Origin of the sequence: Rothia sp. HMSC065B04, from assembly GCF_001812285.1 — a bacterium.
Classification (GTDB): Bacteria; Actinomycetota; Actinomycetes; order Actinomycetales; family Micrococcaceae; genus Rothia; species Rothia mucilaginosa.
Genome location: NZ_KV808408.1, coordinates 531,250 through 588,771, shown reverse-complemented (window position 1 = coordinate 588,771; position 57,522 = coordinate 531,250). Strand labels below are relative to the sequence as shown.

The following is a 57,522-nucleotide window of genomic DNA, read 5'->3' as shown; positions in this document are numbered from 1 at the left end:
CGTAGGCGCGGAGGAAATATGCGGCGCCCCGCCCTTCCCATGTTGAGAGGAACGAGGACGAGCATCGCCCCGCAACTTCACAAGCAAACAAAACCGCAAATAAGTACGGGAATCCCGGGCGCGTAACCATTGACGACACGCCCGGGATTCCCGTACACTATTAATCGCGTGTACCAACGTACGGGTTTTCTATGCTCTTTTTTCTCCTTAAGAAAACGGGGAGAAAACGGGCACAGACCGCTCGTGCACCCTGCTGAGAGCATCTGCTTCCGGTGGGCGGTACACATTGTAAGTATCCGTCAGCTCGACGTTTCCTCACCTCGTTCAAAGGCGTTAGCGGCCCTATGCCGTGCGCGCCGGGGTGAAAAAGTGAGCCGGTCGGCGCCTCCACCCGGGGGTGTTGAGCGGTGAACCGGCAGCGTCGACCTATTAGAAATCCAATTGGAGCCCTCACTACATGAGCACCAACATCCCTCAGGTCGCAATCAACGACATCGGCGACGAGCAGGCATTCCTCGAGGCAGTCGAGAAGACCATTAAGGTCTTCAACGACGGCGATCTCGTCTCCGGCCAGGTCGTTAAGATCGACCACGATGAGGTTCTGCTCGACATCGGTTACAAGACCGAAGGCGTCATCCCCTCCCGCGAGCTGTCCATCAAGCACGACATCGACCCCTCTGAGGTTGTCGAGCTCGGCTCCGAGGTTGAGGCACTCGTCCTCACCAAGGAGGACAAGGAAGGTCGCCTGATCCTCTCCAAGAAGCGCGCACAGTACGAGCGTGCATGGGGCGACATCGAGAAGGTCAAGGAAAACGACGGCGTCGTTACCGGTACCGTTATCGAGGTTGTCAAGGGTGGCCTTATCCTCGACATCGGTCTGCGTGGCTTCCTGCCCGCATCCCTCGTTGAGATGCGCCGCGTCCGCGACCTCGCACCTTACATCGGTCAGCAGATCGAAGCTAAGATCATCGAGCTGGACAAGAACCGCAACAACGTTGTTCTGTCCCGCCGTGCATACCTGGAAGAGACTCAGTCCGCTGTTCGCTCCTCCTTCCTCAACGAGCTGGAGAAGGGTCAGGTCCGCGAGGGCGTTGTCTCCTCCATCGTCAACTTCGGTGCATTCGTGGACCTGGGTGGCGTGGACGGTCTGGTTCACGTTTCCGAGCTGTCCTGGAAGCACATCGACCACCCGTCCGAGGTTGTCGAGGTTGGCCAGCCCGTTACCGTCGAGGTTCTCGAGGTGGACCTGGACCGCGAGCGCGTGTCCCTGTCCCTCAAGGCAACCCAGGAAGATCCGTGGCAGGCATTTGCTCGCACCCACGCTCTGGGTCAGATTGTTCCCGGCAAGGTCACCAAGCTCGTTCCCTTCGGTGCATTCGTGCGCGTTGAGGACGGCATCGAGGGCCTCGTCCACATCTCCGAGCTGGCAACCCGCCACGTTGATCTGGCTGAGCAGGTCGTCTCCGTTGGTGAAGAGGTCTTCGTTAAGATCATCGACATCGACATGGACCGCCGCCGCATCTCCCTGTCCCTCAAGCAGGCAAACGAGGGCGTTGACCCCAACGCTACCGAGTTTGACCCCGCTCTGTACGGCATGGCTGCAGAGTACGACGAGGCTGGCAACTACAAGTACCCCGAGGGCTTCGACCCCGAGGCTAACGAGTGGCTGGAAGGCTTCGACGCACAGCGCGAGGCTTGGGAAGCACAGTACGCAGAGGCACAGGCTCGCTTCGAGGCTCACAAGGTTCAGGTTGCTAAGGCTCTCGAGGCTGACGCAGAGGCTGCAGCAGCAGCTCCCGCAGCAGCTGAGCCCGCACCGACCTCTTACTCCTCCGAGGAGCCCGCTTCCGCAGGTACCCTCGCATCGGATGAGGCACTGGCTGAGCTCCGCAAGAAGCTGACCGGCAACTAATCTGCCGCTCAGATGAGCACTCATCAGGCGTAATAGCCGATAGGTAACCCCGCGTGGGGTGCCTAGAGCAGAGGAACCCCCTCATCTCCCGTTTGGGAGGTGAGGGGGTTCTTTGCGTTATTGGGGGTTTGGGTCGGGGTGCGTGCCCGGTGTTGCTGTGCTCTGTATTGCTGCGCCCCGTGTTGCTGGGGAGGATTTTAGGCGGCGGTCATCTGCTCCCAGACGGCGCGCACCTGCTCGGCGGTTTCCTCCAGCGAGCCGCCATTATCGATAATCCAGGTTGCGACCGCCTCACGCTGCTCGTCGGTTGCCTGCGCGGCGATGCGGGCGCGCGCATCCTCCTCACTCATGCCGCGTGAAGATACGAGGCGCTGCAGGCGAGTCGCCAGGGGAGTGCGCACCACGACCACGCCCTCAAAAGCGGACGGGTCGCCGGTCTCCACGAGCAGAGGAATATCCTCCAGCACCACGCCGCTAAAACCGGGTTCGGACTGCGCCTGCTCCACCAGCTGTGCGGCACGCTCACGAATAGCGGGATGCACAATTGCGTTCAGACGCAGGCGCGCCTGCTCATCATTGAACACGATACGCGCCAGGGCGGGGCGGTTGAGGCGGCCGTCCTCATCGAGCAGATGCTCACCGAACTCCGCGACCGTGCGGGCGAGCACCGCCTCGCCGGGCTCCATGAGGGAGCGGGAGATAGCGTCCGCATCCACCAGGAACGCGCCCTGCTCAACGAAGAGGGAGGCGATGGTGCTCTTGCCGCTGCCGATACCGCCGGTGAGGGCGTAACGGCGCAGGGCAGTGGAGGCGGGGGAAGAAGGCTGGGACATGGACGGTGCTCCTGACGGGCTGTGCCACAATAGATAGGTACTGATTAGAGGAGGACACATGCAGGAAGAAACTCGCGCCAACCGATACCTTGTGCCGCGCGGCGATGAGCCCTATGAGAGCCTCCTCGAAATTAAGCGTAGCGAATTTATCGGTCACATCAAGCGCGTGAGTACCGTTGAGGAGGCGCGCGCCTACATTGAGTCGGTGCGCAAGACCTACCACGATGCCCGCCACGTGTGTTCGGCGTTCATTATTGGTGCTGACCGCGATATTCAGCGTTCCTCCGATGATGGTGAGCCCGCCGGTACCGCCGGTGTGCCGATGATGCAGGCGCTGCTGGCGCGTCAGACCCGCGAGGACGGCACCACCGACCTGTCGGATGTGGTTGCGGTGGTCGTGCGCTATTTCGGTGGCATTAAGCTTGGCGCGGGCGGTTTGGTGCGCGCCTACACTGATTCGGTGGTGCAGACCCTGGATGGTGCGCTATTCGATTCGCGTGAGCGTCTGCGTGTGGGTCAGGTGCCCAGTTCGCATGCGGATGCTGGCCGCCTGGAGAACGAGATTCGTGCCGCCGGTCTGAATGTGCTGGGTACCGAGTACGGTGCGGAGGGTGCCACGATTTCCTTGGGCGTGTTTGACCGCTCGGAGGAGCTGGCGCGTGCCGAGGAGCTGGTGGTGAGCCTGAGTTCCGGTGCGGCGAGTGTGACCTGGGGGGACACGCAGTGGGTGGATTTGCCGGTCTAGGTTACCGCTCCCTATATTCTCGGTCTTAGATTTCCGGTCCCAGATTTTCGGGCTAGAGCGCCTGCCTAAAGCCCCCAAAACCCAAAAGATAGTCCAACCTTAGTTAATAGTTACTCTAACCCTAGTAATTGCCCGCTAAAGCTGATAGCCTAAAAAGCGTTGCGGAACGCACACGCCCCTCCACGGCACGGGCAACGGGTTCGTCACCAGCGGTAACCCAGCCCGGCGCCTCCACGAGGCAACGCGTGCGCCCGCACCGACGGGCAGGGCTCAACGCTGACATCTCAGCGCCGAGAACTGGGTACTATCTCAGCGCTGAGGTCCTGATGCTGACGTCTTGAAGCTATAGCTTAGTTGCTCAAGGAACGAGGCACAGCTGTATGCCGGTACTATACGATCCGGCAGACGGTAGTGTGTGCACGAACCATCTGCCGGTAGGCGCTGAGCCCCGCCCGTCACCTTACGAAGAATCAGCTAACGAACGCTCTGAAGAGCTCAAGGTCGTGAAAACGTGACGCAGTCGGGAACCTACTATCAACAAGTAGACGAACAAGCAGGCAAAAACTCATCAGAGCAGTCCGCGGGCAGCCGCGGCGGCACCGCGACCCTCAACCGCCAGGGAGCGCGCCTCCCCAAGATGGGCACTGTCGAGCAGCTTGAACCCGCCACCGTCGCCCAGCTACTCAACGCCTACCGCCAGCAGAACCTCGGCACCCTTCTGAGCGTGCTCACGCAGCGTCCGGCAGAGTTTGCCCGTCAGCTCGGCAGGCTCTGCCGCGTCTTCCCCGAACACGTTCACGCTATCGCCCAGGCGTTTGGCGCCGTGGGCCGCGCCCTGCCCATTGACGAGCTGGTGCGCTTGCACAACCGCTATTCCAACGCCGCCCGCGGAGTTGGCGAACACCTCAGCCTGGACAACTCCGGCGTGGCGCACCTGGTTCAGAGCCCAGCACTGAGCCGTGAAGGTGCGGGTCACCTGCTTATGGCGGTTGAACTCTGCCTCGCCGGCAGGATGCGCGGGCTCACCATCGCCATGCCCGCCACCGAGGCATTCACCCCGGCTGATCAGGCGCCAAGCCTCGGCTCCTGCAACCCCGCCCTGGACGGTGCCCTCAACGCTTTTGAACCGGCAGGCTGGGAGCCGTTCTCCCTGGACGGCAGCGAAGTGCTGCTCGCGACCGGTGTGCGCGATGTGCCCGATGGCTACGAGCTGTCCCTCTGGCTGCTCGACGACGACTACCAGTGCCGCGCCCGCATTGAGCGCGGCGCCCCGCAGGTATGCGTGGCAAGCTTCTACGATGAAGAAGTCATCACCCGCACCGTGGAAGAAACCGGGTCGGGTGAAGCTGGCCTGGTCGAAAACTACCGTGTGGAGGAGTACGCGGAACTGGACTTCCTCAACGCCATGGACCGGCAGGTACGCTACGTGGCGGTCACCGCCGCGGTGGGGGAGCCGCTGCTGTCTGTACTGAACGAGAAGAGCGCGGTGCCGAATAGTATTCCCGACCCTGCTGCTTTTGCGAACGGTGCGGGCGCCTCCCGGTTTGCGAGGAGTGCCCGCCCGGATATCCGCACCGCTGCCGTGGTCGGTAAGGGCCTGCGCACCGTCAATCACCGCGGCATGCTGCCGGTGTTGGGCGTGCCGAACCGCACCGTGTGCGCGGTGATTGACCTGTATAAGCAGCGCATTTGCGTGCCGGGTGTGGGTATTCCGCGCGGGCTGAGCGTGGAGGATGAAGAGCGCACCATGCAGCTGATTTTGAGCGCCCTGAACGGGTACCTTCCGCTAACGAACCGGGCGCTGATGAGCCTCGCCGGAGCCACCGTGGAGGTGCGCTAACGCTGCGGTCAACTAGCACTGCAGTCATCTAACACTGCGGCACCCCACGGCTACAAACCAATAAAATACCGCCCGGAACCTTGCTGTGAGCACGGTTCCGGGCGGTACGTGTTTAACGAACTAGCCGGTGACTAACCGGTCGCCAGGTGAGCTACCGCCAGGCGAGTTAGTTGCCGGATTAGCTAGTTTCGGATTAGTTAGTTGCGGGACCCTGACCGTTGATGATGCGCTGCGCCTCATCCTCGGTCAGCTGGTAGCCGTAGAAGGTCGAGTAGAACTCGCGGGTCTCCTTCACCAGGTCAACGTCGGAGAACTTCTCGGGATGGAACAGCTTCGCCGCCCACAGAATCTGCAGAGCCTCCTCGGCGGAGTAGCGGTCCCAGTTGAAGGTGCCGACCGGGTTCTTAATAATTTTGCCGTTCTTCACCGCCGGAACGTCAGCCCACGCGGCGTCCGCCTTAATCGCGTCCACGCCCTTCTGCGCATCCGCGCCGCCAATGATGATGTACTCCGGCTGTGAGGCAATAATCTGCTCCAGGGAAATGTTCTTCAAGTTCTCCACGCCGTCCAGGGAGTTCTTCGCACCCGAAAGCTTCATCCATTCACCAATTAGGGAGTTCGAGCCGTCCACCTTCGTCAGGTCAGAACCGCCCGCAATGTGCAGAACCTTCGGGGACTCGGTGACGCCCTGCAGGCGCTCCTTGATGAGGTTCTCGTTCTTCTCCAGGTACGCCAGGTACTTCTCGGCACGCTCAATCGCCTCATCGGTGCCAATGACCTCGGCGGTCAGCTCAACGGTGCGCTTCAGATCCGCGAAGTTCTGGAACTCCACGTGCACCGCCGGGATACCCGCCTCAGATGCCTTCGCAATCTGCTCCTTCGAGGAGGCGAGTAGCACCTCCGGCTTATCGGCAAGCAGCTGCTCCATGTTCACGTCGGTGCCCTTCACCGGCGCGTCAACCTTCTCAATACCGGGGTACACCTGCTTGAACCATGCCAGGGACTTCACGGTAGAGGTGGTGGACACCAGCTTCTCAGCGCCGCCGAGCAGCAGAACCACCTGGTTGTTTGCGTGCCACAGGTCAGCGATGCGCTCCGGGGTGGTGGGTACGGTGACCTCCTTGCCGTCAATGTCCTTAATGACCTTGGTGCCGTCACCGTTATCCTTCACGAAGAAGCTGGTGTGCTTCTTCGAGCTCTGAGAGGAGGCGGAAGCGGACACCGAGCTCGAGGCGGAACCCGATGCAGAGGAGGAGGCGGTGTTCGCGGCACCGCAACCGGTCAGCGCAGCCAGCAGCAGGGAAGTGGTCAGGGCAATGCCGGTGTGGAACTTCGTAATCTTCATGATGTGTCTTTCTGTGTCGATAGGGTGGGTGAATAACCCGGCGGCGGCCTGGGTGGGGCAGGCGTGCTAGGGACACGCCTCCCACAAGACAAAGGGCACCTCTACCGTATCTCTTGTGTGCCACCCAAACCACCACCGGAAGACTAGGGGTTGCGGATTCTCAGGTATCGAGGCTCGTCATGTGCACGCTGGAGCGACCCAGCTCGGGGGAGTAGGCCACCGTCAGGTCGGTATTGAAGGTGCGTGAGAGAACCTCACTCGTGAGCACCTTGGAGGCGCGGCCCGTCAAAAGTTGAGCCGGCGCATCTGCAGGTACCTCCGGCGTTGCGTTTGGCACGGTATCGGGCATATCGCGCGCACCAAGCAGGGCGACGGTCGCATCCAGCATGAGGGCGTGATCCGGGTTGTGGGTCGTGAAGATGACCCCGTACCCGGCATCGCGCAGCTGCCGAATTTTCCGCAGAACCTTCGCCTGATTCGCCACATCGAGGGCGCTCGTCGGCTCGTCCAAAACGATAAGCGGGGCGTCTTGCACCAGGGTTCGGGCAATACCCACCTGCTGACGCTGACCACCCGACAGCTCATCCAACGGGGAATGTGCCAGGTCGAGCAGACCCAGCTCCTCCATCACGGTGTGCACCTGCTCACGGTCACGGCTCGAGGGTGAAGAGAACAACCCGATATAGGGTGCGCGACCCATCAGCAGGTACTCGGTCACGGTGTAGGAGATACCGCGACCCTCCATCTGCGGAAGGTAGGCGATGCGGCGGGCACGCTCAGTCGCGGTCAAAGAATCCAGCGGCTCACCGCCCAGGTGGACGGTGCCCTCGGTGAGCGAGTGCAAACCAATCAGGGAGTTCAACAGGGTGGACTTGCCCACACCGTTGCGACCCAGAATGGCGAGGACCTCACCGCGTCGCACCTGCAGGTTCACGTTGCGGAAAATCCAGCGGCTGGAGCGGTGCCCGGAACGGTGCAGACCGGTACGGCGGCGATTGATGCGCCCGCCCCGGTGGCCGTAACGGAAGCCCGCATCGTCCAGGTGTAGCAGAACCTCTGCGCTCGCATCCGTGCGCTGCTGAGTATTGGGAATGGAAGGCGACATTACTTCACCCGAACCTTTCCAAGCAGCAGTAGCGCCACGTACAGCGGCGTGCCAATGAAGCCGGTCAGTACGCTCAGAGGCACCTCCGCACTGGTGAGGCTACGCGCCAGGGTATCGACGAACATCATGAACGAAGCACCCATCAGGATGGATAGCGGCATGAGCTTGGTCGTGTCGCTACCGACCAGCAGGCGGCACAGGTGCGGAATGACCAGGCCAACCCAAGAAATCGGGCCGCCAATGCACACGCTGGTCGCGGTGACCAAGGTTGCCAGCAGAATGGTGATACCGCGGGTGCGGGTCAGGTTAATGCCGAGAGTTCGCGCTTCATCGTCACCGAGTGAGAGGATATTGATGCGCCAGCGCATCGCCAAGAGCAGCAGGATACAGGGCACCGCCACCAGTGCAAACTGGGTGAGTGCTTCCGCGCGTACGTCCTGCAGGGAGCCCATCTGCCAGAACACGATCTGCGCCAGCTGAGTTTCAGGGTTCGCAATGAACTTCAACGCACCCAGCGCGGCGGTGCCAAAGCCACCCACAATCACGCCGGAAAGCACCAGCATAAGCGTGGACTGATTCTTCAACAGACGCGGAATGCTCACGGTCAGCAGCACGGCGGCAAGACCACCAGCCAGGGCAGAACCCTGAATGGCGATGCTCGTGCCCACACCCAGCAGAATGGCGGAGGCGGCACCCACCGATGCACCCTGCGAAACACCCAGCAGGTACGGGGAGACCAATGGGTTACGGAAGACCGCCTGGAAGGTGGCACCCGCAATGGCGAGGGCTGCACCGATGAGCCCGGCGGCGAGCAGACGCGGAATACGCACGGTCAGCAACATGTTTTCTGCGGGCTTGTAGACTTTCAGGTCCATGCCGAACCAGTTCTTACCGAGAATGCGGAAGAGCTCGTCCAATTCGAGCGGATACCTGCCGGTGATGAGCGAGAGGTAGGTGACGCCCAGCAGAATGGTGAGGGCGATGAGCAGAATCAGCGGGTACGAGGACGCGAAGAGTGAGGACGCCAAGAGGGTACGGCGATGCTCGGTTTTGGCAACTAAGGTGGCAGCCGGTGTGCCGGTGGGGTTCGCCTCCGGGTTCGCTTCTGTGGATTCGTTCGGGGTTGCCTTTGAAGCTGTCTCCGTGGTCCTGCTCATGGAGTCCTTCCGTGTGCTCTTGTGGTCCCGTTCTGTCTGCGTGTATGCGCTCTAAACATATGTGAGCCACATCAAAGAGGCAAAGGGTGCGGGTGCGGAGCGCCCCTCATAAGTCTTTATGTGTTGCCGCTTATCTTCTGCGGTGCGGTGCCCGTGAGCGGCGGCGGCTGTGGGGGAGGGCGGCCACCCCTAAGAGCACTGTTCCTAAGAGCACCGTTATCGTGCGGGAGAATGCTCCCGCTCGCCTCCTGCCCGGTAGTGCATACGAACCAGTCGAAAGACCCTTATCTTTTGCGCCACCTCTTTTATGAACTTGGGCACTTTCATGGTGATGGCTTGTTACCTGTCGTGTCTGGACTATTGCGCGTGATTATATTGCGCCAGCAGAAAAGGGTGACCAATTCTGGGGCGCATTGGGCGGCTTTCCCCTAGGATGGATACATGAGTTACGCACCCCAGATTAATCGTGTTGTTGCCCCCTTTGAAGTGGTCAGCCCCTTCCAGCCTGCCGGTGATCAGCCGAAGGCTATCGCCGAGCTCACCGAGCGTGTACAGAACGGTGAGAAGGACATTGTGCTGATGGGCGCTACCGGTACCGGTAAGTCCGCAACCGCAGCCTGGCTGATTGAGGCGGTGCAGCGTCCGACTCTGGTGCTCGTGCAGAATAAGACCCTGGCGGCGCAGCTGGCGAATGAGCTGCGCGAGCTGCTGCCGAATAATGCGGTGGAGTATTTCGTCTCGTACTACGACTACTACCAGCCTGAGGCGTACGTGCCGCAGACCGATACGTTTATTGAGAAGGACTCCTCCATCAATGAGGAGGTGGAGCGTCTGCGCCACTCGGCGACGAACTCCCTGCTGACTCGCCGCGACGTGGTGGTGGTTTCGACCGTGTCCTGCATTTATGGTCTGGGCACGCCCGAGGAGTACATTAAGCAGATGGTGACTTTGCGTCGCGGTGAGGAGATTGACCGCGACGAGCTGCTGCGCCAGTTCGTGGCGATGCAGTACGCGCGTAACGACATGGACTTTCACCGCGGCACGTTCCGTGTGCGCGGCGATACCGTCGAAATCATCCCCATGTACGAGGAGAACGCGATCCGCATCGAGTTCTTCGGTGATGAGATTGAGGCGATTTACACCCTGCACCCGCTGACCGGCGAGGTAATTCGCGAGGAAGAAGAAATGTATGTCTTCCCCGCAAGCCACTACGTTGCCGGCCCGGAGCGCATGGCGAAGGCTATTACCTCCATTGAGGATGAGCTGCGCGAGCGCCTGCAGACCCTCGAATCCCAGGGCAAGTTGCTGGAGGCGCAGCGTCTGCGTATGCGCACCACCTACGACCTGGAAATGATGGAGCAGATGGGCTTCTGCAATGGCATTGAGAACTACTCGCGCCATATTGACGGTCGTGCCCCCGGTAGCGCCCCGAACTGTCTGCTGGATTATTTCCCGGATGACTTCCTGCTGATTATTGACGAGTCGCACGTGACGGTCCCGCAGATTGGTGCCATGTACGAGGGCGATATGTCCCGTAAGCGCACCCTGGTGGAGCACGGTTTCCGCCTGCCGTCGGCGATGGATAACCGCCCGTTGAAGTGGGAGGAGTTCCTGGAGCGTATCGGTCAGACGATTTACCTTTCGGCGACCCCCGGTAAGTATGAGCTGTCGCAGGCTGATGGTTATGTGGAGCAGATTATTCGCCCGACCGGCCTGATTGACCCGGAAATCGTGGTCAAGCCGACCAAGGGTCAGATTGATGATTTGCTTGAGGAGATTCGCGTGCGCGTTGAGCGTGATGAGCGTGTGCTGGTCACGACCCTCACGAAGCGCATGGCGGAGGATTTGACCGAGTACCTGCTGCAGCACGGCGTGAAGGTGCAGTACCTGCACTCTGACGTGGATACTCTGCGCCGTGTGGAGCTTCTGCGTGAGCTGCGCCTGGGCACCTTTGATGTGCTGGTTGGTATTAACCTGCTGCGTGAGGGCCTGGACCTGCCCGAGGTGTCCCTGGTTGCGATTCTGGATGCCGATAAGGAAGGCTTCCTGCGTTCGACCACTTCGCTGATTCAGACGATTGGTCGTGCGGCGCGTAACGTGTCCGGTCAGGTGCACATGTACGCCGATAAGATTACGGATTCTATGCGCGTGGCGATTGATGAGACGAACCGCCGCCGCGAGATTCAGCAGGCGTACAACCGTGAGCACGGCATTGACCCGCAGCCGCTGCGTAAGAAGATTGCCGATATTACGGATGTTCTCGCCCGCGAGGAAGAGGACACCCGTGAGCTTCTGCAGCAGCGTAAGAGCGGTAAGAAGGGCGCCCGCACGGTGAGTGCGGGTGCGAAGACCGGTTCTGCGACCTCGTCGAAGATTGCCACGAGCACCCCGGAGTCGGAGGAGCTTCTCGCCCGTGCGGAGGCGCGCGTTCGTGCCGACGGCCTGGCGGCGGCACCCGCCGAGGACCTGCTGGATTTGATTGAGCAGATGAACGAGCAGATGCGTGTGGCGGCGGAGAACCTGCAGTTTGAGTTGGCGGCGCGTCTGCGTGATGAGCTTGCCGATTTGAAGAAGGAGCTACGCCTGATGAAGGAGGCGGGTCACGCCTAAGCCCGGTGTTCTAAGGTGTTCTAAGCCCGGCGTTTAGGGGTCCGACGTGGGTTTTTCGCCATGAGGTAACTCATTGTTCATGAAGTTCTACTGAGTGCAGATACATGCTGTACACTATCAAGGTGTTTTACGTGTCAAATAAAACCTTGATGCTTCCGAACGATAAAGAAAAATCTGTGACTATTTCTCATAACTCTTCAGACGCACACACCACGGGAGCTCGTTCCGTTACCCGCCGCAACCTCACCCGCGGCGCGCTTTGGGCTCTGCCCGCTATCGCCGCCTCCACGGCGGTACCCGCATTCGCTGCCTCGGCTGATGATTGCAAGACGGTACACGGCCCGGACTTCACCCAGGTCGGCGGCTGGATGATTACCAATCCCGCCAGTGGCGCCCTGCAATCGCGCACCAAGAACAAGCCCGTGACTGCGCCGGAGACCGGTCAGGCGTGGTGGTCCATGGAGAATGCAACCTCACCGAACCCCGCAACGATCCGCCTCATGTCCGTGTACGAGGCGACTCACGGCCCCGAGGGCGACCTCAACCTGAACTGCGGTGAGTTCGTGATGACCTACAACGTCTCCGCGCTGGAGGCGACGACCGGCACCACGCACCTGCACCCGTCCATGGACATTTACCTCTTCTCGCCCGAGGGTGAAATCATTGACCGTCAGGTCTTCACGACTGACCCGACCGGCATGGCGACCGTTATGACCCGCAACGGCAAGACTCAGACCGTTCAGGGCCAGGTCATTCCCTTCGCGTCGAGCGTGAATGATAAGGCGACCGGCATCTCCGCGCGTTTTGCGTTGCGTGGCGATAAGCTCATGGAAGGCATGTACCAGTTTGAGGTGGTTATTACCGTCCCGACGATTCGTGAGAACGGCACGGTGGACACGAACAAGCAGGTGAACGCGATTGCTTTCACCCCGCCGACCTTCAACATGGTCTCTTAATTGAATGAAAAGTAGCCCTCCCCGTAATAGTTCACGGGGAGGGCTACTGCTTTATCTGGAGGTTGTTCAGAGCACCGTTTTACGCTTCGCCGTTCTCTAGCGCGGCGGCGTCGTAGCGCTCGCGGGCTTCGAGTACCGCCTGCATATTGTCCTGCGCCCAGTGGCGCAGGGCGGTCATCGGCTCAATGAGGGTCGTACCGAGCGCGGTCAGTTCGTAGTCCACGCGCGGCGGAATGGATGCGGTGACCCGGCGTTCCACCAGGCCGTCGCGTTCCATGGAGCGCAGGGTCTGGGTCAGGACCTTGGGGGAGACGCCCTGAATCATCGCCTTGAGCTCACCGAAGCGGGCGACGGGCTGCTCGGAGAGCGCCGCAACAAGGAGTGGGGTCCACCGGTCGGTGAGGTGGCGCATCACGGTGCGGGAGGGGCAGGCGTGGGCGAGAATATTGGCGGGCTGGTCGTCCTGCTGGGTGCGGGTGGTTTCTATGGTTTCGCGTGTGGGGGAGGTGAGCGTGGTGGTCATAGTTGCGGTCTTTTCAATCTGCTGAGGGGCTGTTTTATGGGGGTGAGGGATGCGAAAAATATTTTTAAATATTTTCCACGCAACCCTATTAGTTACCTTGAGGTACACGGTTTCTAATAGATACTATAAAACCATCACGCGGAACACCGCAAGAAAAACTACAGAAAACGTACCCGAAAGGAAGCCCTCATGAACATCGCAATCATCGGCGCAACCGGTATGGTCGGCGCCCGCACCGCAGCAGAAGCAATCTCCCGCGGCCACCGGGTCGACGCCTACACCCGCTCCGGCAAGGCACCCGAAGGCGCTACCGCCCACAGCATCGACCTTGCAGACACCGCGGCACTGGTCAACATCGTCAACACCCACGACGTCACCATTGTTGCCGTCCCTGCCGGTCGCGGCACCTCCGCGCAGCCGATTATCGACGCACACCGCGCACTAATCGCGGCGGCACCTACCGGTCGCCTGCTGGTCGTTGGTGGCGCTGGCTCCCTCGAGGACGGCAACGGCAACCGCTTCGTTGATGGCGAAGGCTTCCCGGAAGATTACAAACCCGAGGCGAAGGCATTCGCCCAGATTCTCGACGAGTACCGCGCATCCGAGGGTCTGAACTGGACCATGCTCTCCCCGGCTTTCGAAATCGCACCGGGTGAGCGCACCGGCAAGTACAACACCGCGCTGGACACCCCCGCAGGCGAGTTCATTAGCGCCGAGGACTTTGCGGTCGCCCTGATTGATGAGGCGGAAGAGCCCAAGCACGCGGGCCGCCGCTTCACCGTTGCCAACTAGACAGTGCCAACTAGTAACGGCGCCAACTCATAGCGGCGCCAGCTAGACAGCACTAACTGACAAGCGCGTATTCATCACGCAGAAACGCCGCATCCGACAGGTCAGCCCTGCCGGATGCGGCGTTTCGGTGTGCTTCGCTCTTGAAAAACCCTCCGGAGGGGCTCCTGTGCGAAAACCTCAACCTGCTGTATAATCGTTCACCGAGCAAGGGAGTATCCCACCAATCGACTCATCGTCAGCACGTTAGCCGAAGGCGCCTAACCGGTGAATCGAGCCGACCTCCATTTAGGCCGGCGGGAGAGACTTGTGGTCCTGTACGCACACCACAAGAAAGGCTCCCCATGGAAGTTACCGGGTTGCAATGGTTGGTTACTATTCTCATCATCGCGGGTCTGTTGGCCTTCGACTTCGTGTTCCACGTTCGTAAGGCGCACGAACCTTCCGTCAAGGAAGCGGCCATCTGGTCGAGTATTTACATCGGCATCGCGCTGCTGTTCGGTCTGTATATTTTCGTGACGAACGGCCCCTCCGCCGCCACCGAATTCTATGCAGGCTACATCACCGAAGAAGCTCTCTCGGTCGATAACCTCTTCGTCTTCATGATTATTATGGGCACCTTCCGTGTCGCCCGTGAGAATCAGCAGAAGGTCCTGCTCTTCGGCATCGTCTTCGCGATCCTGGCGCGCGGCACCTTCATCTTCGCCGGCGCAGCGATCATCAACTCCTTCGCCTGGGTGTTCTACATCTTCGGCCTGGTCCTGCTCATGACCGCAGGTAACCTGCTCAAGGACGAAATCACCGAAGGCGACGGCGACGACGAAGCAGACAACATCATGGTCCGCCTCGCCAAGAAGTACCTGAAGACCAGCGACCACTTCGACGGCGACAAGCTCTTCACCATCGAAAATGGCAAGCGCGTCATGACCCCCATGATGCTCGTCATGGTCGCTATCGCCGGTTCCGACCTGCTCTTCGCACTCGACTCGATCCCCGCGATCTTCGGCCTCACCCAGTCCGTCTACATTGTGTTCACCGCGACCGCGTTCTCCCTCATGGGTCTGCGCCAGCTGTACTTCCTCATTGACGGCCTGCTGGACCGCCTCGTCTACCTCTCCTACGGCCTGGCGACCATCCTCGCGTTCATTGGCGTGAAGCTCATCCTGCACGCAATGCACGAGAACAACCTGCCGTTCATCAACCACGGCGAGCCCGTGCACGTGGTCGAAATCAGCACCGAAATGTCGCTGATGGTCATCGTGGGCGTTCTGATCATTACCGTGCTTGCCTCGCTGCTCAGCCCCAAGGGCCGCGCGCTGCAGACCATTCAGCGTGTTCAGGCGCTCTCCGAGAAGTACCTGGCACTGCCCGAGGATGCACCTGCCGCCGAGCGTGCGGACATCACCGCCCGCTGGCAGAAGGAAACCGAGAAGCTCAACGCCATTCCCGCCAAGCTGCGTGACGAGCTGATCGAGAAGGAAGACGAATACCATGCCCTCGTGATGCGTGCCCGCACCGCACAGGATGCGCACTCTTCCTCCAAGTAGTTACTGAGCGTGCAGCCTCACCAGGCTGGCGCTAACACTAAAGCCCCTCACACCGGATTGAACTGCGCCCCGAAACTTGGACGCATTAAATACTAGCCGTTACGCGGCCTCCTGCAGGGCCTGAACCCGGTACTCTACCGGGGTCAGGCCCTTAAGCTTTACCTGACGTCTTACTGTATTCCAATGCGTAATATAGGCGTCAAGGTCAGCTTTGAAACTCTCAAAGGTCTGCCAGTCTTGGCCGCGAAAAAACTCGTCCTTCAGGTGTCCGAAGACTTGCTCAGTGGCGCCATTGTCGATGCAGTTTCCCTTGCGTGACATGCTCTGGATAAAACCATTCTCAGCGAGCGTACTAATGTAGGTCTCGTGCTGATACTGCCACCCCATATCCGAATGCAAAATCGGTTCAACCCCTGCAGGCTTGGCATCCATGAGTACCTGAAGCATCTCTTGCTGCTGGGCAAGATTAGGGAACATCGAGATAGAATGGGCGACAATCTCCTTGCTGGCAAAGTCATAAACCGGCGCGAGGTAGGCCTTACCGAAGGAAAGCTTAAACTCGGTGACATTCGGTACCCAACTTCTGCCAAGGGCCATCGGCCTTGAAATCGCGACCGATGACGTTCTCAAAACTTTGCCCCACATCCCCCTTGTAGGAGTTGTACCTGTGGTAGGGCCTCTCACGGCGTATACCGCAGCGCAACCCCATCTGACGCATCATCTTCAAAACCGTCTTATCGGCAATGCGCACCCCTTCCTCAGCGCGCAGGCACATGGCCACCTGCCTGTGACCGCACCCGTTGGGGGTTCGCGAAAAGATCTGCGCGACCTTGGGACGTAGCTGCACTCTGGTTGGCTGCTGGGGATGAGCCAGCGCGTAGTAGTAGCTCGACCTGGCAAGGCCAGCCACCTCAAGGAGATCGTACAGCCTGTGACCGCGCCCTGAAAGCTTAGCGACCACTAGGGCTTTGTCCCGGTTTGGGAGCGCTTCTGCGCCTTCAGGGCAATCGATTTTTTTAGGTACGCCACCTGCGCCTCAAGCTTGCGCACACGCTCTTCGAGTTCCTCCTCACGCGTTGGCGGTACCGCCCGCACTGACCCTTTCGGCCTGCCCTTGGGCTTAGGCTTAAGCGCTTGCGCGCCGCCCTGGCGGTACAGCCTGCACCATTGCTTCAACGGTGTTGCGCTTGCAATACCGAAATGCACCATCGCCTCAGGCTTGCTCATTCCACCATCAACCACGGCCGCCGCTGCGGCGACCTTGGTCTCATAGTCGTATCTGGTCCGCTTTACTCCCATGGCAAGAAGCCCGCCCTTCCCGATGACGCGGTACATTTTCTGCCACTCTCTCACAGTCGCGGCAGACACGCCAAGCCTTTTGGCGGTCAAACGATAGCCACGTCCCTTCTCAAACATTTGTACTGCCTGTTTCCGAAGCAAACGATCATGCCTCAATCCCAGATTTATAGACATGAAAAGCCTCCCGTTTCCTGGACTTCAATTTTCGTTGTCCAAGAAACGGGAGGCAGTTCAGATCAACCGGAGTGAGGGGCTTTAGCTATATCAGAGATATTTCAGAAGAATTACTGGTTGTGAACCTCAGCCAGCATGTTCTTCAGGTGACCCAGAATGGTCAGCGAGTCAGAACCGAAACCGTCGTGGTGGTGGGTCTTCGAGGTCCACACCTGAGTGTTGCCGACCCAGCGAGCGGTCTCCATGGAGTGCTCAAAGTCCACGTACACGTCCGGGTTGTACGCCGCAGCCACCACGGGAACCTCGTTCTTGTGCAGCTGTGCGTGGTCGTACAGGCGACCCCAGTCCTTCTTCTCAGCCAGCAGGTTCGCAACCTCAGCCAGCGGACGTAGCGAGGGATCCTCCTCGTAGTACCAGGGGAAGATGTGCTCGCCGGTGAAGAGTAGACGGTCCGCATCCGGTGCGAACTCGGGGCGGGAAGCCGCCACACGAGCAGCAGACCAGTTGGTCGGCGCGGGGGAGGGGGACAGCTCGTAGCCGGGGATGCCGGGCAGAACGCCGTCAGCGGGGCCGTCAGCGTAAATGGTCTCGTGCATCAGGGCGTACAGCGGGTTCGCCTGGAAGGTCACCTCGGCACCCATGGCGGTCAGGAACTGATCGGAGAGGTGGTCGTTACCCTCAGCGAAAGCGGTCTCCAGGAAGTAGTGCAGGCCGCGCTCGCGCCAGCGGCCACCCAGGAAGTGACCAGCCATCTGGAAGCGGTGATCGGTCAGACGCTCACCGGTGGGCAGGTACTCCTTGTGGGTGCGCAGGTGCTCAGCAATGCGGGTAGCGAGCTCAGCGTCCTCGGGGAACCAGCTGTAGTACTCCTCAACACGTTCCTTCATGCGGTCGAAGGTGTGCTGGTAGACGTTGTCCACGGAGGTACGAATCGGCGCCAGGCCCGCGGTGATGCGCGAATCGCGCAGGGACTGCGGAGCGAAGGACAGGTACGAGAGGGTCAGGAAGCCACCGAAGGACTGACCAATGGTGGACCAGCGCTTGTCGGCACGGTCAGCCAGCAGCACCTCGCGGACAGCCTCCGCGTCAGCGATGATGGAGTCCGCACGGAACAGCTCAGTGTACTCAGCCTGAACCTGCGGGTCACCCACAGCGGTGATGTTGCGGGCAGACAGCGGGGAAGACATGCCGGTACCGCGCTGATCCAGAAGAACCACGCGGTGAGTCTTCGCCAGCTCAGCAATCCAGCCGCCAATGGAGCCGGTCTTCGGCGAACCGAAACCGGGGCCGCCCTGCAGGTACACAATGTAAGGACGCTTATCAGCCGAAACGGTCAGAGTCTCGTTGGTGCTCACAACCTCGCGGGCGAACACGGTGATGGTCTGGTCCGCGAAACGGGAGGAGAGAGCGGCATCCTTGCCCTTGGAGAAAATCAGACCGTGGGTCAGGGGAACCTGGAACCAGTGGTCGGTAATCTCGTAGCCGTCGTGCTTGACGACCGAACCCTTACGGTACTCAACCTTGGGAAGCGAAGAAACGGTCAACGGTGAACCTTCTTTCATTCAAATAGATAGATACTCTGTATTCTAGCCCACTACGGGCAACATCTGGGCAGAGCCTCGGGCGGAGTCTCAATTGGAGCCTTAGAACTCGCCCACGCTCAGAATCTTCAGCACCGGGTAGCCCGCCTCATCGGAGGCCGCCAAATCAACCTCGGCACGAATACCGAAGTCAAAGTTATCTTCGGGGTCGGCGAAGCTCTGCTGAACCTTCCACACGCCAGGATGCGCGGCGGTGTCCTCATCCATGCTGACCAGGCGAGGCGAGCGCGCGTCGGCGTCCGTGTAGATGTCGTCGTAGGTGTCGAAGTAGTCGTCCATGGCGTCCGCCCAGCGGTCGGCATCCCAGCCGCACCACTCGTCCAGGGCGCCCAGGGCGCGGTCACGCTCGTCAGCGAAGAGCTCCACACGGCGGAAGAGGGCGTTGCGCACCATCACGCGGAAAGCGCGCAGGTTCTTCGTCACGGCGGGAGGCTCTTCCTCCTCGATGGAGGCGTGCTCGGCCGCAATGGTTGCGGTGTCTTCGCCGGCAGCCAGCTTCTCCCATTCGTCCACCAGGGAGGAGTCGGTCTGGCGTACCAGCTCGCCGAGCCACTCGATGATGTCGTCGAGCTCGTCAGTCACGGCAGAATCGGGGATGGTGTGTCGCAGTGCCTTGTACGCGTCGGAAAGGTAGCGCAGAAGCACGCCCTCGGCGCGTTCGAGCGAGTAGTACTGCACGAAGTCGTTGAAGCCCATCGCGCGTTCGTACATGTCACGCACGATTGACTTGGGGCGCGGCTCAAAACGTGCCACCCACGGCGCGGACTGCTTGTAGGTCGTGTACGCCTGATCGATGAGCTCCGCCAGGGGCTGCGGGTAGGTGACCTTGTCCAGCTCGTTCATGCGTTCGGTGTAGTCCACACCGTCCGCCTTCAGCTGTGCCGACAGTTCGTTCTTCGCCTTGCGTTCCTGTGCGTACAGCACCTGGTTCGGCGAATCCAGGGTCGCCTCGATGAGGGAGAGCGCGTCCAGCGCGTAGCTGGGAGATTCGGGGTCGAGCAGTTCCAGAGCGGCGACCGCAAAAGCGGACAGCGGCTGGTTCAGGGCAAAGTTATCCTGCAGGTCCTCGGTCAGGCGCAGGTAGGAGCCGTGCTCATCCGGGGTGTTGGTTCGCTCAATCACGCCGCCGGTCAGTAGCTCCTTGTAGATGCCGATTGCCTTGCGCAGCAGCTCGCGGCGGCGCGCGGGGCTCTCGTGGTTCTCCTGAATGATGCGGTACGCGGCAATGACCGGGTTCTCCGGGCGGTGCATCAGGTTCAGCAGCATCGAATGGGTGATGTCGAAGGAGGAGGTCAGCGGCTCCGGGGCTGCCTCTACCAGCTGGTCGAAGGTCTTCTCAGACCAGCCAACGAACCCTTCCGGCGCCTTCTTGCGCTTGGAGGACAGGGACTGGTTAATGCGCTTGGTGTCGTCGCCGAACTTCGCCTGTGCCTTCGCCAGCAGGCGCGCGTTCTCAATATCGTGCTCGGGTGCCTGAACCACCACGGTACCGGCGGTATCAAAACCGGCACGGCCCGCGCGTCCAGCGATCTGGTGGAACTCGCGGGCACGCAGACGGCGGCTACGGGCACCATCAAACTTCGACAGCGCCGTAATCAGCACGGTACGAATCGGCACGTTAATGCCCACACCCAGGGTGTCGGTACCGCAAATCACCTTGAGCAGACCCTCCTGAGCCAGCTGCTCCACGAGGCGGCGGTACTTGGGCAGCATGCCCGCGTGGTGAATACCGATGCCGGCACGCACCAGCTTATTCAGTGCCTTACCGAAGCCCGGACCGAAGCGGAACTTCGCAATCAGCTCTGCAATGCGTTCCTTATCTTCCTTCGAGGCAATAGCCACCGACAGCAGCGCATTCGCCTGCTCCAGTGCCGCCTTCTGCGAGAAGTGCACAATGTAGACCGGAGTCTGCTTGGTCTGCACGAGCTCCTGCACGGTTTCCTGAACCGGGGTGGTGGAGTAGTAGAAATGCAGCGGAATGGGACGCTCAGAATGCGCCACCAGGTCACTCTCACGACCGGTCAGCGCCGTCATCTCCTCCTGGAAGCGAGTCGTATCGCCCAGGGTCGCGCTCATCAGCAGGAACTGCGCCTGCGGAAGCTCCAGCAGGGGAAGCTGCCACGCCCAGCCGCGCTGCGGGTCGGAGTAGAAATGGAACTCGTCCATAATGACCTGGCAGAGGTCCGCATCCTTACCCTCGCGCAGGGCAATATTGGCGAGAATCTCCGCGGTGCAACAGATAATTGGCGCCTCCGTATTAATGGCGGAGTCACCGGTAATCATGCCCACGTTCTCGGCACCAAAAATATTGATCAGGTCGAAGAACTTCTCAGACACCAGCGCCTTAATGGGGGCGGTGTAGTAGGAGCGCTGACCGGTCGCCAGGCCCGTAAAATGCGCGGCAACAGCCACAGTGGACTTACCCGAACCGGTCGGAGTTGCCAGCACCACGTTATGTCCGGCGGCAATGCTCAGAACGGCCTCGTCCTGGGCGGGGTACAGGGTCATGCCGCGGGTCGAAATCCACTCGGTGAAGGCCTCATAGATTTCTTCGGCGGTGAGGGGGTTGCCCTTAAAATCGCGTCGATTGTAGTCGCCGGGGTTCTTGCCCAGCCCGGGAGAAAGAAAATTCAAAATACTCATGAGGATTCCAGTCTATCGGGAATAGCGCGGGCGCGGGGGCGTTATCGTTACGAGGGAACAAACGGGTACTCGCGGAGTGTTTGCGGGGTGTTCGCTGCATCTTTGCAGGGCGTTCGCGGTTCCTTCGCGGGGCGTTTATAGGGCATTCGGGAGGCGCGGTGTCGCGCTAACGCGGGAATTCCCCAAATTCGTGTAGTGTAGAACAAAGCACTAAAAGTGCAGTGGTGCAAAAACCTGGTGCTCAGAAGGTCGAAAACGTAGGCCTCCAAGCCGCATAGATTACCGCGTAGATGCAGAATCCGCCGATTGATGTCGGTGCATGTTGAGCGGCTGATACAAACTCCAAAATACGTTGCATAAATGACGACACGCCCATCTATGGTGCAAATAGTGTTGCGTGCCACATTGATAAAGGAATAGGGTAAGAGAAAGGAGAGACGTTGAATGACTGAATACAACGCTGACAAGGCACAAGAAAACGCCGCGCGTGAAGAAGCTACGCATGAAGAATCCATGCATAACAAAACCACGCAGGAAAAAGCCGCTCAGAAGAAAACTGCGCAGAAAAAAGCTGCACAGGAAGTAACCGGTAGCGAACAGCGCAAGGCCGAAGAGGAAGCCCTCAAAAAGCGCCTCGCCCTGCGAGTCACCGCACCCGGATACAAATACCCCTGGCACCGCTGGGCAATCCCCGTCGTGGGTGAAACCACCGCGGGTACCGGTGCGATTCTTATCCCCGTCATGGTGGGTCAATTCATCAACCAGCACATCGCCGGCAAAGCCCCCGACGCCTGGCCCATGTTCTGGGTAGTCGTCGCAGCCATCACCTTCATCGTGATCAACGAGTTCTTCGGTTGGGGCACCTCCATGACCCTCAGCGCGGAACTTAGCCGCGACTGGCGCATCTACATCAACCGGCTCATGGGGCGCACCCGCGCTGGCGTAGACTCCGGCGAAGCGGTCACCGTCATGAACAAAGACGTACGCCGCATTACGGACGTCTACTTCTCACTGCCGCTATTCGTCAACGCCATGATCATCGCGACCCTCGGTGCCGTGCAGCTCTGGCTGATCAACCCCGTCACAGCGATTGTCACCCTCATCGGCACGATTATCGTGGTTAGCGTTATCGCCTGGTACTCGACCTTCCTCGAATCCAAGATTGGCGAATACCGCGAAAAGGACGGCGAAGCCTCCTCACGCGCCTCCGACATTGCCACCGGTCTGCGCACCATCGCCGGCCTCGGCGCCGAAGAGCAGATGCGTGAACGCTACCACCGCGGTACCGACGAAGTCTTCGACAGCTACATGCGCTACGAAAAGACGCACCGCTGGATGTTCCTCATCCGCGCGCTGCTCGGTGGCGCCGTGACCCTGCTCGGCATCGGCTTCGCCCTCACCGGCCACGTCGAAAACGGCCGCTGGGTGTCCGACACCCCCGCCGCGTCTCTGGTGACCGTCGCCTCCATTATCGCGATGATGGGCGGCCCCATCTGGATTACCCAGAACTTCCTCACCGCATGGCGATACGCCAAGATTGCGCTCGCCAAGGTCGCCCGCCTCGAAGGTCACGCGGGCGTACGCCAGGGCGTGCTGAAGAGCCCGCGCACCGACGAAGAAATGGCGCAGCTGGCACGCGCCGAACAGGCAGTCGAGGCGAGCACCCTCGAGGTGCCCGTACCCGTCGCCCCCGCCGGTGCAAGCAACCCGCGCATCGTGTACGTCAACCCGCGCGACTACAACCTCACCGCGCAAGACTACGCCGAGGCGCTTGCCCGCACCCTGCGACGCGGGGGAGAGGACCTCAAGGACGCAACCGGTCGCCGCGTGCTGCTGAGCGAACCCAACCCCATGATTTTCGCGGGAACCCTGCAGGAGCACCTGCGCTTGGGCACCGTGCCGAACCCCGACGAGGAGCTGGCACAGGCAAAGGATGAGGAACTGCTGAAGATTACCGACTCCCGCGAAATCGCCTACCGACTGGGCGGACGCAACCCCGAAGACTACTTCGCCGCCCGCATCACCAGCGAAGGCGCGAACCTCTCCGGTGGTCAGCGTCAGCGTCTGGCGCTCGCCCGCGCACTCGCACAGGACGCGCAGGTGCTCATCCTGACCGAGCCGCTGAACTCCGTGGACGAACCCAGCCAGCGCTACATCTACGATGCGATGGAAACCCAGATCGGTAGCGACCGCCTGCCCGTCGGCTACCCCGGCCTGCTACAGGATTTGGAGCAGGTCTACGTTGTCTCCACAACCGCGGAGACGACCCGCCGCATGGAACGCGACGGCTACCCGGAAACCACTCAGTCTGAAACCACTCAGAATCAGGAGGTGAACTAGCATGGCAAAGCAGCTCCCCATCGAAACCCCCGCCTACGTGGCACGCCGCATGTGGAACTACCTCGCGGCGCATAAGGGGCGAGCCCTCTACACCTTCGTCATCTACATGGTCAGTACCCTCATGGGTGCGGTGGTGCCCCTGCAGATTGGTGCCACCGTGGACGACGTGGTGGCGGGCAAGTTCTCCAGCTACCCGTGGCAGCCGATTCTGATTATCCTGGCGGCGTTCATCGTGCAGGCAATAACCCTCATGGTCTCCTCGTACAGCGCGGCGCGACTGGGTGCGCTCGTCACCCGTGACGCCAACCAGGACACCCTCGACGGCACCCTCGACCTGGACGCACGCACCGTGGAAGAAGCCGGCAGCGGCGACCTGCTCACCCGCGTGACCGACGACCTGTCCTCGGCAGCCAAGTCCGTCAGTGAGGACCTGCTCGGCGCGATTTACGTGCTGCTGTACTTCCTGATCTCCACCATCTCGCTAGCGGTTGTGAGCCCGGCTATGGGCCTGATTATGCTACCCATGATTGCCGGTCTTGCCCTCATCATGTCGAAGATGCTGCCGCTCATGGCGGCACGCAACCAGACCACCCAGGAGCGCGTGAGCGACCTCAACAGCGTGCTGACCGAGAACATTCGCGGCACCTCCACGATCCGTGAGCTGGGCGTTCACACCGCCCGCGAAGACGCCTTCGCCGGTGAGAACAAACGCCAGTTCGCCGCGCAGCTGGGCATGGTGCGCATCCGCCAGCTGTACTTCACCGTGGATGCTATCAACGCCTGGATCCCCACGATTCTGTGTATGCTCTGGGGCGCCGCCTGCGTGGCTCTCGGCTGGGCAAGCTGGGGCGCCGTAGCGACCGCCTCGGTCATGGTTTTCAGCCTGCGAATCCTCGCCGACATGCTGAACCACCACGTCAGCAGCCTGCGCATCATGCTCGTGAACATGGGCCGCGTGTTCGGTGTGGTCTCCCTGGCGAAGAAGCAGCGTGAGGCGCGTGCACAGCACCGTGCCGAAGCGTTCGCCGCCGTGTCTGATGAAGCCGTGAAGAACCCGGAGTACGCCATTGACTGCACCGACGTCTCCTACGGCTACTCGCCCGACGCCCTCGTTCTGGAAGGTATCAACCTGAAGATTCGCCGCGGTGAGGCGCTCGCCCTGGTGGGCCGTTCCGGTTCGGGTAAGACCACCCTGGCTCGTCTGATTGGTGGTTCGCTGACCGCCCTGGACGGCACCATCACCGTGATGGGTCGCCCGGTCGGTCACGGCGACTTCCCGACCGATGCCGCCGCCGACGGCCGCCCGCGCCTGCTGGTCTGCACCCAGGAAGCGCACGTCTTCTTCGGTACTCTCGCCGATAACTTTACGGTGGTCGTGCCGGATGCAACCGTCGAGCAGATGGGCGAGGCGCTGGACGCTATCGGTGCCCGCTGGTGGCGCGACCTGCCGCAGGGTATGGATACTGTCGTCAGCGGCGCGGATTCGCCTCTGACTCGCGACCAGATTCAGCAGCTGGCGCTGGCACGTATTGTGCTTGCTGACCCGCACGCCGTGATTCTGGACGAGTCCACCACTCAGCTGGAGCTCGCGGACGCAACCGAGTCCCTGAGCGCCGTGCTGGCGAACCGTGCGGTGCTGATCATTTCGCACGATGCGCGTATCGCCTCCCTGGCTGACCGCGCGGTCCTGCTGCACGAGGGTAGGATCATTGCGGAGGGTTCACCGGCAGAGATTTTCGCCCTGACCTAAGCTCTGACCTAAGCCCGGAGGAGAAGCCCGGCTGATAGTGCCCGGTACCGTGTGAAGCGGTGCCGGGCACTACTTGTTTAACGGGTGGTTTTCGTACAAGAGTGCGCTGAAATCGGCGGTGAGGAGCCCCTGCAGTAACGCAAGACTCAAACGAAAATTTCGGAGAGGTTCACTTGTCACCCGCAGAACTTTTAGCTACGGAGAATCGTTGTGATAACCTGGCAGAGCGATATGGGGTGCCTTGAGACGCCCGCGACCCGCTAACCTGCCAAACTGACCGCCCAACGAAGGGCTACGGTACAGCGAAGAGCTACGGCACAGCGGACGCACGAAACGGCGTAAGAACACTCAAGGCTGAGAGAATCACCCATTGAACCTGCTCTAGTTCGAACTAGCGAAGGGATTATCGATCATGGCAGAGCAGCCTACCGCGCCCGCGTGCGCACCCACCTCCAGCCCTGTACCCGGCGCGAGCGCCTCCGGAACCCCCTGGGTATCCCAGACAGCTCGAGTGCCGAGGGTTCTCTCCATTGCGGGAACTGACCCCTCCGGCGGTGCAGGTATCCAGGCGGACCTCAAGTCCATTGCCGCATCCGGCGGTTACGGCATGTGTGTGACCACCTCACTGGTCGCCCAGAACACGTGCGGGGTTCGTGAAGTGTTCACCCCGCCCCTGGAATTTTTGACCGCGCAGCTTGCCGCCGTTTTTGATGACGTCACGGTTGACGCCGTGAAAATCGGCATGCTCGGCGACGCAGACACGATCCGCACTGTCCGCACCTGGCTGAGCGAGCACCCCGTGCCCGTGGTTGTGCTCGACCCGGTCATGATTGCTTCTAGCGGTGACCGCTTGCTGCAGGCGGAAGCGGAGCAGGCGCTGCGCGACCTCGTGCCGCTCGTGAATGTGATTACCCCGAACATTCCGGAGCTCGCCGTGCTCTGTGAGAAGGAGCCCGCTCAGACTTTCGATGAGGCGCACGAGCAGGCGGCGAACCTTGCGGCGGCGACCGGAACCACCGTGATTGTGAAGGGCGGCCACCTGTGCGGTCAGGACGCCGGTAACACCGCGGTCTTCCCGGACGGCACCTGCGCGCACGTGCGCACCCCGCGCCTGGACAGCCGTAATACGCACGGCACCGGATGCTCCCTGTCCTCTTCGCTGGCAACCCGCCTGGGTGTGGAACTGCTGCAGCACACCGAAGCCGCAGAACACACCGCAGAGCAGAGCGTTCTGACCAGCGAAGACACCCACCGCGCCCTGCAGTGGAGCACCCGCTGGCTCCACGAATCCATTGCCGCAGGTGCCGGTCTGCAGGTTGGCTCCGGTGAGGGCCACGGCCCGGTGGACCACGCCGCCCGTGCCCGCCGCCTGGAGGCTGCCGCCTCCGCGTACCCGTGGCATCACCTGCTCGCCACCACCGACTCTGAGGGCAATACTCTGGACGGCACCAGCCCGGAACGTCTGCTGCCGGTCAGCCCCGTGCCCGCCGGTGAAGCCGTCGTAAAGCCCGCCGGTCCCTGGACCGCCGCCCTCTGGGCTGCGGGTGGCGAAACCTGGCACCAAATCCTGGACCTGCCCTTCGTGCGTGCCCTCGGTGACGGCACCCTCGACGAGGACCTGTTCGCCTTCTACCTAGATCAGGACGCCCTCTACCTGCGTGATTATTCGCGTGCGCTCGCGACTCTCTCGGCGCGTGCTGACACCGCTGAGGCGCAGGTGCACTGGGCCGCCGGTGCGCACGAGGCGATTGCCGCCGAATCGCAGCTACACGAGGGCTGGCTGGCGAACCGTGCGCGTCTGGGTGGGCCCTCACCGATTACGATGGGGTACACGAATTTCCTGCGTGCCACCGCTGCCGGTGATGATTACGTGGTCGGTGCCGCGGCGATCCTGCCCTGCTACTGGCTGTACGAAGAGGTGGGCGCTGTGCTCTCCTCGCAGAATCATGCGGACCACCCGTACGCGGAGTGGTTGAGCATGTACGGTGGCGAAGAGTTCGCCGCGGATGTGGCGCGTAGCCTCGCGGAGGTGGAGCGTGCGTTTGAGGCGGCTTCACCGGCTCAGCGTGTGCGTGCGGCGCAGGCGTACCTGTCGGCGTGCGTGTACGAGCGTGAGTTCTTTGACCAGGCACACCGAGCATTGCGTTAGTTTGCCGGGCGCTGCGCTAGATGATAGGCGCCGATTTTTGGGCTGAATACCGCCCCGGCATGGCGTGAGATGGGTGATTGATGCTTCACTCAAGCTACCGACGGTTCGGTGGTTGTGCCGGTTATGCTTAAGGCGTCGGTGAAAACCGTTTGCGGCAGGATTCCGGCCCTCACCCAACTGGCTGATGTACCTGCCGCGCCCGCACCTCTACGGCGTGTAACCGACCAGTTTGGCCCGTCGCAACCACCTCATCCAACCCCCGCGGCGGGCCAAACGCCTTCCTTCTAGCTTTCGCGAAGAATGTTCGGCATAGAAATATCCCGTGCAGATACTCTCATCTGCACGGGATATTTCTATATGTCTAACCGCTGCGAATCAGCCGCCGCGGCTAGTGCGTCAGGCTAGGGGAGAAGCGCCTACTTGCTCTCACCCTTGAGTGCACCCACGAGCGGACCAATCACGTCCATGGGCAGCGGGAAGACCACGGTCGAGTTCTGGTCGGCACCCAGCTCCAGCAGGGTCTGCAGGTAACGCAGCTGCAGGGAAGCGGGGGACTGGCTCAGAATGTCGGATGCTTCCTTCAGCTCGCTGGAGGCCTCCAGCTCACCGCGTGCCGAAATGATCTTTGCGCGGCGCTCACGCTCAGCCTCAGCCTCGCGAGCCATGGCGCGCTGCATAGCCTCGGGAATCTCAACGTCCTTGATTTCGACGAGCTCCACCTGAATACCCCACGGCTCGGTGCGGGAACCAATGATGGAACGCAGGTCCTCGTTCAGGTCCTCGCGGTGTGCGAGCAGGGTGTCCAGGTCAACGCGACCGAGCAGGGAACGCAGGGTGGTCTGCGCAATCTGGCTGGTGGCAATCGGGTAGTTCTCAACCTCAAGCACGGCGTTCTTGGCGTTGGTCACGCGGAAGAGGACCACGGCGTTCACGCGGGCGGGAACGTTGTCCTTGGTGATGACTTCCTGCGGGGGAATGGTCAGGGTGATGACACGCATATCAACGCGCTGCAGGGAGTCGACGAGGGGGAAGACGACGTTCAGGCCGGGCTTCAGCTCCGAACGCAGGTGACCGAAGCGGAAAGAGATGCCACGCTCGTATTCGGGGATGACGCGGAACATACGAATCAGAATAAAAAGAACAATGACGGCAACTGGGATGAGGATAGTTGCCAAAGTGACGGGATCCATGGTTTTCCTTCACAAATATTGGGGGAGGACGGTATGTGTGCCCACCTGCCCGCGCCTCGTACGGTGCAGGTAGTAGGGGTGCCCGGTACCGGGCTAAGTTTTAGGGAGTTTGGGGAGGGGAATTTTCCGTCCCGGCGCACATCGCGGCGGTCGGTGCTTTAGCGGCACCCCGCATGGAAAACTCAAAAGAGGAATAAAAGAGAAATCCACACGGGGTCGCCGCCGAAGCTAACAGACGGGACCAATCAACCGGTCAGCCGCCGGAACGGAAAAACTTGTGCAGCGCTACTTCTTCGCCATCTGCTCTGCCAGCTTTTCGGCAGCCTCAACCTCAGCCAGGTTCTGCTCCTGCAGGACCTCATTCGTGGTCTTGTGCAGTCGCTTAACCGAGGTGCCGGTACCGCTCCATGCGGGGCGGTCCGGGTCGAGGGCAGAGGTACGAACCGGCAGGGTTGCATCCGCAATCATCTGCTTGCGGGTCTGCTCGGTACGGCGCTTACGCTCATTCGAAACGCCACCCCACTTCGCCGCGAAACGGTCCATCTTCACGTTCACCGATTCGTCAGCGGTGGATGCGTGAATATGCTTCGGATCGTTCTCGAAGTTCGCGGGGGAACGCATGAGCTTCACAGCCAGCGGGTAGGTCAGTGACAGGCAGACCACCGCGGCGGCACCCTCCACCAGAAGCTCCAGCGGGGAGTGCCAGACGATGGCGGCACCAATCAGGATGACCACACCCAGCAGCGAGACAGCAACCGCCAGTCCGCGGTGGAAACGACCCGACTCGGAGTAGGGCCATTCATCCACTTCGCGGGTGAGCTCGCGGCCGTTCGCCGAGACGGTGCAGCTGTCCTTAATCGGGCAGGTGTTGCACACGCTGGGCTTGGCGCGGTAACGCATCACTCGGTTATCCGAGTCGAATGCGGTCGCCCACAGCCACTGGTCTTCGGGGCAGAGCCACGCGTCGCTCTCTTCGTGGTAGGTGAACCCGAAGGTTCGCGCCGCCACCATGCGCTGACTGGTGCGCTTGGCGAGAATATCGAAGCCCCAACCCACGGCGACCAGACCGAGCGCGTACACGCAGGCCAGCCACACGAGGAAAGAAACTCCAGCAATCTGCTCAGGCATGGTTAGCCTCGACGATCGCTACGGTAGGGGCTGGTCTGCTCGGGCAGCTCCTCGGCAGCCTTAGCGCCGGCGAACTCTGCGATGCGAGCGTCCTCAACCACCTCGTACAGCGGCGGTTCGGGCAGCTCCAGGACGGTTTCCTTAGCGTTCTTGGAGAAGATCTCCTTGATACCCAGCAGTGCCAGCTTAATCAGCGGGATAATGCCGACCAGGAAGATGACGTCACCGGGCATACGCATCCAACCCATCACGGCGGAAGCACCGTCGTGAATGAACGCGAAGGAACGAGCCTCGTAGTAGCCTTCACCCACGGACTTGTACAGCTGAGCAATACCCAGCGGCAGCAGCGAGATGAAGGACATCCACAGCAGACCAATGTTCAGGGTCCAGAAGGAGAACTTCAGACCCTTCTCAGGCCACTTGTCCTCAGGGAGCAGGTAGCGCAGACCAAACACCGCGAACGCAATCGCGAGCATACCGTACACACCCATCATGGATGCGTGTGCGTGGTTTGCGGTCAGCGCCGTACCAATCTCGAAGTAGGACACGATCGGCAGGTTAATCAGGAAGCCGAACACACCCGCGCCGAGGAAGTTCCAGAAGCCCACAGCAATCAGGAACATAACAGCCCAACGGTGCGGGAAAGGCTTGGTGCGGTTGGAGTACTGGCGAGCACCCAGCTGCATGAAGCCCCACGCCTCAACGGTCAGGAAGGTCAGCGGGATAACCTCAGCAGCCGAGAAGAACGCACCGAATGCCATCTGCTCGGAGGGGGTACCGACGAAGTAGGTGTGGTGCAGAGTACCGATCACACCACCGACGGAGTAGAGCACGGCGTCCATCATGATGATGGAGATCGCGATGCGCTCGCGGACCACGCCGAGCAGCACGAAGATGTACGCCACCATGACGGTGGTGAAAAGTTCGAGGAAGTCCTCCACCCAGAGGTGAACCACCCAGAATCGCCAGAATTCGGCGACGGTCACGTGAGTACGCTGACCTGCGAGCAGGCCGACCGCGTAGAACATGGGGATGGCGAGGCCGGAGAAGAGGAACAGCCACGGCAGGGAGGTCTTCTTCGAGCCCTTCAGGCGAGCGGAGAGGGTACGCCAGACGATGACGATCCAGATGAACATACCCGCGGTGAGCAGGATCTGGAAGAATCGCGGCAGGTCCAGGAACTCCCACTGCTGCGAGAAGAAGCCGGTGAATTCCTTGGGGATGAGGCCCTTCTGAGAGAACCATTCGTTCAGCAGCGAGCCGAGGACCACGAAGACCACAGCGCCGATGAGAACGTAGGTGAGCAGACCCTGCTTCTTGGGTTCGCGGCGGGTAATCAGCGGGGCGATGAAGATACCGCCCGCCAGGAACGCGCCTGCAGTCCAGAAGAGGGAGAGCTGAAGGTGCCAGGTTCGGGATACCGTGTAGGGCAGCAACTGGCCCATGTCGATACCGAAGAATCCGGTGAGTTCTTCACGGTAGTGCTCGGTGAGCGCACCCACCAGAGCCTGCAGCAGGAACAGCACCAGGATCGTTGCGAAGAGCAGGCAGGCTGCCTTCTGCGAGGGAGTCAGGCGAACTTCGTCGGGCTGACGGAAGTCGAGGACGGGTGCCTCTTCCGCGTGCCAGCCGATAGCGCGGGACCAGCGGCCGTAGATGGCGAACATCAGACCGGTACCACCGATGAGGGCAATCAGGGAGAGTGCCGACCAGACCATCAGATCCGCGGTGGGCTTGTTGTCCACGTTGGGTTCGGAGGGCCAGTTGTTGGTGTAGGAGTAGGGCTGGTCGGGGCGGTCTGCCGCCGATGCCCATGCGGTCCAGCCGAAGAATGCGACGATGTCGTGCAGTTCTTCGTCGTTCTTAATGGCGTGGGGGAACAGGCCCTGCGAGGTGTCACCCTTCATCAGGGTTTCGCGGTAGTGCTTGAGCATGAGCTGGTAGCCCTTGGTCTCACCAGCGGACCAGGTGATGGTCTTAGTCTGCTCGTCGTACTTGTTCTCCTTGCGCCACTCGTTCTTGACGAGTTCGCGGGGGTCCTGCTTGCCCTGTTCACGGTACTCCTTGACGGCAGCATCGGTGGTCAGGCGCAGGTATTCTGCAGTGTAGTCGGGGCCGAGGTAGGCACCGTGGCCGAGGACGGATCCGTACTGCTGCAGGCCGCGTCCCTGGAACAGTTCCTGACCGTGCAGGATCTGTTCTTGGGTTGCGATGGTTTTGCCGTCGTTGCCGACGATTTTATCGGGGAGCGGCATGGAGAGTGCGTAGGTGCGCATTGCAAGGACTGCCATAATGGTGAAGCCCAGGAGCATCACAAACGCAACAGCCTGTACCCAGCCTTTTCCGGCATAGGCACCGACCGTGTCTGAGCGGCGGGCAATCTTTGCTGCCTGCGCACGCGAGACGGGTTTTGTAGCCATAGTGTATGTCTCCAGTGTGCGTGGAATTTGTAGGTGGAGTGGTCCCGACGCACATCCGCTGGAGGGGCGGCTCACTATGTTCAGGGTGAATCGTCCTTGAGGGAGGTGCGACAGCCCACCCTGCTCTCATTTTTGCATATTAAATGCGCATTTACGAAACTTTGCTGACGTAGCGTCATAATGTGACACGGCTATTTGGCGGGGAAATCAGTAATCATAAGGCGGAAAACCTGAAATATTACGTTGAGGTTGAACCCTTAGTTTCCGTGCTACCTCCCCGCCTGTAACGGGGAGGGGCTTCAGTCCGGAAGCTGCGCAGACTCCCTCAATCGGGGCTTTTGCTTAGGCTCCTACTCGAGCTCCTACCGGGGCACTCGCAGGAACCTGGGCGGGAGGCGCATCCCAGCATGTGGAAGGGGAGCGCGGCACCCCTCACGTGCCTACACTCGGGTGTGGAATAATAAAACCCGACGCTACTAAACACAGTACAAATTTTTTGCGGCACAGGTTACCGCAGTACAGATTTTGTGCTCTTTGGCGGCGTATATTCAGAAGGGGCCACTCACCCCGCATCCACGGCGGACCGCCGCCACAGCCCGCAATCTATCGGCACCTCAGGAGAGTTCACGTGCTTCTCTACAAATCCACCCAGAAAGCAGTCACCGGAATCCTGCGCACCGTCTTCCGCGCCCGCGTGACCGGACTCGAAAACTTCCCCGCCACCGGCCCGGTGATTGTCGCCTCCAACCACCTGTCCTTCCTGGACTCCATCATTATTTCTGCCATGATGCCGCGTCGCGTGGCGTTCCTCGCCAAGGCTGAGTACGTGAACACCCCCGGCCCGCGCGGCAAGATGATGAAGGCATTCTTCGAAGCCGTGGACATCATTCCCGTGAACCGCTCCGACCGTTCCGAATCGCTCAAGGCACTCGACATTGCCCTGGAGAAGCTGCAGGAAGGTAAGGTCTTCGGCATTTACCCCGAGGGCACCCGTTCCCGCGACGGCTACCTGTACCGCGGCAAGATTGGTGTGGCGTGGCTGGCGCACATGACCGGCGCACCCGTGGTTCCGGTCGGTCTGATTGGCACCGACCGCCTGCAGAAGCCCGGCTCGAACATGATTTACCCGCGCCGCTTCACGATTCGCGTAGGTAAGCCGCTCTACTTTGAGAAGACCGGCGAGAAGATGACCGGCAAGCAGCGCCGCGTCACCACCGACACGATCATGAATGAGATTGCTCAGCTGTCCGGTCAGGCACGAAAGCACGAGTACAACGTTTCGCCCTCAGCCGCACGTGACGCAGGCTAGGGCACTCGCCGCCTATACCGCGTAGACTTAAACCGCGCATTCACGCACCGACCCCCGCGCATTGGGGGAGCTTGGTGCAGGATGCGCGGTTTGTCGTATGCGCGAGTCTGAGATGCCCCCGGTAGCCCCACAGAGGCTCGTCGTAGAGGCACACCGTAGAGAACCGCCGTAAAGCCCAGCAGAGCGAGGAGAAAGTACCCATGGCAGAGCCTTCCAGCTACCGCCCCGCCCCCGGCGAAATCCCCACTGACCCGGGCGTTTATCGTTTCCGCGATGCCGACGGCCGCGTCATCTACGTGGGCAAGGCGAAGAACTTGCGCAACCGCCTCAACAGCTATTTTGCGTCCCCGCAGACGCTGACCCCGAAGACCTACGCAATGGTGCATACGGCGGCGAGCGTGGAGTGGACCGTGGTGGCGAGCGAGATGGAATCGCTGCAGCTCGAATACACCTGGATTAAGGAGTTTTCGCCGCGCTTCAACATTGCGTTCCGCGACGATAAGTCGTACCCGTACCTGGCGATTACGGTCAATGACGTGTACCCGCGCGCCATGGTCACTCGCGGCGAGCGCCGTAAGGGCGTGCGCTATTTTGGTCCGTATTCGCAGGCGTGGGCGATTCGTGAAACCCTGGATGCGCTACTGCGCGTGTTCCCGGTGCGCACCTGCACGAACGGCGTGTTTAACCGCGCGAAGAATAGCGGTCGACCCTGCCTGCTCGGCTATATCGATAAGTGCGCAGCGCCGTGCGTGGGCAAGATTAGCGCCGAGGAGCACCGCGAGTTGGCGCGCGGTCTGACCCGATTTATGGGTGGTGGCGCTGAGAAGCATATCGCCCAGTTGACCGCGGAAATGAAAGCCGCCGCCGCTGATATGGACTTTGAGCGCGCCGCGATTCTTCGCGACGATATTGCCGCGCTGACTAAGGCGTTTGAGCGTAACGCCGTGGTGCTCGGCGCGACCGTGGATGCCGACCTGTTCGCCTACGCCGAGGACGACCTGGAGGCATCCGTTCAGGTGTTCTTCGTGCGCGGCGGCAGGATCCGCGGCCAGCGCGGCTGGATCGTGGAGAAGGTCAACGACAGCACCGACGCGCAGCTCATTGAGCAGCTGATTGCGCAGGTGTACAGCGATATTGCGGCGAGCCTCGCCTCCCAGAAGGACGCCGAGAAGAGCCTGAACAGCTACGATATTCCGCGTTCCGTGCTCGTGCCGGTGGAGCCCGAGAATAAGGAGCAACTGGCGTCTTGGCTGGCGGAGGTGCGCGGCGGCCCCGTGGAGATTAGCGTCCCGCAGCGCGGCGACAAGGCAGAGCTCATGAAGACGGTCGCCGAGAACGCGCGCCAGTCGCTGACCCTGCACAAGAGCCGCCGTGCCGGCGATTTGACCACCCGCAGCGCCTCCCTCGTGGAGCTGCAGGAAGCGCTGGAACTACCGGACCCGCTGCTGCGCATCGAGTGCTACGACATTTCGCATGTGCAGGGCACGAACGTGGTCGCCTCCATGGTTGTCTTTGAGGACGGCATGCCCGCAAAGAACGCCTACCGCACCTACAGCATTACCGGCGACGCCGCGCGTGACGATACCGCCAGTATGTACGACGTCATCACCCGCCGATTCAAGAGGCATCTGGCGCAGCAGGCGGAGCGCGAAGCAGCCCCCGTGCACTCCGGCGAGATTGACGCCTCCACGCCCGAGCCGGCGAAGTTCGCCTACCCGCCGAACCTGGTGCTCGTGGACGGCGGCCCGCCTCAGGTGGCTGCCGCCTCCGCCGCGTTGAGCGATTTGGGCATTACGGATGTGTACGTTGCCGGCATCGCTAAGCGCCTGGAGGAACTGTGGCTACCGGACGACGACTACCCGGTCGTACTACCGCGTACTTCGCAGGCGCTGTACCTGGTGCAGCGCATCCGCGATGAGGCGCACCGTTTCGCTATCACCTTCCACCGTTCCAAGCGCGGTAAGGCGATGGTCGCCTCCGCCCTGGATGAGGTGCCCGGTTTGGGCGAGGTGAAGCGTGCCGCGCTGATTAAGCACTTCGGGTCGGTGGCTCAGATTAAGCAGGCGAGCGCCGAGGAGCTGACGGCGGTGCCGGGTATTGGTCCGGCGTTGGCTCAGAAGATTCTGGCGGCGCTGACCTAATCCTCTGGCTGGCGCTGAGTGAAGGCCCGCCCGGGGTGTGAACGCAGCACCCCGCCTCGTAATGGCGCTTAACAAACGTGTCATAATTGAAGGAAACCGTCATCATTACGAGCGCGCTATCTTCGCGCGCCCTCAACCAGTAGAGTGGAAACCGTGAGTAATAACCATCTGCGCCTATTCACCAGCGAGTCGGTGACTGAAGGCCACCCCGATAAGATTTGTGACCAGATTTCTGACGCCATCCTTGACGGCATTATTGCCCAGGATCCCGCAGCGAACGTTGCTGTGGAGACCATGGTAACCACCGGTCAGGTGCATGTTGCTGGTGAGGTGACCACCTCCAGCTACGTCGAAATCCCCTCCATCGTGCGCGAGACCATTCTGGGTATCGGCTACGATTCCTCTACCCGCGGCTTCGACGGTGAGTTCTGCGGCGTGTCCGTGTCCATTGGCGAGCAGTCCCCGGACATTAACGCCGGCGTGTACGAGTCCCTCGAGGTTCGTCAGGGCATTGCTGCTGACGAGTACGACCGCCAGGGTGCGGGCGACCAGGGCATCATGTTCGGTTACGCATCCAACGAGACCAACGTGCTGATGCCCGCCCCGATTTGGCTGGCGCACCGCCTCTCTGAGCGTCTGACCAAGGTCCGTAAGGACGGCCTGCTGACCGAGCTGCGCCCCGACGGCAAGACTCAGGTGACCCTCGGCTACGATTCGAACAACGTGCCTGTCTCCGTGGACACCGTCGTTGTTTCGAGCCAGCACACCGCAAGCTACGACCTGGCTGACCTGCGTGCAGACATTGAGAAGCACGTTATCGCACCGGTTCTGGGCAGCGTCGAGCTGGATTCTTCCAACGCTAAGTTCATTGTGAACCCCGCCGGCCGCTTTGTTCAGGGTGGCCCCGTGGGTGACGCGGGCCTGACCGGCCGCAAGATCATTGTGGACACCTATGGCGGTTCGGCTCGTCACGGTGGTGGCGCGTTCTCCGGTAAGGACCCGTCGAAGGTGGACCGTTCCGCAGCGTACGCAATGCGTTGGGTTGCGAAGAACATTGTGGGTGCCGGTCTTGCCGACCGCGCCGAGGTTCAGGTGGCGTACGCTATCGGCCAGGCAGCGCCGGTCGGTCTGTACGTTGAAACCTTCGGCACCGAGAAGGTCGACCCGATCAAGATTGAGAAGGCTGTGCGTGAGGTCTTCGACCTGCGCCCGCTGGCAATCATTAACGAACTGGATCTGCGCCGCCCGATCTACAAGAAGACCGCAGCTCACGGCCACTTCGGCCGCACCGAGCCGGAATTCACCTGGGAGCGCCTGAACCGCGTGGATGCACTGCGTTCGGCAGTGTCCTCCTCCTAATATCTGTCAGGGTAGAGGAGCACGCTGATTCGGGTGACTCAGAGCAGTTCTGAATCGAACTCTTCGGCACCGTTGGGTGCTCAGCAGGAATCCCTGCAACAGCTTGACCTGTTGCAGGGATTTCCTGCTCTTCGCGATGCCCTGATTCCGGCTGCCCCGGAGCCGGTAAACGTTGCCGCCGAGTTGGAGGCGAGCGGCGTGCCGAACCCTGTGGCGCGTGTGCGCGTGGATAGCACCCTGCCGCAGGTGGACCGCACGTTTGATTACCGTGTGCCCGCCGAGCTGAGTGAGGATGCGGTGCCCGGCGCCCGCGTGCGCGTGCTGTTCAACGGCCACGAGCTGACCGGTTACATTGAGGAGCGCGCCGCTACGACTGATTGGACGCGCACTTCGCTGCTGCCGCTCAAGTCGGTGCTGTCGCGTGTGCCCTCTGTTGCGCCCGAAATTTTTGCGCTTGCCGAGGCCCTTGCTGACCGTTACGCCTCCACGGTGGCGAACGTGCTGCGCCTGGCGGTGCCGCCGCGCATTGCCGCGCTGGATAAGAAGTACGCGCCCCTTCTGCCGGGTTACGAGTCGGCGTATTTGGGTGATTCTGCTCCGGTAAGCACTTCCGATGCTCCCGAGAACGCGGCTCCCGAGCATGTGGCTTCCGAGAGCACCGAATCTGAGCCTTCTACCGCCTCCGCTACCTCCAGCACTACCGACCCGTACGCGTGGCTTGCCACCCCCGGCGCGCCCGCACCCTTCGTGCTGGACCCGCCGGCGCTGAACCCGGACGCGCCGGATGCCGCCTCCGTCTTCTCCGATTACGAGAACGGCGCGGAGTTCATTGAAGATGTTGCCGCCGGTGCCGCGACCCGCGCCGTGATGACGGTTCTTCCCGGTCACCTGGAGCACACGTGGGCGGATGTTTTGGCGACCGCACTCGCGGCTGCTGCTGCCAGTGGTCGCGGCGCTATTGCGGTGGTTCCGACCGCTAAGAACCTGGATCTTCTGGAGGCGGCGCTCGCCGAGCGTCTGCCCGCTGATTCGTTTGTGCGTTTGAGTTCTGATTCGACTCCGCATACTCGCTATCACGGTTTTGTGAAGGCGCGTTTGGGGCAGGTGCCGGTGGTGATTGGTACCCGCGCGGCAGCCTACGCGCCGGTGGCGAACCTGGGCCTGGTGGTGTGCTGGGATGACGGCGATTCTTCGCTGGTGGAGCAGCGCGCCCCGTATTGTCATGCCCGTGATGTGTTGCTTCTGCGTGCTTCTGCTGAGAATACTGCGGCGCTGTTTGCCGGGTTCAGCATGAGTAGTGAGGCGGCGCGTCTGGTGCGTACCCGCTGGGCGTCTCATGTGCGTGCGCCGCGTGCGTTGGTGCGTGATTATTCGCCGCGTATTTTTTCGACGGGTTCGGAGTTTGAGTTGGCGCGTGACCCGTTGGCGGCGATGGCGCGTATTCCTCACCTGGCGTTTGAGCATGCTCGTCGGGCGTTGGCGCGTGGTCCTGTGTTGGTGCAGGTGGCGCGTAGCGGTTATATTCCGTCGTTTTCGTGCGAGCGTTGCCGCATGCCGGCGCGTTGTGGCGAGTGTAGTGGGCCTTTGTCGGTGGCTTCGGGTTCGTCGGTTCCGTCGTGTTCGTGGTGCGGTCATTTGGCGCAGCAGTGGCGTTGTTCTGAGTGTGGTTTTACGCATTGGCGTTATTCGGCGGCGGGTGCGACTCGTACTGCTGAGGAGCTGGGTCGTGCGTTCCCGAATGTTCCGGTGATTTCTTCGGCGGGTGATCATGTGCGGGCGTCGGTTGGTCCTGAGCCTGCGTTGGTGGTGGCGACTCCGGGTGCTGAGCCGGTGGCTTTTGGCGGCTATGCGGCGGCGCTTCTTCTGGATGCCGATAAGATGCTTCGTTTTGATTCGTTGCGTGCTCCGGAGGCGGCGTTGCGTCGCTGGTTGAATGCGGCGGCGTTGGTTCGTCCGGCGGCTCTTGAGGGTACGGTGGTGACGACTGCTTCGCCGTCGCCGGTGGAGCAGGCGCTGGTGCGTTGGGATCCGGCGTGGTTTGCTCGTCAGGAGCTGGAGGAGCGCGCGCAGACGGGTCTGCCTCCGGCGGTTCGTACGGCTGCGGTGACCGGTGCGGAGGCGGATGTTCGCGCCTTCATGGAGGAGTTCTTGGGTTCTTCTGCGTTGCCGGAGCGGGTGCGTGAGCAGTTGCGTATTGTGGGCCCGGTTCCTCTGGATCAGGGGTATTTTGCCTGGTCGGAGTCTCTTGAGGAGGATTCTGAGGAGGCGCCGGTTCAGGGCGATTGGCGTACCCTGATGTTTTTCTCGTACGGCATTGCTCAGCAGGTGACCCGTGAGTTGCGTGCTACGCGTGCAACGATTGCGGCGTTGAAGAAGAACGTGGGGGAGCGGCCGGTTCAGATTCGCTGTGACGGCCTGGACGTGCTGTGATTTTCTAGTCGTGCTGTAGTGTTCTAGTGAGGGGCGGTTTTTGCCCCGGGTTGGGCGTTGGCACGCGGGTTTGCGGGCGCGCTGTGCGCAGAGGCGAGGAGGTGAGAGGCATGTCGAAGGTGCCTCATCTGCTGAAGGGTAGTGCGCTGCCCGACGGTGAGCAGCGGCAGCTGGCTGAGTATGCTTCTGTGCATCCGAAGAGTGCCCTGCACCGCAAGGGCCAGCACCATGATGCGGCGGTGCTACTGGTTCACGGTATCGGCTACCAGAATCACGGCGAGACGCTCGCGTATTTTGGCAAGCCGGTGGCGCATAGTGTGCAGACTCTGCTGGCGCTGAACACGGATTCTGTCGCGCTCTCCGAAGAGAACCCCGCCGCGGAGGCTTCTGCGCGGGTTCGTGTTGAGGTGATTCCTGACGGCGATACCCTCCCGCTTGCCGCCGAGGTGAACCCGCTGAGCCACCACAGCGAGTTGACGTATTCGTTGACGATTGAACGCACGGAGTACCCTGCTGACCCAGCCGACCCGGTTGAGGAAAGCCCGCAGGTTGAAGAGAACTCCGCGCAGGAAGAACCCGCCGAAGCCTCCGAGTCCAAAGAATCTACAAGAATCAGTCTGCCGAAAATTGAACTTCCGAAGGTTGAGCTGCCCAAGGTGGAACTGCCTAAAGTGGAGCTCCCTAAGATTGAGCTGCCGAAAATTGAGCTTCCCAAGGTAGAGCTCCCGAACATCGATTTCTCGAACATCGAGCTGCCTAATCTTGAGCTTCCGCGCCTGCCTCAGCCGAAGCCGCGCCCGGTTCGCACGGTCACTCGCCGTAGCCTCCTCTTTCAGGAGGGCTTCTGGCGGCCCAGGCATTACCGTCCGTTGAAGGAGCATTTGCCCTGGTTGGCGTCGGTTTTGCCGCTGTTTTGATGTTCTGCTTTTACTATGAGCGCCCCGGCGCGACCTGGCGTGAGCGTGCCGGGCACCTGTTGCGTTCTACGGCGCGGTTTGTGAACGTGGCGCTGTGGCTGGTGCTGGCGGCTATGGCGCTCATGACGTTCCGTGATGCTTTTGTGGCGTCCCTGGGCACTCCACAGGGTGCGTTTACGGGTCTGGCGGCGGTGCTCGGGCTGGGTATTGTGGGCTGGGTTTTGGCTCGTCGTGCCCGTGAGCTGTGGGCGCTGATGAAGGCTATTCCGACGCAGCTGATTCAGACGGCAACCAGCCCGGAGTCGCGCGATTTGGAGCGTATTTATGCGCGTCTGGATCGTCAGCTGGACGATTTGAGTTCCCGTAGCGATACGGTGGGCATTATTGCTCATTCGCAGGGCGGGTATTTGAGCTATGAGTTGCTGCGTCGTCGTGCGGCGGCGGGTAAGAAGCCGATTCGTTTCTTCTACGGCCTGGGTAGTGGCGTGGTCCCGATTAGCATTATCGCTAGTGACCGCAACGACATTCCGGGGCACCTGGATGCCGCGGGCGGCTACCGTAACCGCGCCATGCTGCTGTGGGTGAGCGCGGTTGCGGCGTTCTCCTGGCTGGTGGAGGCATCCCTGCTGTTTGGTCCGTACCGTTCGCTGCTGCACTATACGATGCTGGTGCCCCTGGCGTTGAGCGTGGTGCCTCTGGTTGCGAGCGTGCCGGGTGCCTTCAAAGGTAGGGCGCGTATTGGCCGCAAGAGCGCCCGGGAAAGCGCCTCCGCAAAAGCCTCGGCAAACACCCCGGCGGATGTGCGCCTGGTCAACCCGTACGGCACGCGCGCCTACGTGAAGTGGCTGATTCCGCTGCTCTTCGTGCACGGCGTTTTCATGCTGTACGCGGTGTTCATGCTACTGCTGGCTCAGTTGCGTGTTGAGGGCGCGGTCCCTGAGCTGACCGCCGCCTCCGTGGCGTTTTGGGGCGCGCTGATTCTGGTGCTCATGATGTCGGTGCGTAGCGCCTGCCACCTGTATGTGCGCGCCTACGCGCCGATGCTGCAGGATCTTGATGTGGCTGACCGGTGTGAGATTTCGGCTCGTGGTGACAGTATTGGCAGGTCGAATATTACTCAGCCCGCCGATGTAGACGTCAGCTTTGTGACTCTACCGGGCCCGTCGGTGAATAGTCACATGCAGTATTTTGATGCGTGTTCGCCGGTGCCGTTGATGCTTGCGCACCGCCTGGTGCCGCACATGATGCCGGCGGGTGAGCAGGCGCAGAAGGCGGCGGCTTTCACCGATATTGGTGCGGAACTGAACCACGGTTTTGCGCGCGTGAAGAAGTGGATGCGCACCATGCATTACGGGCTGTATGCGGTGCTTCTGCTGATGCTGTCGGTGCTACTGAATGTGGCGTCTCCGGTGAGCCTGTCCGCGTTGACGGGGCTTGATACGTCGCACCTACATTCGGAGGGTTTTGACCGTCTGGTGGCGGATGCTCAGCAGCTGCGTGAGCAGGCGGGTTCTTCGGATCTGCTGCTGTGGATTCTGGTCGGCATTTTTGTGGTGGAGGCGCTGCTGATGATGGTGCTTTCGCCGTGGACTCAGCGGCGTTTGCAGCGTGCGTTCATGATGCGCAAGGTGGACCGCACGGGTCAGCTGAGCGAGTTCAATCCTTTGCCGATGGTGACGGCTCTTCTGGGCCTTGATGGTGACGAGGATGATGACGAAGATGAAGCCGTGGCGAGCGCAGGGGAGAAGGGCGCGTCTCAAACTTATGCAGTCCAGACCAGTACAGCACAGGCGAACGGGATGTAGATTAGTCTCGCTCGGCGGGGGCTCACATCCGCCATTTTATGCACCTTTGTGCATTTAGTGGTTGATGGTAGCTCTAGGTGCTCCTAATTAGCGTAGTCTCCGTATCCGCGGTAATATATTCAGCACTGCGGATACTATTTCGGCGCTTGTCGAGGTGGTGTTGGCAGTATCTATCACTCAACTTCGCGCACGCTTCACAACCGTGCGCACCAACGAAAGATGAATACTGGTGACTCAGACTATGATCGCCCCCGCATACGAACCTGCATGCGGCGGGTCTGCTTCTGTACACAATTACGGCGTCATGCACCCGGACCCCGTGTTGCTTTCCGATATGACCAGCGCAGAACGAGGAGCTGTTTACCGCTACTTGGCGCGCTTCGCTGAGCTGGATGACGCAAAGATTTTCTACGCGTACGGTCACGCTTACGAACTGGCTCGTAAGGATGCTGAACGCGGTCTCTACGCAACTATGGCGTAGCCTGCATAATTAGCTTTGGAAATGCTGCTGCACTCCTCGTGAGTGCGGCAGCATTTCTGCTTTTCGGGCTGGCTTTCACGCTGGCTTTCACATTGGCTTTCGGGTGGGCTTTAGTTCGGTTGGGAACTCGGCGGTCCCATGCCGCTATGATGCCCCTGATTTCTTCCTGACAACCGGGGACGTGTCCACTATGGGGGCGTTCCCTGATGGTTCTTGAACATTGATTAGCTCTTGGGTAGTTTAGAGGTATCACAACCACTACTGCGAAGAGACTTCCGATGATCTCCGTAGGTTCTTTTCGCGGTGTTGCCTCCGGTAGCGTCTGCATTGTTGCGGCGCTCCACTAAGAAACGCCCTAAGGAAAGGTTCTCGCCGATGAGCTTCACCAATATTGCCTATGATTACGAGCCGGAATTTGGCGATTCGGCACCGAGCCGCGACAACGGCATTACTCACCCTGACCCTGTACTGCTGTCCTCGATGACGAAGGCTCAGCGTGGCGCGGTGTGCCGCTACCTGGCTCGTTTTGCTGAGCTGGATGACGCGAAGATTTTCTACGCGTACGGTCATGCAGATGAGCTGGCTGCGAAGGAAGCGGCTCGTACCGGTAGCTTTGCTACGGTCTAAGGATTTCTGCTCCGGTGTGATGCGGTGAGGCTGCACCTTCCGGATGTGCCCTCAGGGTGCCCGAGCTCTGCGAGGGCGGGTTCCCTGCGTCGGCGCGGAGGAAGTGTGTAGAGAACCGCCGCTTGTAGACCTTTGTCGCAAGCCATCCTTGCACTCCCTTACCGCAAGCCACATATGCTACCCGGCGACCACAAACTAAATACGAGAATGCCGCCGCACCCTCCCGAGTTTCGGGGGAGTGCGGCGGCATTTCTTTGCCTAACGCAGGCCTTAGAGCCCGCGCACGACCTCCAGCAGCTTGAGCGCGGAGTTGCGCCAGGAGTAGCGGCGCACATCCGACAGGCCGTCAATGATGACGCGCTCACGAACGGCGGTGTCCTCCAGGGAGCGGATAGCCTTCACCCAATCGGCGACGTTCGCCTCCGGGGCGCCGTCAACCGGCGCAAACACGGCGTGCGGGGCAATCTCACGGAAAATCGGGATGTCACTAATCACCGCGGGGCAACCGGCAGCCTGAGCCTCAACCACGGGCAGACCGTAACCCTCCTCGCGGGAAGCAGTCACCAGCGCGTGCGCCTGGCGGAGCAGCTGCTGGTACTCCTCATCGCTCACGCCGTTGTGCACCTCCACGTTCTCACCGATGAGGCGCTCGTCGGTGAGCTGCACCAGGCGCTGCGGCGGCATCTTCGACAGCAGGTGCAGGCGGTAATCAGGCAGGGAACGCATCGCCAGCAGCAGGGTTTCTACGTTCTTGTACGGCATGAACGAACCCATGTACACCAGGTGCTTGACGGGCTGCTCTTCGCGGGTGGTGGCGCGTTCCAGCGCGGTTTGGCGGGAGACGACGCTGCCGGGCTGCGGGGCGTTGGGCACCACGAACAGCGGCTTGGTGGTCAGCTCGTGCTCACGAATCAGTGAGGCGGTCGACTCAGAAACAGTCACGACCGCGTCGCCGTGGTTGAGCAGGAAGCGCTGCGGGGTGTAGGTCTTGTGGAAGAGTCGCCAACCCACGCGCACCGGTGCGGGCAGGAACCCGGGCGGGGTCGGGTGCGAGTAGTAGATCAGGTCGTGCAGGGTGAGGATCAGCTTGAATTTGCGTCCGGTGGAGCCGATGGTCTGCATGGGGGAGAACACCACGTCCGGCGCGTACTTATTCAGCTGTAGCGAGGCGGTCGGTTCGAGCGGGCCGGTGGGCGAGCTGATCTTCACGTGCGGCAAATCCGGCAGCATCTCCAGCTGACGCTCGTCGCTGATGATCATGGTCAGGTCGAGGTCGGTGGCGGCTTCGTCACCGGTGTCAATGAGGGTTTTGAGCGCGCCCAGCAGGGACGCGGTGTAGCGGCTGATGCCGTCGTGGAAGCCGATACGGGTGTATCGGGCGTCAACCATGAGTTTCATGTTGGTTCCTTACTTCTCGTTCCCTGAGTGGCCGGCGGCGAAATCGGCGATGAGTTCCGCGGCGCGGCGAGGGGTTTCGTAGTGGATGAGGTGCCCGACTTCGGGGATCATGTCCAGGCGCTCGCGGGCACCGGTCGAAGTAGCGGGCAGGTCGCGGGAGGTCAGCGTCGCGTACATGGCGCGAGCCGTTTCGGGGGTGCCCAGGTCGTCGTCTTCGGCAACGAGCATTTGCACGGGTACCCGGATGGCGGCGGCGTATTCGGCGGCGGTGTGCGTAATGGACGCTTCGTAGGCGCTGAGCACTCCGCGGCGGGAGCCGAAGGAGCCGAAGTAGGCGGCGTGCTGGCCGTTGATGAAGCGGCGCATTGCCTTGTCTTTGGTGCGCATCATGACTTCGCTGGAGGCGCGGGTAATCAGCTGCGAACGCAGGAGCGGGTAGCCGATTTTTTCGGGTAGTGCCGCGCCGGCGCGGTAGTAAAGGGAGGCGAGGCGGGAGGCGACGCGCTGGCTGCCTTCGAGGGCGGGCTCGCTAATCGGGTTGATGAGCGAGAGGAGCGCGAGCGAGTTCGGGTGTGCGGCGGCGAAGGCGCTGGTGACGATGGAGCCGAAGGAGTGGCCGACCACGTGCAGCGGCAGGGGCTGTGCATCCTCGCGGGCGGGGTTGGTGTGTTCCACGAAGTCGTTCAGCCACGCCACGTACGCGTCGATGCTGTCCTCGCCCGGGGCGCTTTCGGGCAGGTCTGCGGAGCGGCCAAAGCCGGGCAGGTCGGGGCTGATGATGCTGACGTTCGGGATGAGCTTCAGCAGGTAGTTCGCGATGATTTCCAGGCCGTGGTGGTCGCCGCGGAAGCCGTGCACGAGCAGCACGGGGTAGGAGCCTTCAGGGAAGGTGCCGTCGTTCATGCCTTTGCCGTACTGCCAGTAGCGGGTCATGACCACCTGCGCACCGTCACCGATGAGGGTGTCGTGGCGGGTGCCGGGAATGAGCGGGCCGGGCACACCCTCAAGAACTGAGGTGTTGGGGGAGTCCGGGGTAACGGTGGAGGTCATGGGTACCTTTCGGGGGTTGGGTACTGGGACGGCAAAGTCCCGTTCTTAATTCTAGGGGAGAAGCCTGAAAGGGCTCTGAAACCTGCCTGACGCATCGGTGGTTGGGCGTGTGATTGCGCAGGTGGTCGGGTGGGTGGTGCCGTCCATTTGGTAGTCGGTGCGGCCTCAACTCTGGTGTGGTGCAGGTTTCGCGTTACACTTGGAGGGTTAAGTTTTTATCAACCTGTCTTTATTTAAGGAATCGCTGTGTCTGCTCAGGTAGAGACCGAACGCAACGAAAATGCGTACGACTTCCGCGCTATGGAAGCCAAGTGGCGCCCCTACTGGGACGAAACGAAGGTTTTCCAGCCCACCGGTGACGCCCCCAAGGGCCGCAAGTATGTGCTGGATATGTTCCCGTACCCCTCCGGTGACCTTCACATGGGTCACGCGGAGGCATTCGCAATTGGTGACATGAACGCCCGCTACTTCAAGCAGTGCGGCTACGATGTTCTGCACCCGATTGGCTGGGACTCCTTCGGCCTGCCCGCTGAGAACGCAGCCATTAAGAACGACACTCACCCCAAGGAGTGGACGTACAAGAACATTGAGACTCAGGCTGAGTCCTTCAAGCGTTACGCTATTGCCGCTGACTGGAGCCGCCGCCTGCACACCTCGGACCCCGAGTACTACAAGTGGACTCAGTGGCTGTTCGAGCAGTTCTACAAGAAGGGCCTGGCGTACCGCAAGGACTCCATGGTCAACTGGTGCCCCAAGGACCAGACCGTGCTCGCGAACGAGCAGGTTGTGAACGGTGCGTGTGAGCGTTGCGGTACTACCGTGACTAAGAAGTCGCTAAACCAGTGGTACTTCAAGATCACTGATTACGCGCAGCAGCTGCTGGACGACATGGAGCAGCTGGAGGGCAAGTGGCCCGACCGTGTTCTGCTCATGCAGCGCAACTGGATTGGCCGCTCCGAGGGTGCTGAGGTGCGCTTCGAGATTGAGGCGACCGAGGACCAGGCTGCAGAGTCCTTCACCGTGTTCACCACCCGCCCGGACACCCTGTACGGTGCAACCTTCATCGTGGTTGCTGCGGATGCGGCGTTCGCCGAGCAGATCGTGGCACCCGAGCACAAGGCTGCCCTGGAGCAGTACCGCGAAGACATTAAGGCACTGAGCGATATTGACCGCCAGTCTTCCGACCGCGAGAAGACCGGCGTGTTCACCGGCCGCTACGCGATTAACCCGCTGACCGGCGCGAAGCTGCCCGTCTGGGCTTCTGACTACGTGCTCGCTGACTACGGTACCGGCGCGATTATGGCTGTGCCCGCGCACGACCAGCGTGACCTTGAGTTCGCCCTGAAGTTCGACCTGCCCATCGTGAAGGTCCTGGACGTTGAGGGTGCTGAGGACCCGGCTACCAGCGGTGTTGCCGCAGCTGGTGACGGCGTGCTCATCAACTCCGGTGAGCTGACCGGCCTGCCGAAGGCTGAGGCGCTCGCTAAGGCTATTGAGCTGGTTGAGGCTGCCGGCACCGGTGAGGGTAAGGTCATTTACCGTCTGCGTGACTGGCTGCTGTCCCGCCAGCGTTTCTGGGGCACCCCCATCCCCGTGATTCACTGTGAGGATTGTGGCGAGGTTCTGGTGCCTGAGGATCAGCTGCCGGTGCTGCTGCCCGATAACCTGCGCGGTGAGCAGCTGGCTCCTAAGGGCCAGTCGCCTCTTGCCGCTGCCGATGACTGGGCGATTGTGCCTTGCCCCGAGTGCGGCAAGCAGGCTCGCCGTGACTCGGACACCATGGACACCTTCGTGGACTCCTCCTGGTACTTCCTGCGTTACGTTTCCCCGAACTTCGATGAGGGCCCCTTCGACCCGCAGGCTATGAGCGAGTGGGGTGCCGTCGATATGTACGTTGGCGGTGTGGAGCACGCTATTCTGCACCTGCTGTACGCACGCTTCTTCACCAAGGTTGTTCGCGACCTGGGTCTGATCAAGCACGATGAGCCGTTCAAAGCGCTCATGAACCAGGGCCAGGTGCTCAACGGCGGTAAGGCTATGTCCAAGTCGCTGGGTAACGGCGTGAACCTGGGCGAGCAGCTCGACAAGTTCGGTGTGGACGCTATCCGCACCACCATGATTTTCGCGTCCCCGCCCGAGGATGACGTGGACTGGGCGGATGTTTCCCCGTCCGGTTCGCAGAAGTTCCTGGCTCGCGCATGGCGCGTGGCTCAGGACGTCGCCAGCGAACCCGGCGTTGACGCAACCACCGGTGACCTGGAGCTGCAGAAGCTGATTGCTCGCACCGTGCACGAGGTTCAGGGCCTGCTGGATAACGGCAAGTTCAACGTGGTTGTTGCTAAGACCATGGAGCTTGTGAACGCTACCCGTAAGGCTATTGACTCCGGTGCTGGTGCGGCTGACCCGGCTGTTCGTAAGGCTGCTGAGACTGTCGCTATTCTGCTGTCTCTGTACGCACCGTACACCGCTGAGGACATGTGGCACGCTCTCGGCCACGACACCCCGGTTCTGACCGCGGGCTTCCCCGAGGTTGACCCGGCTCTGCTGGTGGATGACACCGTCACCGCTATCGTGCAGATCAAGGGCAAGGTCAAGGCTCGCCTGGAGGTTGCGAAGGATATTTCCGAGCAGGAGCTTCAGGAGCTGGCTCTGGCGGATGCCGCTGTTCAGCGTTCGATTGGTGACGCCGAGATCCGCAAGGTGATTGTGCGTGCGCCTAAGCTCGTGAACATCGTAATCTAAGCTTTTTAGATAAAGAAGTTTCTTAGATAAAGTACAAGCCCCGCTGTGGCTTCGGCTCGTTCAACGGAACGAATCTGGAGGTGCGGCGGGGCTTTGCTGTACTGCGGTAGTGATGAGTGCCATAATGTTCAGGGAACGCTAGGAGAGGGTTCGTCATCGAATCACGCACTGACGAACCGGAAGAAGGGCCGGAATATGGAGCGAGAGAATAAAGCAGAGAACCGCATTGCCGTGGTAACCGATAGCGCCGCCGCCCTTGACCCGGAGCTCGTGCGGCGCCTGAGCGCTTGCGGTAATTTTGTGCTGGTTCCGATGCCGGTGACTATTCGCACGCCCGGTGAGCCGGACCGTCAACTGCAGGACTTGACCGCCGCCGAGGTGGACGAGGCAATTATGCTTGCGCACGTGATGGGTCAGACGGTGAGCACTTCCGGGCCCGCACCGGGCGTGTTTGCTGATGTGTATGACGAGTTGGCGTCGCGAGGTTTTACGCATGTGGTGTCGGTGCATCTGTCCGGTGAGCTCTCGGGTACGGTGGAGGCGGCACGCACCGGTGCCCGCCTGAGCCGCCTGGGTTCTAAGGGCGTGAGCGTGGTGGATAGCCGCACGGTCGCGGGCGCCTACGGTCATGCGGTGGTGCGCGCCCTGGAGGTGCTGAACTCTGCCTCCGCAGGCTTGCGCGTTGAGAATCCGAACCCTGAGTATCCGAGCCCTGACTATCCAACTGCGGCGCAGCTGGTGGACTATATTCAGTCCGTCTGCGAGCAGTCCACGCTCTACTTCTATATCCCGACCCTGGATGCTCTGCGCCGCGGTGGTCGTGTTTCCCCGGCGTTGGCGATGGTGGGGCAGATGTTCCAGATTAAGCCGATTGGCACGATTACCGAGGGTAAGCTGGCGTATGTGGAGCGCCCCCGCACTGCGGCGCGCGCCCTGGAGCGCCTGGTGGAGGTGACCGTGCAGACCTGCCGTGAGCATCAGCATGCGGCGGCGCTCAACTCTGCCTCCGCAAGCTCTGTTGCCGCCGCCCCTGCTAACTCTTCTCTTACTGCGACCCCGCGCGGTGAGGTGGTTGCGGTACATCATGTGGGCAACGCGGCGCAGGCGGTGCAGCTGTATGAGCAGGTTCAGCAGATGCTGGGGGAGAGCTCCCTCGTTCATGATGCTGCCGACTCTTCGGCGCCGGAGTTTTTGGTGAGTGCGTTACCGCCGGTGCTGTCGGCTCATTCGGGTTTGGGTGCTGTGGCGCTGGTCGTTTATTAGGATCGTGCACTAGCCGCCTTCCGATGTGCCCATGCTGACCCCGTGTTGTGTGTCTGCGAGTGCACTCGTGCAGTGTTCTTGTGCGGTGTTTTCGTATGATGCGCCGCGGGCGACACGAAATGCGACACGAAATATGCGCAAATTTGTACATCGGGAGCGTATTTAGCCCTCTTTAAGGCTGTGGTGTGTCTTACTTTGGGGTCGTCTGTTTTTGGGTGAGAATTTGCACCGTGTGCGAGCGTATCGGGTGTCATTGAAACCCATTCGCAGGTGAAAGGGTATTTTTTACCCTCAGATTTTGCCTTGATATGGCGCGGTTTTTAGCAAATGTGTGTTTCGTGTGTGTTTATGTTGCCCTGACCGTATCGCAACATTTTCTAGGGGCGAACACAACGTAAAACAACAGAAAACAACGGGTTTTTGCCGATTTTTATGGCACAACTCACAAAAATTTCTTGATGGAACACACCAAAACACACACAAACTAAGGTAGGATTGTTACCAACAACGGCGGAACGAACCGGGCAACATAGAGCACGGACGAATCCGACAAACCAGAGCCTACAAGGCATCGGATTCGTACACCGCCACCAACGCACTGACAAGGAGATACTCCAGTGACCGTACGCGTAGCAATCAACGGCTTCGGCCGCATCGGCCGCACCTTCTTCCGCGCAGCTCAGACCGAGGGCGTCGGCTTCGAGATCGTCGCAATCAACGACCTCACCGATGTTGAGACCCTGGCACACCTGCTGAAGTACGACTCCATCATGGGTCGCTTCAACGCAGAGGTTGAGGTCAAGGAAGGCGCACTGGTTGTTGACGGCAAGGAAATCAAGATCCTCGCTGAGCGTGACCCCCAGAACCTCCCCTGGAAGGACCTGGGCGTTGACGTAGTCCTCGAGTCCACCGGTTTCTTCACCGACGGTACCAAGGCAAAGGCACACATCGAGGCTGGCGCTAAGAAGGTTATCCTCTCCGCTCCCGGTAAGAACATCGACGGCACCTTCGTCATGGGCGTGAACGACGACCAGTACGATGCAGCTAACCACCACATCGTCTCCAACGCATCCTGCACCACCAACTGCCTCGCTCCGATGGCTAAGGTTCTGAACGACGCATTCGGCATCAAGCAGGGTCTGATGACCACCATCCACGCATACACCGCTGACCAGCGTCTGCAGGATGCTCCCCACCGCGACCTGCGCCGTGCACGCGCAGCAGCTGTGAACATGGTCCCCACCTCCACCGGTGCAGCAGCAGCTGTTGGCCTGGTTCTGCCCGAGCTGAAGGGTAAGCTGGACGGCTTCGCAGTCCGCGTTCCCACCATCACCGGCTCCATCACCGACCTGACCTTCACCGCTGAGCGCGAGGTCACCGTTGAGGAAGTCAACGCAGCAGTCAAGGCAGCAGCTGAGGGCCCCATGAAGGGCATCATCAAGTACAACGAGGACCCCATCGTCTCCAAGGACATCGAGGGTGAGTCCATCTCCACCGTCTTCGACGCACCGCTGACCAAGGTCATCGGCGATCAGGTGAAGGTTATCGCTTGGTACGACAACGAGTACGGCTACGTTTCGCGCCTCGTGATGTTCACCAACAAGGTTGTGGCATCCCTCTAAGCCCCAATAGGCTTACGACGCTCACTGAGTGTAAGCGTCACCCCGCGTAACTAACGCATAGTGAACCCCGGCACCACCGCATTAAGCGGGGGAGTCGGGGTTTCCTGTACCAAGGCTCTGTGTAAAGGGTCTTAATAAAACCCCAAAATGTATAAACATACTATTTTCCGTCGCCCTTTTTGGGTCAAAAATACCGTAAGAAAATAGCTGATAGAGAGTGCGAATATCCGCGATATTCTGCGGAAAAACACCATATAAAAGCTATTTACTAGGCTGTCAATCACCCTAATGTTCGGTATGATGGAAACGGTATATAAACCCACCTATCCAGGAGGAATTCCTATGGCTAAGGCACTGTCCGAACTGCTCGAAGAAGGCGTCGCAGGCCGCCACGTTCTCGTCCGTTCCGACCTGAACGTACCCCTGAAGGACGGCGTTGTCACCGACGACGGCCGCGTCCGCGCATCCCTGCCCGTCATTGAGAAGCTTGCCAAGGCTGGCGCACGCGTTATCGTGACCGCGCACCTGGGCCGCCCCAAGGGCAAGGTTGACCCCCAGTACTCCATCGCACCGGCAGCTGCACGCCTGGCTGAGCTGGCATCCGTGCCCGTGAAGGTTGCAACCGACCTGGTAGGCGAGGACGCAAAGGCTAAGGCAGCAGCCCTGGCTGACGGCGAAGTTCTGGTCGTTGAGAACGTCCGCTACGACGCACGCGAGACCTCCAAGGACGACGCAGAGCGCGGCGAATTCGCTGACGAGCTGGTCGCACTGACCGGTGAGAACGGCGCATACGTGAACGACGCATTCGGTGCAGTTCACCGCAAGCACGCTTCCGTCTACGACGTTGCTAAGCGCCTGCCCGCATACCTGGGTGACCTGGTGAAGAAGGAAGTTGACGTTCTGGCTAAGACCCTGAACGATCCCGAGCGTCCCTTCGTTGTGGTCATGGGTGGCGCTAAGGTTTCCGATAAGCTCGCCGTGATTGACAACCTGATCGGTAAGGCTGACACCATCCTCATTGGTGGCGGCATGGGCTACACCTTCGCATACGCACAGGGCTACGAGGTTGGCCAGTCGCTGCTGGAGAAGGACCAGGTCGACAACGTTCTGCGTTACCTGAAGGAAGCTCCCGAGAAGGGCACCGAGATCATCACCGCAGTGGATGTTGTCTGGGCTGACGCATTCTCCGCTGACGCTAACACCGAGATTCGCCCGATTGAGGACCTGACCGGCGGCAAGCTGGGCGCAGAGGCTGAGGGCCTGGACATTGGCCCCAAGACCGCTGAGATTTTCGCTGAGAAGATCAAGGGCGCAAAGACCATCTTCTGGAACGGCCCCGTTGGCGTGTTCGAGATTGCTCCCTTCGCTGAGGGTACCCGCGCAGTGGCTCAGGCTATCGTTGAGTCTGACGCGTTCTCCATCATTGGTGGTGGCGACTCCGCTTCTGCAGTCCGTAACCTGGGCTTCAAGGATGAGCAGTTCGGCCACATCTCCACCGGTGGTGGCGCTTCCCTCGAGTACATTGAGGGTAAGACCCTGCCCGGCCTGGAGGCACTGGGCGCCTAATCTGGGTGCACAGATTTAGTACACGGTTTTAGTGTAAGGAACCCCCGCTGGGGCGGTATTTTGGTACCGTTCCGGCGGGGGTTTCTGCATGCCCGGCTGATCTTTCGTGGGCGGGGTAGCGCACGCTGTTTCCTGGCTATATGCTGTGGATTCCCTAGATGTGCGGCCTGTATCCGGGAGGGACAGAGGCGGCTTTACTAGACTGGAAATATAGAGGTTCCCGGCGCTCACCGGGCGGTACCCATACGGTTACCGCGGGGGAGCGAAGCAGGGAGCGCACGCACCTCCACAGGCAAACAAATACAAGCAAGCGAATACAGGCGGGCGAAGAAGCCCAGCGATTGAGCTTAGCCGCCCGCGAGTAGCCCAGAACCACCTCGGCAGCTCGTGAAAACGGTAACTCATAAATATGGAATCCAAGGAGGGAAAGAATGACCGTAAACGCTCAAATGCTCTTTGACGAAAAAGACTACACCGGAACATACCCCTATGTAGCCGACTGCGTGATCGGGCCCTACACACCCGCAAACCGGGACCACCCCGCCTACTCGGCACCCGCCCCGGGCGTGAGGTACACACCGAATGCTTACAAGGTGTCAAACCTTCGCCCCTACCTGGGCTACTACTACGCCTGCCAAAACTACATGATTCTCGCCTCCGAACCGGCAGTTCTAAGGATCGACAATATCAGTGAAGAAATGTTCTTCCCCACCATTCAGGACCTCTACGAAGAAGGTAAAGGCTGGGTCATTACCCCTAACCCCCAGATTCTGACCATGAACCTGCTGGAAGGGCAACCGCGCCTCATTGACGAGACGCTAAAAATTGTGGAATGGAACGTGCGGTTCGATATTCTTCCCGAAGTTCAGGTGTACCGCAAAGACACAAACCAGGTGTACCCCATCACCGATTTTGATACGCGCGGCCTGATCCGAGACGGTGCAATACACGGGACTCTACGCACACAATTCACGAATGAGTGGAGGCCCGTCCAATTCATCCCAGAAAATAGTTTGAGCTAGGGTAGGGAGAGCAACATGACGAATAACTTTGGTGGACCCGGATACAACGGACCCGGATACAACGAGCAACGAGCGCTCATGAGGTCTATGATTTCTCGCGCCAGGTTTATACGGGCTGGTGTGTTCGCCGGTGCCGCTCTCGTCGCGATAGCTTTTGGCTGGGGCACTCAACTGCTCAACGGGACGGGTTCGGAATCCCAGGCCGATAAGAAGCGTGACCAGGAATTTGTACGCCTGGAACCCACGGAGAAGTACGATGAGCTCCGTACTTTGGGGCCTTCCTCCGGGCCGCTGGTTTATACGGCGTTTGAGCGTAAGGGGCGCTTCATTCCTGCCACCGAGGCGCAGGCTGCGCAGAACGTGCCGTACCCTATTCAGCAGCCCGGAATGGATAACTACGACCGCGCTGGCTTGTACGCATTCTTGGCGTACTTCTTTGCGTCGATGAATTACTTCTACCACACGGGCGATACGGAGCCTCTTTCTAAGGTCACGGACCCGGAAAAGGTGCTGCACCCCGAAATTCTTCGCCTGTACAGGGAGAAGCGCGGATGGGTTATTTCGGCTGATAAGAATGTGCTGAGCGCCAATGTTGCTGATGATCTTATCGCCGGTGAAAAGGCTAAAAATACGAGCCGAAAAATCCTGGTGAGCACCCTGTACACGACTAAGGCTAAGGACCTTGCGTTTTATGTTAAGGAGACGGGGGAGAAGCAAGATATCCGCAAATATTTGAAGTATCTGGGGCGTTTCTCGCTGGCTGTGGAGCATCTGCGCGGGCAGTGGGTGATTGTGGCTGACCGCGACGGCTACAGCAACCGCAACACCTACGAGCCGATCTACCCGCAAGGATTCGGGCAGCTGTAGTGCTTTTCTAGGACCCCCGCCGGTGCGGTACTTTCGGTACTGTGCTGGTGGGGGTTTCTTGCTGGGCTTTTGAGGTTGGCTCCTCGTGGTTGGCTAGGGGAGATGGAATCCGTCCTGCTGGGTTCGTGTGCAGAGTGTGCGTGTGTTACCTTGAAGGGTGTGTGATTCTCACTGTCACCGAGAGGGAGCACACATGCAACGAATGTGGGCGAGGAAGCTCGTTCACTGTCATATCAACTTCCGGAAGTAAATATATGGATAACGTCCACGCTAATACTGAAGCTGTTCCTTTTGACTTTGAGAGCGCCGAGGCTCTCAAAACACATTTGACGCATCTAACTCAAGTAATCGAGCATCAGCTCCCTGCTCGCTATGGCGCCGATGGTACTTGTGGTGCTGCTCAGCTCGCCCTGGAAGGTTTCACCGGCGGTTACGCACGGGTGTATAGAGCAAAGCTTGCTTCGTCATTTGCGCTGTTGCGAGAGTTTAAAGAGTGCTTTAGCAACGCAGCTCGTAATATGGAGACTTATATTAAGGCTGCCCGCGAGGAAGAGCGCATCCGCCGAGAGATTACTGCATGGGAGAAGCTCAACAAACGTAAGCAGAACGCGTTTCATAGTAAGCATGCCGGTCCCTGGTATGAACAAACAGGCGAAGATAACCCAGATTCTAAACTGGAAATTCCTCCTCGTCCTATGCCCTCTCACCCCCCGCATTTTGAGGTCTATACGCCACGACCTGTAGCTGACCCCTTCACTGGTGCTCAGGGTAACTCAGTTTCTTCAGGAGTTTCTCAAAGTGCTCTCGGACAGTTTGCCGAGGCAAACTCTTCTGCACAGGGTACTCAGCATTTGAATACCCGAGCTGCGATTGCCTCTGGTGGATCTACGGTTTCTATCGTGCCGCACAATGCGTATCAGCATCGTCAGGTCACTCTTTCTATGAATGCTGAACTTGACCAGGTGCAGCTTCGCGTAGCGTCCACCTATGCTCAGTTCCGCTCGAATACTTCATGGGGAACTTTTAATGCTGATTCTTTGATTGCAGCATTGCACACCTGGATTGAGGATGTCGATGCAGATGTCCATTGGTTGGGTAAGCTTGCTCAAACGATGTTTGATGTTGCGAGTCGTGGTTACTTGGAAGAACCCGCTATTGAGCACCACGAGGAACTTTCAGGGCCTGGAGCAAAGGCTCAAGTTAGCCTCGACATAAACCTTCTGAATGAGCTGATGCATGATGATATTCCCATGCATCACCTACTGCAGGTTCCTGGCGCTAGCATTACTGGTGTAAATATCTCATCCGGCTATGCAAATGACCCCGTCAACGTTGCAACCGGTAACTTCATTGAAAGTGAAGTTGACCTTCGCTCTCGCGTGAACTCGGTGCTACGTCTTGAGCGTACCTACAACAGTGTTCTCGCCGCCCTCCCGAATACCCCTCACGGTGCTTTTGGTAAGGGTTGGTCAAGCATGCTGGATAGCCGACTTGAGCAAAACTCCGATAGCATCTCATGGCACACTGCCGACGGTCGTGAACTCGTCTTTGAACGTGATGCTAACTCAGCTAGCGGGTATGCCCGGACTCCCAATGCTCCTTACTGGTTGGAGAAGGTAACCGACTCAGCTCTAGACGCGACACCTACACATAACGTGGATTCCGCCTCTGCGCCCTTCGAAGAAGATACCGAAGGACAAGAGGCTCTTTATCGTACCCTCTACTCTGTGGTGAGTAATACGGTCAAGTCCGCCCATCGTCTACTGCCGTCATCCTTTGACGTAGCAGAATCGCCTGAACCCAGTTACTACTGGTCTGTTACTAACCATTCTGGTAGCCGTTATTTCTATGCTCCTTCGGGTGAATTGGTTGCTTTCATGGAGGGGCACCCCAGCTCAGCTATAGTTGCTCTGTACAACCGTGGCCCAAAGGCTAATGCTGATGGGGAATCCGTAGCTCAGCGACCGAGTGCTTTGATTCAGCCTCTTAGCGCACAGGGCATTGTTGTCAGCTATGACGCACAGGATTTTGTATCTGGAGCATCTCTGGTCAACTTCCGTGAAGGCTCCTCTGAAGAACATTCATCAGCACAGGTCGAAAGCCAGCTGAACGATGTGCGCTATATTTACAATTCTGCTGGCGTGCTTTGCGAAGTTCAGCGACCTGATGGTACCCGCCGTTATGAACAGACGGAAGATAACCTCATCCACCGTGTCTGGAATGAAACGGGATATTGCGAGGTTGAGAATAGCTATGACGCTGACGGCCGCATCGTAGCCCAGAAAACTGAGCACGGTCGAAATATTAGCTACCGCTATGAGCACGGTCTAATGACCGTGATTGAAGATTCCGGAACCGGTGAGCACGCTAATATTTGGCGATCAAACGAACACGGTCAGCTTGTTTCCCTCGTGGCTGGCGACGGAAGTCGCCAGTCCATGCGATACAACTCCTACGGTTACCGCACCTACATCTGTGAGCGTGACGGATCTGTGACTCATCGTAGCTACGATGAACGCGCTCGCCTTGTCTCGGAGAATACTCCGGAAGGTGCAGTCCACCGTTATACGTGGGATGAGTACGACCGTATGATTGCCCACCGAATTATGAATAAGAATCGGCGTGCAGGCATCCTTGCTGAAACACGCTATACCTACTCCCAGAACCCGCTGGACCCTAATCCCCTGACTATTACCCGTAACGGAGGCGATACAACTTATCTTGAATGGGACAACGCCGGCCATTGCACCGCCGTCGCTGATGAATCAGGATTCAAGCAGCACTTTACCTACAATGACCGTGGGCAGCTTCTGAGCTCCACGGACTCTAGTGGTGCGCAAACGCAGTATTCGTATGATGCTGCTGGT

Annotated in this window: 40 protein-coding genes and 1 riboswitch (1 of these 41 only partly in view); of the genes, 25 read left to right on the top strand and 15 right to left on the bottom strand. The window is 60.2% G+C overall.

The window, feature by feature from the left end; genetic code table 11:
- Positions 1-457: 457 nt before the first annotated feature.
- Entirely contained in the window at positions 458-1,912 is a 1,455-nt protein-coding gene (gene rpsA / locus HMPREF2845_RS05625) for a 30S ribosomal protein S1 (RefSeq protein WP_005506223.1), read from the top strand.
- Positions 1,913-2,109: 197 nt separating this feature from the next.
- On the opposite strand, the gene coaE is transcribed toward rpsA, so the two are convergent.
- Positions 2,110-2,745 carry a dephospho-CoA kinase gene (gene coaE / locus HMPREF2845_RS05620; protein WP_049353143.1) on the bottom strand — a complete coding sequence of 212 codons (636 nt, stop codon included), beginning with the start codon at positions 2,743-2,745 and terminating at the stop codon, positions 2,110-2,112.
- Positions 2,746-2,803: 58 nt separating this feature from the next.
- On the opposite strand from coaE, the gene HMPREF2845_RS05615 reads away from it, so the two are divergent.
- Both HMPREF2845_RS05615 and HMPREF2845_RS05610 read left to right on the top strand, forming a co-directional pair.
- The gene (locus tag HMPREF2845_RS05615) at positions 2,804-3,490 is read left to right on the top strand and encodes an IMPACT family protein (RefSeq protein WP_049353142.1); all 687 of its coding nucleotides are present in this window, start codon (positions 2,804-2,806) and stop codon (positions 3,488-3,490) included.
- 511 nt (positions 3,491-4,001) lie between these two features.
- Positions 4,002-5,330, top strand: coding sequence for a 2-oxoglutarate dehydrogenase (locus tag HMPREF2845_RS05610; RefSeq protein WP_070634110.1), 1,329 nt, complete (start codon positions 4,002-4,004; stop codon positions 5,328-5,330).
- A gap of 193 nt (positions 5,331-5,523) precedes the next feature.
- Here HMPREF2845_RS05610 and HMPREF2845_RS05605 read toward each other — a convergent pair whose 3' ends face one another.
- From HMPREF2845_RS05605 to HMPREF2845_RS05595, 3 genes are all read right to left on the bottom strand, one after another.
- The gene (locus HMPREF2845_RS05605) at positions 5,524-6,675 is read right to left on the bottom strand and encodes an ABC transporter substrate-binding protein (RefSeq protein WP_239662228.1); all 1,152 of its coding nucleotides are present in this window, start codon (positions 6,673-6,675) and stop codon (positions 5,524-5,526) included.
- A gap of 160 nt (positions 6,676-6,835) precedes the next feature.
- Positions 6,836-7,780, bottom strand: coding sequence for an ABC transporter ATP-binding protein (locus tag HMPREF2845_RS05600; protein WP_083308741.1), 945 nt, complete (start codon positions 7,778-7,780; stop codon positions 6,836-6,838).
- A complete protein-coding gene (locus tag HMPREF2845_RS05595; RefSeq protein WP_083308740.1) occupies positions 7,780-8,937 on the bottom strand; it encodes a FecCD family ABC transporter permease in 1,158 nt (385 codons plus the stop codon). The genes HMPREF2845_RS05600 and HMPREF2845_RS05595 overlap by 1 nt, the downstream gene beginning before the upstream one ends.
- Positions 8,938-9,378: 441 nt before the next feature.
- Between HMPREF2845_RS05595 and uvrB the strand changes: the two genes are divergently transcribed.
- Together uvrB and HMPREF2845_RS05585 are read left to right on the top strand one after the other, a co-directional pair.
- Complete coding sequence (gene uvrB / locus HMPREF2845_RS05590) at positions 9,379-11,547, top strand: excinuclease ABC subunit UvrB (protein ID WP_070634109.1); 2,169 nt, start codon at positions 9,379-9,381, stop codon at positions 11,545-11,547.
- 176 nt (positions 11,548-11,723) lie between these two features.
- Positions 11,724-12,503 (top strand): ornithinee aminotransferase, encoded by a 780-nt coding sequence (locus tag HMPREF2845_RS05585; RefSeq protein WP_246824605.1) that lies wholly within the window; start codon positions 11,724-11,726, stop codon positions 12,501-12,503.
- A 79-nt stretch (positions 12,504-12,582) separates the two neighbouring features.
- On the opposite strand, the gene HMPREF2845_RS05580 is transcribed toward HMPREF2845_RS05585, so the two are convergent.
- Complete coding sequence (locus tag HMPREF2845_RS05580) at positions 12,583-13,026, bottom strand: winged helix-turn-helix transcriptional regulator (RefSeq protein ID WP_083308739.1); 444 nt, start codon at positions 13,024-13,026, stop codon at positions 12,583-12,585.
- A gap of 189 nt (positions 13,027-13,215) precedes the next feature.
- On the opposite strand from HMPREF2845_RS05580, the gene HMPREF2845_RS05575 reads away from it, so the two are divergent.
- Both HMPREF2845_RS05575 and HMPREF2845_RS05570 read left to right on the top strand, forming a co-directional pair.
- A complete protein-coding gene (locus tag HMPREF2845_RS05575; protein ID WP_070634107.1) occupies positions 13,216-13,818 on the top strand; it encodes an NAD(P)-dependent oxidoreductase in 603 nt (200 codons plus the stop codon).
- A 341-nt stretch (positions 13,819-14,159) separates the two neighbouring features.
- Complete coding sequence (locus HMPREF2845_RS05570) at positions 14,160-15,362, top strand: TerC family protein (protein ID WP_049346459.1); 1,203 nt, start codon at positions 14,160-14,162, stop codon at positions 15,360-15,362.
- Between the two features lie 99 nt (positions 15,363-15,461).
- On the opposite strand, the gene HMPREF2845_RS09355 is transcribed toward HMPREF2845_RS05570, so the two are convergent.
- From HMPREF2845_RS09355 to HMPREF2845_RS05550, 5 genes are all read right to left on the bottom strand, one after another.
- Entirely contained in the window at positions 15,462-16,007 is a 546-nt protein-coding gene (locus HMPREF2845_RS09355; protein ID WP_246824604.1) for an IS3 family transposase, read from the bottom strand.
- Positions 15,916-16,209: an IS3 family transposase gene (locus HMPREF2845_RS09470; RefSeq protein ID WP_371260516.1), complete on the bottom strand. Its 294-nt coding sequence runs from the start codon at positions 16,207-16,209 to the stop codon at positions 15,916-15,918. Before HMPREF2845_RS09470 ends, HMPREF2845_RS09355 begins: the two co-directional genes overlap by 92 nt.
- A 113-nt stretch (positions 16,210-16,322) precedes the next feature.
- Positions 16,323-16,835: a helix-turn-helix domain-containing protein gene (locus HMPREF2845_RS05560; RefSeq protein ID WP_070634106.1), complete on the bottom strand. Its 513-nt coding sequence runs from the start codon at positions 16,833-16,835 to the stop codon at positions 16,323-16,325.
- A gap of 110 nt (positions 16,836-16,945) precedes the next feature.
- The gene (locus tag HMPREF2845_RS05555) at positions 16,946-18,397 is read right to left on the bottom strand and encodes an alpha/beta fold hydrolase (protein WP_049346461.1); all 1,452 of its coding nucleotides are present in this window, start codon (positions 18,395-18,397) and stop codon (positions 16,946-16,948) included.
- Between the two features lie 81 nt (positions 18,398-18,478).
- Complete coding sequence (locus tag HMPREF2845_RS05550) at positions 18,479-21,079, bottom strand: DEAD/DEAH box helicase (RefSeq protein WP_070634105.1); 2,601 nt, start codon at positions 21,077-21,079, stop codon at positions 18,479-18,481.
- Positions 21,080-21,523: 444 nt separating this feature from the next.
- Between HMPREF2845_RS05550 and HMPREF2845_RS05545 the strand changes: the two genes are divergently transcribed.
- The 3 genes from HMPREF2845_RS05545 to HMPREF2845_RS05535 all read left to right on the top strand — a co-directional run bounded on the left by HMPREF2845_RS05545 (position 21,524) and on the right by HMPREF2845_RS05535 (position 27,318).
- Positions 21,524-23,419, top strand: a complete 1,896-nt coding sequence (locus HMPREF2845_RS05545) for an ABC transporter transmembrane domain-containing protein (RefSeq protein WP_070634104.1) — start codon at positions 21,524-21,526, stop codon at positions 23,417-23,419.
- 1 nt (position 23,420) lies between these two features.
- The gene (locus HMPREF2845_RS05540) at positions 23,421-25,169 is read left to right on the top strand and encodes an ABC transporter ATP-binding protein (RefSeq protein ID WP_070634103.1); all 1,749 of its coding nucleotides are present in this window, start codon (positions 23,421-23,423) and stop codon (positions 25,167-25,169) included.
- 222 nt (positions 25,170-25,391) lie between these two features.
- Positions 25,392-25,590: riboswitch (TPP riboswitch) on the top strand.
- Positions 25,582-27,318: a bifunctional hydroxymethylpyrimidine kinase/phosphomethylpyrimidine kinase gene (locus HMPREF2845_RS05535; RefSeq protein ID WP_083308738.1), complete on the top strand. Its 1,737-nt coding sequence runs from the start codon at positions 25,582-25,584 to the stop codon at positions 27,316-27,318. Its footprint overlaps the riboswitch before it by 9 nt.
- 416 nt (positions 27,319-27,734) lie before the next feature.
- On the opposite strand, the gene HMPREF2845_RS05530 is transcribed toward HMPREF2845_RS05535, so the two are convergent.
- From HMPREF2845_RS05530 to HMPREF2845_RS05520, 3 genes are all read right to left on the bottom strand, one after another.
- Positions 27,735-28,508: a slipin family protein gene (locus HMPREF2845_RS05530; protein WP_005506196.1), complete on the bottom strand. Its 774-nt coding sequence runs from the start codon at positions 28,506-28,508 to the stop codon at positions 27,735-27,737.
- 285 nt (positions 28,509-28,793) lie between these two features.
- Positions 28,794-29,636, bottom strand: coding sequence for a transposase (locus tag HMPREF2845_RS05525; RefSeq protein WP_070634102.1), 843 nt, complete (start codon positions 29,634-29,636; stop codon positions 28,794-28,796).
- Positions 29,637-29,638: 2 nt separating this feature from the next.
- Positions 29,639-32,056: a nitric-oxide reductase large subunit gene (locus HMPREF2845_RS05520; RefSeq protein ID WP_070634101.1), complete on the bottom strand. Its 2,418-nt coding sequence runs from the start codon at positions 32,054-32,056 to the stop codon at positions 29,639-29,641.
- A gap of 628 nt (positions 32,057-32,684) precedes the next feature.
- Between HMPREF2845_RS05520 and HMPREF2845_RS05515 the strand changes: the two genes are divergently transcribed.
- From HMPREF2845_RS05515 to HMPREF2845_RS05485, 8 genes are all read left to right on the top strand, one after another.
- A complete protein-coding gene (locus HMPREF2845_RS05515; protein WP_049359481.1) occupies positions 32,685-33,365 on the top strand; it encodes a lysophospholipid acyltransferase family protein in 681 nt (226 codons plus the stop codon).
- Between the two features lie 200 nt (positions 33,366-33,565).
- On the top strand, positions 33,566-35,506 hold the full coding sequence (gene uvrC, locus HMPREF2845_RS05510) for an excinuclease ABC subunit UvrC (protein WP_070634100.1): 1,941 nt from the start codon (positions 33,566-33,568) through the stop codon (positions 35,504-35,506).
- Positions 35,507-35,659: 153 nt separating this feature from the next.
- Positions 35,660-36,865 carry a methionine adenosyltransferase gene (metK, locus tag HMPREF2845_RS05505; protein ID WP_005506182.1) on the top strand — a complete coding sequence of 402 codons (1,206 nt, stop codon included), beginning with the start codon at positions 35,660-35,662 and terminating at the stop codon, positions 36,863-36,865.
- A 33-nt stretch (positions 36,866-36,898) separates the two neighbouring features.
- Positions 36,899-39,295: a primosomal protein N' family DNA-binding protein gene (locus HMPREF2845_RS05500; RefSeq protein ID WP_070634099.1), complete on the top strand. Its 2,397-nt coding sequence runs from the start codon at positions 36,899-36,901 to the stop codon at positions 39,293-39,295.
- Positions 39,296-39,405: 110 nt separating this feature from the next.
- Positions 39,406-40,212: a hypothetical protein gene (locus HMPREF2845_RS09405; protein ID WP_246824602.1), complete on the top strand. Its 807-nt coding sequence runs from the start codon at positions 39,406-39,408 to the stop codon at positions 40,210-40,212.
- Positions 40,209-42,017 carry an aconitase gene (locus HMPREF2845_RS05495; RefSeq protein WP_246824601.1) on the top strand — a complete coding sequence of 603 codons (1,809 nt, stop codon included), beginning with the start codon at positions 40,209-40,211 and terminating at the stop codon, positions 42,015-42,017. Before HMPREF2845_RS09405 ends, HMPREF2845_RS05495 begins: the two co-directional genes overlap by 4 nt.
- Before the next feature lie 229 nt (positions 42,018-42,246).
- Entirely contained in the window at positions 42,247-42,498 is a 252-nt protein-coding gene (locus HMPREF2845_RS05490) for a hypothetical protein (protein ID WP_049327135.1), read from the top strand.
- 375 nt (positions 42,499-42,873) lie between these two features.
- Positions 42,874-43,125 carry a DNA mismatch repair protein gene (locus HMPREF2845_RS05485; RefSeq protein ID WP_070634098.1) on the top strand — a complete coding sequence of 84 codons (252 nt, stop codon included), beginning with the start codon at positions 42,874-42,876 and terminating at the stop codon, positions 43,123-43,125.
- 270 nt (positions 43,126-43,395) lie between these two features.
- Here HMPREF2845_RS05485 and HMPREF2845_RS05480 read toward each other — a convergent pair whose 3' ends face one another.
- Both HMPREF2845_RS05480 and HMPREF2845_RS05475 read right to left on the bottom strand, forming a co-directional pair.
- A complete protein-coding gene (locus HMPREF2845_RS05480; protein ID WP_070634097.1) occupies positions 43,396-44,523 on the bottom strand; it encodes a glycosyltransferase family 4 protein in 1,128 nt (375 codons plus the stop codon).
- A gap of 9 nt (positions 44,524-44,532) precedes the next feature.
- Positions 44,533-45,573, bottom strand: a complete 1,041-nt coding sequence (locus tag HMPREF2845_RS05475; RefSeq protein ID WP_070634096.1) for an alpha/beta fold hydrolase — start codon at positions 45,571-45,573, stop codon at positions 44,533-44,535.
- Between the two features lie 240 nt (positions 45,574-45,813).
- Between HMPREF2845_RS05475 and leuS the strand changes: the two genes are divergently transcribed.
- The 7 genes from leuS to HMPREF2845_RS05440 form a co-directional block, all read left to right on the top strand.
- Positions 45,814-48,315, top strand: a complete 2,502-nt coding sequence (gene leuS / locus HMPREF2845_RS05470) for a leucine--tRNA ligase (RefSeq protein WP_371260515.1) — start codon at positions 45,814-45,816, stop codon at positions 48,313-48,315.
- A gap of 195 nt (positions 48,316-48,510) precedes the next feature.
- Positions 48,511-49,578, top strand: coding sequence for a DegV family protein (locus HMPREF2845_RS05465; RefSeq protein ID WP_070634095.1), 1,068 nt, complete (start codon positions 48,511-48,513; stop codon positions 49,576-49,578).
- Positions 49,579-50,195: 617 nt separating this feature from the next.
- Positions 50,196-51,200: a type I glyceraldehyde-3-phosphate dehydrogenase gene (gene gap / locus HMPREF2845_RS05460; RefSeq protein ID WP_012903599.1), complete on the top strand. Its 1,005-nt coding sequence runs from the start codon at positions 50,196-50,198 to the stop codon at positions 51,198-51,200.
- 342 nt (positions 51,201-51,542) lie between these two features.
- Entirely contained in the window at positions 51,543-52,766 is a 1,224-nt protein-coding gene (pgk, locus tag HMPREF2845_RS05455; protein ID WP_049353121.1) for a phosphoglycerate kinase, read from the top strand.
- 431 nt (positions 52,767-53,197) lie between these two features.
- A complete protein-coding gene (locus HMPREF2845_RS05450) occupies positions 53,198-53,788 on the top strand; it encodes a DUF6318 family protein (RefSeq protein ID WP_049345386.1) in 591 nt (196 codons plus the stop codon).
- Between the two features lie 15 nt (positions 53,789-53,803).
- Positions 53,804-54,655: a DUF6318 family protein gene (locus tag HMPREF2845_RS05445; protein ID WP_070634094.1), complete on the top strand. Its 852-nt coding sequence runs from the start codon at positions 53,804-53,806 to the stop codon at positions 54,653-54,655.
- A 254-nt stretch (positions 54,656-54,909) separates the two neighbouring features.
- A protein-coding gene (locus tag HMPREF2845_RS05440; protein WP_246824600.1) for a DUF6531 domain-containing protein crosses the window boundary here: on the top strand, positions 54,910-57,522 show its beginning. Its footprint extends 4,236 nt past the window's final position; the window shows 2,613 of its 6,849 coding nt (coding positions 1-2,613); it begins with the start codon at positions 54,910-54,912; the stop codon falls past the right edge of the window.

What these genes read in the sequence shown, in the direction of transcription:
- rpsA (WP_005506223.1), top strand. Translation starts at nt 458, where the DNA reads ATGAGCACCAACATCCCTCAGGTCGCAATCAACGACATCGGCGACGAG.
- coaE (WP_049353143.1), bottom strand. Translation starts at nt 2,745, where the DNA reads ATGTCCCAGCCTTCTTCCCCCGCCTCCACTGCCCTGCGCCGTTACGCC.
- HMPREF2845_RS05615 (WP_049353142.1), top strand. Translation starts at nt 2,804, where the DNA reads ATGCAGGAAGAAACTCGCGCCAACCGATACCTTGTGCCGCGCGGCGAT.
- HMPREF2845_RS05605 (WP_239662228.1), bottom strand. Translation starts at nt 6,675, where the DNA reads ATGAAGATTACGAAGTTCCACACCGGCATTGCCCTGACCACTTCCCTG.
- HMPREF2845_RS05600 (WP_083308741.1), bottom strand. Translation starts at nt 7,780, where the DNA reads ATGTCGCCTTCCATTCCCAATACTCAGCAGCGCACGGATGCGAGCGCA.
- HMPREF2845_RS05595 (WP_083308740.1), bottom strand. Translation starts at nt 8,937, where the DNA reads ATGAGCAGGACCACGGAGACAGCTTCAAAGGCAACCCCGAACGAATCC.
- uvrB (WP_070634109.1), top strand. Translation starts at nt 9,379, where the DNA reads ATGAGTTACGCACCCCAGATTAATCGTGTTGTTGCCCCCTTTGAAGTG.
- HMPREF2845_RS05580 (WP_083308739.1), bottom strand. Translation starts at nt 13,026, where the DNA reads ATGACCACCACGCTCACCTCCCCCACACGCGAAACCATAGAAACCACC.
- HMPREF2845_RS05575 (WP_070634107.1), top strand. Translation starts at nt 13,216, where the DNA reads ATGAACATCGCAATCATCGGCGCAACCGGTATGGTCGGCGCCCGCACC.
- HMPREF2845_RS05570 (WP_049346459.1), top strand. Translation starts at nt 14,160, where the DNA reads ATGGAAGTTACCGGGTTGCAATGGTTGGTTACTATTCTCATCATCGCG.
- HMPREF2845_RS09355 (WP_246824604.1), bottom strand. Translation starts at nt 16,007, where the DNA reads ATGTGGGGCAAAGTTTTGAGAACGTCATCGGTCGCGATTTCAAGGCCG.
- HMPREF2845_RS05560 (WP_070634106.1), bottom strand. Translation starts at nt 16,835, where the DNA reads ATGTCTATAAATCTGGGATTGAGGCATGATCGTTTGCTTCGGAAACAG.
- HMPREF2845_RS05555 (WP_049346461.1), bottom strand. Translation starts at nt 18,397, where the DNA reads ATGAAAGAAGGTTCACCGTTGACCGTTTCTTCGCTTCCCAAGGTTGAG.
- HMPREF2845_RS05550 (WP_070634105.1), bottom strand. Translation starts at nt 21,079, where the DNA reads ATGAGTATTTTGAATTTTCTTTCTCCCGGGCTGGGCAAGAACCCCGGC.
- HMPREF2845_RS05545 (WP_070634104.1), top strand. Translation starts at nt 21,524, where the DNA reads ATGACTGAATACAACGCTGACAAGGCACAAGAAAACGCCGCGCGTGAA.
- HMPREF2845_RS05540 (WP_070634103.1), top strand. Translation starts at nt 23,421, where the DNA reads ATGGCAAAGCAGCTCCCCATCGAAACCCCCGCCTACGTGGCACGCCGC.
- HMPREF2845_RS05535 (WP_083308738.1), top strand. Translation starts at nt 25,582, where the DNA reads ATGGCAGAGCAGCCTACCGCGCCCGCGTGCGCACCCACCTCCAGCCCT.
- HMPREF2845_RS05530 (WP_005506196.1), bottom strand. Translation starts at nt 28,508, where the DNA reads ATGGATCCCGTCACTTTGGCAACTATCCTCATCCCAGTTGCCGTCATT.
- HMPREF2845_RS05525 (WP_070634102.1), bottom strand. Translation starts at nt 29,636, where the DNA reads ATGCCTGAGCAGATTGCTGGAGTTTCTTTCCTCGTGTGGCTGGCCTGC.
- HMPREF2845_RS05520 (WP_070634101.1), bottom strand. Translation starts at nt 32,056, where the DNA reads ATGGCTACAAAACCCGTCTCGCGTGCGCAGGCAGCAAAGATTGCCCGC.
- uvrC (WP_070634100.1), top strand. Translation starts at nt 33,566, where the DNA reads ATGGCAGAGCCTTCCAGCTACCGCCCCGCCCCCGGCGAAATCCCCACT.
- HMPREF2845_RS09405 (WP_246824602.1), top strand. Translation starts at nt 39,406, where the DNA reads ATGTCGAAGGTGCCTCATCTGCTGAAGGGTAGTGCGCTGCCCGACGGT.
- HMPREF2845_RS05485 (WP_070634098.1), top strand. Translation starts at nt 42,874, where the DNA reads ATGAGCTTCACCAATATTGCCTATGATTACGAGCCGGAATTTGGCGAT.
- HMPREF2845_RS05480 (WP_070634097.1), bottom strand. Translation starts at nt 44,523, where the DNA reads ATGAAACTCATGGTTGACGCCCGATACACCCGTATCGGCTTCCACGAC.
- HMPREF2845_RS05475 (WP_070634096.1), bottom strand. Translation starts at nt 45,573, where the DNA reads ATGACCTCCACCGTTACCCCGGACTCCCCCAACACCTCAGTTCTTGAG.
- HMPREF2845_RS05465 (WP_070634095.1), top strand. Translation starts at nt 48,511, where the DNA reads ATGGAGCGAGAGAATAAAGCAGAGAACCGCATTGCCGTGGTAACCGAT.
- pgk (WP_049353121.1), top strand. Translation starts at nt 51,543, where the DNA reads ATGGCTAAGGCACTGTCCGAACTGCTCGAAGAAGGCGTCGCAGGCCGC.
- HMPREF2845_RS05450 (WP_049345386.1), top strand. Translation starts at nt 53,198, where the DNA reads ATGACCGTAAACGCTCAAATGCTCTTTGACGAAAAAGACTACACCGGA.
- HMPREF2845_RS05445 (WP_070634094.1), top strand. Translation starts at nt 53,804, where the DNA reads ATGACGAATAACTTTGGTGGACCCGGATACAACGGACCCGGATACAAC.